This is a genomic window from Pyrobaculum neutrophilum V24Sta (assembly GCF_000019805.1).
Classification (GTDB): domain Archaea; phylum Thermoproteota; class Thermoprotei; order Thermoproteales; family Thermoproteaceae; genus Pyrobaculum; species Pyrobaculum neutrophilum.
The window spans coordinates 220,537-274,510 of sequence record NC_010525.1; the positions used below are offsets into that span (position 1 = coordinate 220,537).

Annotated in this window: 65 protein-coding genes (1 of these 65 cut by a window edge); 31 read left to right on the forward strand and 34 right to left on the reverse strand. The window is 63.4% G+C overall.

Annotated features, from left to right (window positions below; genetic code table 11):
• The first annotated feature begins 15 nt into the window (after positions 1-15).
• From TNEU_RS01250 to TNEU_RS01260, 3 genes are read left to right on the forward strand one after another with little or no spacing between them, the layout of a single operon-like run.
• Complete coding sequence (locus TNEU_RS01250) at positions 16-1,140, forward strand: hypothetical protein (protein ID WP_012349624.1); 1,125 nt, start codon at positions 16-18, stop codon at positions 1,138-1,140.
• A complete protein-coding gene (locus tag TNEU_RS01255) occupies positions 1,137-1,634 on the forward strand; it encodes a class I SAM-dependent methyltransferase (RefSeq protein WP_012349625.1) in 498 nt (165 codons plus the stop codon). Before TNEU_RS01250 ends, TNEU_RS01255 begins: the two co-directional genes overlap by 4 nt.
• Before the next feature lie 22 nt (positions 1,635-1,656).
• Complete coding sequence (locus TNEU_RS01260) at positions 1,657-2,727, forward strand: phospholipase D-like domain-containing protein (protein WP_012349626.1); 1,071 nt, start codon at positions 1,657-1,659, stop codon at positions 2,725-2,727.
• A 316-nt stretch (positions 2,728-3,043) separates the two neighbouring features.
• Here the strand turns inward: TNEU_RS01260 and deoC are convergent, their stop codons facing one another.
• Positions 3,044-3,733: a deoxyribose-phosphate aldolase gene (gene deoC, locus TNEU_RS01265; protein WP_012349628.1), complete on the reverse strand. Its 690-nt coding sequence runs from the start codon at positions 3,731-3,733 to the stop codon at positions 3,044-3,046.
• 53 nt (positions 3,734-3,786) lie between these two features.
• Here deoC and TNEU_RS01270 point away from each other — a divergent pair, with 53 nt between their 5' ends.
• Positions 3,787-4,074: an acylphosphatase gene (locus tag TNEU_RS01270; protein WP_012349629.1), complete on the forward strand. Its 288-nt coding sequence runs from the start codon at positions 3,787-3,789 to the stop codon at positions 4,072-4,074.
• Between the two features lie 79 nt (positions 4,075-4,153).
• Here the strand turns inward: TNEU_RS01270 and TNEU_RS01275 are convergent, their stop codons facing one another.
• The 3 genes from TNEU_RS01275 to TNEU_RS01285 all read right to left on the reverse strand — a co-directional run bounded on the left by TNEU_RS01275 (position 4,154) and on the right by TNEU_RS01285 (position 5,267).
• Positions 4,154-4,372, reverse strand: coding sequence for a hypothetical protein (locus TNEU_RS01275; RefSeq protein WP_012349630.1), 219 nt, complete (start codon positions 4,370-4,372; stop codon positions 4,154-4,156).
• 345 nt (positions 4,373-4,717) lie between these two features.
• A complete protein-coding gene (locus TNEU_RS01280; RefSeq protein ID WP_012349631.1) occupies positions 4,718-4,972 on the reverse strand; it encodes a hypothetical protein in 255 nt (84 codons plus the stop codon).
• Positions 4,973-5,063: 91 nt separating this feature from the next.
• The gene (locus TNEU_RS01285) at positions 5,064-5,267 is read right to left on the reverse strand and encodes a hypothetical protein (protein WP_012349632.1); all 204 of its coding nucleotides are present in this window, start codon (positions 5,265-5,267) and stop codon (positions 5,064-5,066) included.
• 76 nt (positions 5,268-5,343) lie between these two features.
• Between TNEU_RS01285 and lysX the strand changes: the two genes are divergently transcribed.
• Complete coding sequence (lysX, locus tag TNEU_RS01290) at positions 5,344-6,195, forward strand: lysine biosynthesis protein LysX (RefSeq protein ID WP_012349633.1); 852 nt, start codon at positions 5,344-5,346, stop codon at positions 6,193-6,195.
• Here lysX and TNEU_RS01295 read toward each other — a convergent pair.
• Complete coding sequence (locus tag TNEU_RS01295; RefSeq protein WP_012349634.1) at positions 6,170-6,469, reverse strand: SWIM zinc finger family protein; 300 nt, start codon at positions 6,467-6,469, stop codon at positions 6,170-6,172. The genes lysX and TNEU_RS01295 overlap by 26 nt on opposite strands.
• Before the next feature lie 16 nt (positions 6,470-6,485).
• The gene (locus TNEU_RS01300; RefSeq protein ID WP_012349635.1) at positions 6,486-7,337 is read right to left on the reverse strand and encodes an eIF2B alpha/beta/delta subunit family protein; all 852 of its coding nucleotides are present in this window, start codon (positions 7,335-7,337) and stop codon (positions 6,486-6,488) included.
• Positions 7,338-7,362: 25 nt separating this feature from the next.
• Between TNEU_RS01300 and TNEU_RS01305 the strand changes: the two genes are divergently transcribed.
• The 9 genes from TNEU_RS01305 to TNEU_RS01345 all read left to right on the forward strand — a co-directional run bounded on the left by TNEU_RS01305 (position 7,363) and on the right by TNEU_RS01345 (position 16,626).
• Positions 7,363-8,094: a metal ABC transporter ATP-binding protein gene (locus tag TNEU_RS01305; protein WP_012349636.1), complete on the forward strand. Its 732-nt coding sequence runs from the start codon at positions 7,363-7,365 to the stop codon at positions 8,092-8,094.
• Positions 8,078-8,953 carry a metal ABC transporter permease gene (locus TNEU_RS01310; RefSeq protein WP_012349637.1) on the forward strand — a complete coding sequence of 292 codons (876 nt, stop codon included), beginning with the start codon at positions 8,078-8,080 and terminating at the stop codon, positions 8,951-8,953. The genes TNEU_RS01305 and TNEU_RS01310 overlap by 17 nt, the downstream gene beginning before the upstream one ends.
• A 19-nt stretch (positions 8,954-8,972) precedes the next feature.
• Positions 8,973-10,124, forward strand: a complete 1,152-nt coding sequence (locus tag TNEU_RS01315) for a hypothetical protein (protein ID WP_012349638.1) — start codon at positions 8,973-8,975, stop codon at positions 10,122-10,124.
• A 100-nt stretch (positions 10,125-10,224) separates the two neighbouring features.
• Complete coding sequence (locus tag TNEU_RS01320; RefSeq protein ID WP_012349639.1) at positions 10,225-11,490, forward strand: MFS transporter; 1,266 nt, start codon at positions 10,225-10,227, stop codon at positions 11,488-11,490.
• A 57-nt stretch (positions 11,491-11,547) separates the two neighbouring features.
• Entirely contained in the window at positions 11,548-12,621 is a 1,074-nt protein-coding gene (locus TNEU_RS01325; protein WP_012349640.1) for a TIGR04084 family radical SAM/SPASM domain-containing protein, read from the forward strand.
• Positions 12,622-12,839: 218 nt separating this feature from the next.
• Positions 12,840-13,856, forward strand: coding sequence for a pyridoxal 5'-phosphate synthase lyase subunit PdxS (gene pdxS / locus TNEU_RS01330; protein WP_012349641.1), 1,017 nt, complete (start codon positions 12,840-12,842; stop codon positions 13,854-13,856).
• Entirely contained in the window at positions 13,853-14,461 is a 609-nt protein-coding gene (pdxT, locus tag TNEU_RS01335; protein WP_012349642.1) for a pyridoxal 5'-phosphate synthase glutaminase subunit PdxT, read from the forward strand. The genes pdxS and pdxT overlap by 4 nt, the downstream gene beginning before the upstream one ends.
• 95 nt (positions 14,462-14,556) lie before the next feature.
• Positions 14,557-14,889, forward strand: coding sequence for a 4Fe-4S dicluster domain-containing protein (locus TNEU_RS01340; RefSeq protein WP_012349643.1), 333 nt, complete (start codon positions 14,557-14,559; stop codon positions 14,887-14,889).
• A 528-nt stretch (positions 14,890-15,417) separates the two neighbouring features.
• Complete coding sequence (locus TNEU_RS01345) at positions 15,418-16,626, forward strand: Nre family DNA repair protein (protein WP_012349644.1); 1,209 nt, start codon at positions 15,418-15,420, stop codon at positions 16,624-16,626.
• Here TNEU_RS01345 and TNEU_RS01350 read toward each other — a convergent pair.
• The gene (locus TNEU_RS01350; RefSeq protein ID WP_012349645.1) at positions 16,591-17,139 is read right to left on the reverse strand and encodes a class I SAM-dependent methyltransferase; all 549 of its coding nucleotides are present in this window, start codon (positions 17,137-17,139) and stop codon (positions 16,591-16,593) included. The two genes, TNEU_RS01345 and TNEU_RS01350, sit on opposite strands and share 36 nt — an antisense overlap.
• Positions 17,140-17,183: 44 nt before the next feature.
• On the opposite strand from TNEU_RS01350, the gene TNEU_RS01355 reads away from it, so the two are divergent.
• The gene (locus TNEU_RS01355) at positions 17,184-19,397 is read left to right on the forward strand and encodes a bifunctional alpha,alpha-trehalose-phosphate synthase (UDP-forming)/trehalose-phosphatase (protein WP_012349646.1); all 2,214 of its coding nucleotides are present in this window, start codon (positions 17,184-17,186) and stop codon (positions 19,395-19,397) included.
• A gap of 111 nt (positions 19,398-19,508) precedes the next feature.
• Here TNEU_RS01355 and TNEU_RS01360 read toward each other — a convergent pair whose 3' ends face one another.
• Together TNEU_RS01360 and TNEU_RS01365 are read right to left on the reverse strand one after the other, a co-directional pair.
• Positions 19,509-20,732, reverse strand: a complete 1,224-nt coding sequence (locus TNEU_RS01360; RefSeq protein WP_012349647.1) for a glycosyltransferase — start codon at positions 20,730-20,732, stop codon at positions 19,509-19,511.
• Positions 20,729-21,322, reverse strand: coding sequence for a hypothetical protein (locus tag TNEU_RS01365; RefSeq protein ID WP_012349648.1), 594 nt, complete (start codon positions 21,320-21,322; stop codon positions 20,729-20,731). Before TNEU_RS01365 ends, TNEU_RS01360 begins: the two co-directional genes overlap by 4 nt.
• A 62-nt stretch (positions 21,323-21,384) precedes the next feature.
• Between TNEU_RS01365 and TNEU_RS01370 the strand changes: the two genes are divergently transcribed.
• The 4 genes from TNEU_RS01370 (at position 21,385) to TNEU_RS01385 (ending at position 24,418) form a co-directional block, all read left to right on the forward strand.
• On the forward strand, positions 21,385-21,603 hold the full coding sequence (locus TNEU_RS01370; protein WP_012349649.1) for a hypothetical protein: 219 nt from the start codon (positions 21,385-21,387) through the stop codon (positions 21,601-21,603).
• A gap of 13 nt (positions 21,604-21,616) precedes the next feature.
• Entirely contained in the window at positions 21,617-22,792 is a 1,176-nt protein-coding gene (locus tag TNEU_RS01375; protein ID WP_012349650.1) for an LUD domain-containing protein, read from the forward strand.
• Between the two features lie 202 nt (positions 22,793-22,994).
• On the forward strand, positions 22,995-23,663 hold the full coding sequence (locus tag TNEU_RS01380) for a hypothetical protein (protein WP_012349651.1): 669 nt from the start codon (positions 22,995-22,997) through the stop codon (positions 23,661-23,663).
• 197 nt (positions 23,664-23,860) lie between these two features.
• Positions 23,861-24,418 (forward strand): PaREP1 family protein, encoded by a 558-nt coding sequence (locus tag TNEU_RS01385; protein WP_012349652.1) that lies wholly within the window; start codon positions 23,861-23,863, stop codon positions 24,416-24,418.
• Between the two features lie 560 nt (positions 24,419-24,978).
• Here the strand turns inward: TNEU_RS01385 and TNEU_RS01395 are convergent.
• Complete coding sequence (locus TNEU_RS01395) at positions 24,979-25,815, reverse strand: NTP transferase domain-containing protein (RefSeq protein ID WP_148682264.1); 837 nt, start codon at positions 25,813-25,815, stop codon at positions 24,979-24,981.
• A 40-nt stretch (positions 25,816-25,855) separates the two neighbouring features.
• Here TNEU_RS01395 and TNEU_RS01400 point away from each other — a divergent pair, with 40 nt between their 5' ends.
• Positions 25,856-26,317: a cob(I)yrinic acid a,c-diamide adenosyltransferase gene (locus tag TNEU_RS01400; protein ID WP_012349654.1), complete on the forward strand. Its 462-nt coding sequence runs from the start codon at positions 25,856-25,858 to the stop codon at positions 26,315-26,317.
• Here TNEU_RS01400 and TNEU_RS01405 read toward each other — a convergent pair.
• From TNEU_RS01405 to cobT, 15 genes are all read right to left on the reverse strand, one after another.
• Entirely contained in the window at positions 26,268-27,158 is an 891-nt protein-coding gene (locus tag TNEU_RS01405) for a CobD/CbiB family cobalamin biosynthesis protein (RefSeq protein ID WP_012349655.1), read from the reverse strand. The genes TNEU_RS01400 and TNEU_RS01405 overlap by 50 nt on opposite strands.
• Before the next feature lie 19 nt (positions 27,159-27,177).
• On the reverse strand, positions 27,178-27,762 hold the full coding sequence (locus TNEU_RS01410; RefSeq protein ID WP_012349656.1) for a hypothetical protein: 585 nt from the start codon (positions 27,760-27,762) through the stop codon (positions 27,178-27,180).
• Positions 27,734-28,843 (reverse strand): AAA family ATPase, encoded by a 1,110-nt coding sequence (locus TNEU_RS01415; RefSeq protein WP_012349657.1) that lies wholly within the window; start codon positions 28,841-28,843, stop codon positions 27,734-27,736. The genes TNEU_RS01410 and TNEU_RS01415 overlap by 29 nt, the downstream gene beginning before the upstream one ends.
• Positions 28,840-29,346 carry a hypothetical protein gene (locus TNEU_RS01420; RefSeq protein ID WP_012349658.1) on the reverse strand — a complete coding sequence of 169 codons (507 nt, stop codon included), beginning with the start codon at positions 29,344-29,346 and terminating at the stop codon, positions 28,840-28,842. Before TNEU_RS01420 ends, TNEU_RS01415 begins: the two co-directional genes overlap by 4 nt.
• Positions 29,333-29,806, reverse strand: coding sequence for an energy coupling factor transporter S component ThiW (gene thiW, locus TNEU_RS01425; protein ID WP_148682265.1), 474 nt, complete (start codon positions 29,804-29,806; stop codon positions 29,333-29,335). Before thiW ends, TNEU_RS01420 begins: the two co-directional genes overlap by 14 nt.
• Before the next feature lie 388 nt (positions 29,807-30,194).
• Positions 30,195-30,905 (reverse strand): uroporphyrinogen-III synthase, encoded by a 711-nt coding sequence (locus tag TNEU_RS01430; protein WP_012349660.1) that lies wholly within the window; start codon positions 30,903-30,905, stop codon positions 30,195-30,197.
• Positions 30,906-31,097: 192 nt separating this feature from the next.
• Positions 31,098-31,958 carry a hypothetical protein gene (locus tag TNEU_RS01435; protein WP_012349661.1) on the reverse strand — a complete coding sequence of 287 codons (861 nt, stop codon included), beginning with the start codon at positions 31,956-31,958 and terminating at the stop codon, positions 31,098-31,100.
• Between the two features lie 20 nt (positions 31,959-31,978).
• Positions 31,979-32,629 carry an adenosylcobinamide-GDP ribazoletransferase gene (locus tag TNEU_RS01440; protein ID WP_012349662.1) on the reverse strand — a complete coding sequence of 217 codons (651 nt, stop codon included), beginning with the start codon at positions 32,627-32,629 and terminating at the stop codon, positions 31,979-31,981.
• Positions 32,608-33,522: an aminotransferase class I/II-fold pyridoxal phosphate-dependent enzyme gene (locus tag TNEU_RS01445; protein ID WP_012349663.1), complete on the reverse strand. Its 915-nt coding sequence runs from the start codon at positions 33,520-33,522 to the stop codon at positions 32,608-32,610. Before TNEU_RS01445 ends, TNEU_RS01440 begins: the two co-directional genes overlap by 22 nt.
• On the reverse strand, positions 33,519-34,478 hold the full coding sequence (gene cbiG, locus TNEU_RS01450; protein ID WP_012349664.1) for a cobalt-precorrin 5A hydrolase: 960 nt from the start codon (positions 34,476-34,478) through the stop codon (positions 33,519-33,521). The genes TNEU_RS01445 and cbiG overlap by 4 nt, the downstream gene beginning before the upstream one ends.
• On the reverse strand, positions 34,472-35,080 hold the full coding sequence (locus tag TNEU_RS01455) for a hypothetical protein (RefSeq protein ID WP_012349665.1): 609 nt from the start codon (positions 35,078-35,080) through the stop codon (positions 34,472-34,474). Before TNEU_RS01455 ends, cbiG begins: the two co-directional genes overlap by 7 nt.
• The gene (locus TNEU_RS01460) at positions 35,071-35,289 is read right to left on the reverse strand and encodes a CbtB-domain containing protein (protein ID WP_012349666.1); all 219 of its coding nucleotides are present in this window, start codon (positions 35,287-35,289) and stop codon (positions 35,071-35,073) included. The genes TNEU_RS01455 and TNEU_RS01460 overlap by 10 nt, the downstream gene beginning before the upstream one ends.
• A gap of 19 nt (positions 35,290-35,308) precedes the next feature.
• Positions 35,309-35,632 carry an SAM-dependent methyltransferase gene (locus tag TNEU_RS10555; RefSeq protein ID WP_148682266.1) on the reverse strand — a complete coding sequence of 108 codons (324 nt, stop codon included), beginning with the start codon at positions 35,630-35,632 and terminating at the stop codon, positions 35,309-35,311.
• Positions 35,614-35,913 (reverse strand): SAM-dependent methyltransferase, encoded by a 300-nt coding sequence (locus TNEU_RS10560; RefSeq protein WP_148682267.1) that lies wholly within the window; start codon positions 35,911-35,913, stop codon positions 35,614-35,616. The genes TNEU_RS10555 and TNEU_RS10560 overlap by 19 nt, the downstream gene beginning before the upstream one ends.
• Positions 35,901-36,890 (reverse strand): nicotinate mononucleotide-dependent phosphoribosyltransferase CobT, encoded by a 990-nt coding sequence (gene cobT, locus TNEU_RS01475; protein WP_012349667.1) that lies wholly within the window; start codon positions 36,888-36,890, stop codon positions 35,901-35,903. Before cobT ends, TNEU_RS10560 begins: the two co-directional genes overlap by 13 nt.
• Positions 36,891-36,970: 80 nt before the next feature.
• Between cobT and TNEU_RS01480 the strand changes: the two genes are divergently transcribed.
• The 7 genes from TNEU_RS01480 to cbiS are packed head-to-tail and all read left to right on the forward strand — an operon-like array spanning position 36,971 to position 42,563.
• Positions 36,971-37,903: a precorrin-8X methylmutase gene (locus TNEU_RS01480; RefSeq protein WP_012349668.1), complete on the forward strand. Its 933-nt coding sequence runs from the start codon at positions 36,971-36,973 to the stop codon at positions 37,901-37,903.
• Positions 37,900-38,637 carry a precorrin-3B C(17)-methyltransferase gene (locus tag TNEU_RS01485; protein ID WP_012349669.1) on the forward strand — a complete coding sequence of 246 codons (738 nt, stop codon included), beginning with the start codon at positions 37,900-37,902 and terminating at the stop codon, positions 38,635-38,637. Before TNEU_RS01480 ends, TNEU_RS01485 begins: the two co-directional genes overlap by 4 nt.
• Positions 38,624-39,649 carry a cobalt-precorrin-5B (C(1))-methyltransferase CbiD gene (gene cbiD / locus TNEU_RS01490; RefSeq protein ID WP_012349670.1) on the forward strand — a complete coding sequence of 342 codons (1,026 nt, stop codon included), beginning with the start codon at positions 38,624-38,626 and terminating at the stop codon, positions 39,647-39,649. The genes TNEU_RS01485 and cbiD overlap by 14 nt, the downstream gene beginning before the upstream one ends.
• On the forward strand, positions 39,646-40,215 hold the full coding sequence (cbiT, locus tag TNEU_RS01495) for a precorrin-6Y C5,15-methyltransferase (decarboxylating) subunit CbiT (RefSeq protein ID WP_012349671.1): 570 nt from the start codon (positions 39,646-39,648) through the stop codon (positions 40,213-40,215). The genes cbiD and cbiT overlap by 4 nt, the downstream gene beginning before the upstream one ends.
• Complete coding sequence (locus TNEU_RS01500; RefSeq protein WP_012349672.1) at positions 40,206-40,829, forward strand: cobalt-factor II C(20)-methyltransferase; 624 nt, start codon at positions 40,206-40,208, stop codon at positions 40,827-40,829. Before cbiT ends, TNEU_RS01500 begins: the two co-directional genes overlap by 10 nt.
• Positions 40,814-41,596 (forward strand): precorrin-4 C(11)-methyltransferase, encoded by a 783-nt coding sequence (gene cobM, locus TNEU_RS01505; protein WP_012349673.1) that lies wholly within the window; start codon positions 40,814-40,816, stop codon positions 41,594-41,596. Before TNEU_RS01500 ends, cobM begins: the two co-directional genes overlap by 16 nt.
• Positions 41,583-42,563 (forward strand): bifunctional adenosylcobinamide hydrolase/alpha-ribazole phosphatase CbiS, encoded by a 981-nt coding sequence (gene cbiS, locus TNEU_RS01510; RefSeq protein ID WP_012349674.1) that lies wholly within the window; start codon positions 41,583-41,585, stop codon positions 42,561-42,563. The genes cobM and cbiS overlap by 14 nt, the downstream gene beginning before the upstream one ends.
• 288 nt (positions 42,564-42,851) lie before the next feature.
• Here cbiS and TNEU_RS01515 read toward each other — a convergent pair whose 3' ends face one another.
• The 5 genes from TNEU_RS01515 to TNEU_RS01535 all read right to left on the reverse strand — a co-directional run bounded on the left by TNEU_RS01515 (position 42,852) and on the right by TNEU_RS01535 (position 48,068).
• A complete protein-coding gene (locus TNEU_RS01515; protein WP_012349676.1) occupies positions 42,852-43,430 on the reverse strand; it encodes a hypothetical protein in 579 nt (192 codons plus the stop codon).
• 364 nt (positions 43,431-43,794) lie between these two features.
• Positions 43,795-44,529, reverse strand: coding sequence for a ZIP family metal transporter (locus TNEU_RS01520; RefSeq protein WP_012349677.1), 735 nt, complete (start codon positions 44,527-44,529; stop codon positions 43,795-43,797).
• Positions 44,530-44,578: 49 nt separating this feature from the next.
• Complete coding sequence (locus TNEU_RS01525; protein WP_012349678.1) at positions 44,579-46,009, reverse strand: hypothetical protein; 1,431 nt, start codon at positions 46,007-46,009, stop codon at positions 44,579-44,581.
• A 22-nt stretch (positions 46,010-46,031) separates the two neighbouring features.
• The gene (locus TNEU_RS01530; protein WP_012349679.1) at positions 46,032-46,889 is read right to left on the reverse strand and encodes an SPFH domain-containing protein; all 858 of its coding nucleotides are present in this window, start codon (positions 46,887-46,889) and stop codon (positions 46,032-46,034) included.
• An 18-nt stretch (positions 46,890-46,907) separates the two neighbouring features.
• A complete protein-coding gene (locus tag TNEU_RS01535) occupies positions 46,908-48,068 on the reverse strand; it encodes an NfeD family protein (RefSeq protein WP_012349680.1) in 1,161 nt (386 codons plus the stop codon).
• A gap of 38 nt (positions 48,069-48,106) precedes the next feature.
• On the opposite strand from TNEU_RS01535, the gene TNEU_RS01540 reads away from it, so the two are divergent.
• Both TNEU_RS01540 and TNEU_RS01545 read left to right on the forward strand, forming a co-directional pair.
• Positions 48,107-48,715, forward strand: coding sequence for a molybdopterin-dependent oxidoreductase (locus tag TNEU_RS01540; RefSeq protein WP_012349681.1), 609 nt, complete (start codon positions 48,107-48,109; stop codon positions 48,713-48,715).
• A 116-nt stretch (positions 48,716-48,831) separates the two neighbouring features.
• Positions 48,832-49,071, forward strand: coding sequence for a TIGR00304 family membrane protein (locus TNEU_RS01545; protein WP_012349682.1), 240 nt, complete (start codon positions 48,832-48,834; stop codon positions 49,069-49,071).
• Here the strand turns inward: TNEU_RS01545 and TNEU_RS01550 are convergent.
• The 3 genes from TNEU_RS01550 to TNEU_RS01560 form a co-directional block, all read right to left on the reverse strand.
• On the reverse strand, positions 49,025-49,300 hold the full coding sequence (locus TNEU_RS01550) for a hypothetical protein (protein WP_012349683.1): 276 nt from the start codon (positions 49,298-49,300) through the stop codon (positions 49,025-49,027). The two genes, TNEU_RS01545 and TNEU_RS01550, sit on opposite strands and share 47 nt — an antisense overlap.
• A 589-nt stretch (positions 49,301-49,889) precedes the next feature.
• Positions 49,890-50,657 (reverse strand): hypothetical protein, encoded by a 768-nt coding sequence (locus tag TNEU_RS01555; RefSeq protein ID WP_012349684.1) that lies wholly within the window; start codon positions 50,655-50,657, stop codon positions 49,890-49,892.
• On the reverse strand, positions 50,630-51,478 hold the full coding sequence (locus tag TNEU_RS01560; RefSeq protein WP_012349685.1) for a ketopantoate reductase family protein: 849 nt from the start codon (positions 51,476-51,478) through the stop codon (positions 50,630-50,632). The genes TNEU_RS01555 and TNEU_RS01560 overlap by 28 nt, the downstream gene beginning before the upstream one ends.
• A gap of 28 nt (positions 51,479-51,506) precedes the next feature.
• Here TNEU_RS01560 and panB point away from each other — a divergent pair, with 28 nt between their 5' ends.
• Positions 51,507-52,292, forward strand: a complete 786-nt coding sequence (panB, locus tag TNEU_RS01565; RefSeq protein ID WP_012349686.1) for a 3-methyl-2-oxobutanoate hydroxymethyltransferase — start codon at positions 51,507-51,509, stop codon at positions 52,290-52,292.
• Complete coding sequence (locus tag TNEU_RS01570; RefSeq protein WP_012349687.1) at positions 52,289-53,047, forward strand: 4-phosphopantoate--beta-alanine ligase; 759 nt, start codon at positions 52,289-52,291, stop codon at positions 53,045-53,047. The genes panB and TNEU_RS01570 overlap by 4 nt, the downstream gene beginning before the upstream one ends.
• Before the next feature lie 366 nt (positions 53,048-53,413).
• Here TNEU_RS01570 and TNEU_RS01575 read toward each other — a convergent pair whose 3' ends face one another.
• Positions 53,414-53,974, reverse strand: partial view of a DMT family transporter gene (locus TNEU_RS01575; RefSeq protein WP_148682269.1) — the 3' portion only. The gene runs 288 nt beyond the window's last position; the window shows 561 of its 849 coding nt (coding positions 289-849); its start codon lies off the right edge, out of view — the gene reads right to left on this strand; its stop codon occupies positions 53,414-53,416.

The window sequence follows — 53,974 nt, forward strand, 5'->3', positions numbered from 1 at the left end:
AGCCGTGGCTACGCCGTGGTCTCTTGGATAGACGACGTTAGGAAGGCGGCGGAGGTGGTCAAGAGGGGCGCCTTCAAGGCTGTTACCCACGGAGGCGTGGCGCACATGGACGACGTCCTAGCCGCCGCGCTCCTCCATAAACACGGGGCGGAGGCCGTATATAGGCTAAACGCGGCCGAGGAAATCGCAAAGCTGGACGGCGACGTCATTCTGTTCGACATAGGAGACGCCTTCAGAGACGCCCTGCCCCAGAGGTTTGTCGTCTTGGACCACCACGGCGTTGCCGACCCCTCCGAGGAGCCCTCCACGATCGTGCAGGTGGCGGCGGCGGTAGACCTAAAGCCGAGGCCGCTAGTCGCTACGCTTCTACACTACGTCGACCTCTACGACCGCTTCGGCCCAGCGGTGAAGCGTTGGTCGGGCCCCTACGGCAACTCCTTAAACAACGGCGTGGCTAAGTACCTAGCCGAGGCAACCCCCACGGGTCTCGTCAAGGAGACGAAGTTCCTAGAGCTACTGGCGGAGGCCCTATACTCCAGGCTGGAGCTCGACATCCCGAGCTTCGCCGAGGCGTTTAAGCTCGCGGAGAAACTCCCCTTCGCGGACCTCGCCGAGAAGTTCCCCAGGACCTTCAACACCCTAAGGCTCATGCTGGCCGCCGCAAAAGACGTCCAGACGGCGGCAACCGGAAAAGAAGCCCTGGAGACCGGCTTCGGGGTCGACTTCGGGTGCTACGCCGTATTGGCCGTGCCGGAGCTTGAGCAGTACGTGGCGAAAGGCCTGGAGAGGCACTATTTGGAGGCCAGGAGGGCGGCCGAGGCGGCGGCCTCAGGCCGCTACACAATAGTGAAGGGGCACATCGCCGCGGTGGCCGTGGAGGACTACCTGCCCCCAGGCCCCATATGGAACGCCCTCCAAGACCTCGGCGTTTTGTCGACAGAGCCCGTCTTCATCGTGGTGAAAGACAGGAGGAACCCAGGGGCCTACACCCTCTGGCGCCCCGACAGACACGCAAACGTCATCGACTTCAGAAGGCTCCAGGGGCCAGAGGTGGTGTTTAAACACGCCTCGGGCTTCCTCGCCGTGGTGAAGGCCGAAAACGCAGAACAAGCCGCCAGATACGCCCAGGCGCAGCTGTGATTGAGGAAATCGCGAGAGACCTCGAAGCCTTCGACCTAGGCGAGTCCGTCCTAGAGGTCGGGGCAGGCTACGGCAGCACCACGGCCCTCCTCCTGAGGCGGGGGCTGAGGGTGTGCGCTGTGGATATAGACCCGGGAGCCATCTCCTACCTAAGATCGGCCTTTAAAGACTACGCCGAGGCGGGCCTCCTAAGGGCCGTCTTGGCCCCCGGTGAGTCGTTGCCATTTAAAGACGGCGAGTGCGACTCGGCGGTTTCAGTCGCCGCCCTACACCACATTAGAGACATAGCCGCCGCGCTGAGGGAGATGTTGCGTGTGGCAAGGCGGCTCGTGGTCGTATACGACTGGACCCCCGAGTCAGCCGGCGTCACAAACCCCCACAGCGCTCAGGAGCTTGATAAAAAGATGCGTGAGGCCGCCGCAGCCGCGGAAGCCCTAGGCTACGACCTGGCGAAAAAAGGCCTCTGGTACAGGTTGACAAAACGCAAAACCTAAAAAGGAGGATTTAGGAAGACCTATGCGTGTGTTGGCTCTGGCGCTCCTACTTGCCCTACTGGCGCTGGCGGTATCGCCTATTAGGCTGGAGGTCCAGAGCGTCCTCGTCTCGCCCATAAACACCACCAAGATAGTGGACTACGTGAAGGCGGCTAAGAAGTCGGTGTACGTGGAGGTTTACGTCCTCACCTATAGGGAGCTGGCGGAGGCCCTCGCGTCCGCGGCTAAAAGAGGCGTGGAGGTTTACGTGGTCCTATCGGCGAGGGTATACGGCGGGGTGCCGCCTCAGGCCAAGGAGCTGGCTAAGTACATGGAGGAAAACGGCGTAAAGGTGGCGTGGAACAACGACTTCCCCAACGTCCACACCAAGCTGTATGTAATCGACAACGAGACGGTCATAATAGGCAATATAAACCCGACCGTCTCAGGCTTCCAGAGGAATAAGGGCGTCATGTTGGTCATCAGAAACGCCACCTTGGCTAGGCAGCTAGCCACAATAGTGCTAAACGACTACAGGAGGGTCTACCCCAAGTACAACTACGCCGGCGTCTTGGTGTCGCCGATAAACTCGGAGGAGGGCCTCCTCTGGATCCTCCAGCAGAAGGGCGACCTCTACATAGCCATGGAGCAGATATACATGGACTCGGGCCTTGTGCAGTATATAGTTCAGCACCCCACCTACTACGCCGTAGTCGCCAGGACGGATGCGGACATAAGGGTTGCCGTAGACGAGGACCTCGTCGCAAAGATAATCGTAGTGGGGGACCACGTCTACGTCGGCTCCATAAACATAGGCCACTACTCCATCCAGAGAAACAGGGAGGTGGGGCTCCTCATAGAGAACCCCCAGCTGGCCCAGCGGCTCAAGGCCCTGGTGTTGCAGTGGTATAGTGAGGCCGGAGGCCAGACACACGCGGGGGCCACCACCACAGAGGCCACACGCACGACCGTACATCGGACCACCACGACGTCGCACACAGCCACGCACCAGCCCACACCCTCTAGAGGCGTACCCTGGGATGTGATCTTCTGGCTCGTAGTTATAATACTCGCGGCGCTCTTCGTCCTCTGGATGAACCGCAGAAGGCCGTGAACGAGATCCAGAGGCGCGTCCTAGAGGCCCTGGCGCGCGGCGATGCTGGACCTCCAGAGGCACGACCTACAAGCCCTCCTGGAGTCGCTGGAGGCCGGGGGCTACGTGAAGAGGGTGGCGACCCCCTCGGCGTGCTCCCCACAGAGGAGGGTCTAAAACCGGTGGACGGAGGCGAAACGCCGACAGCCAAAGCCCCAACGTCTTTCCCAGCCCTCGTGGGAGCTGGACTTCTGGCCCTGGTGGTCTGGGCTTGGAGAGCACCTCGGGGGGCGAACGGGCGCCGTTTCCGCGAACCTCCCGCCGTCTGCCTAGGGGATCATCCAAGTGTCCTCAGCGCCTCCGGCGTAGAGGTCCCCAGCCTGACCTTGGTGGGGTCTGTCCCGAAGCCTATTGCGTCTATGATGGCCTTAGCCTGCTCGGCGGTTCTGATCCCACCCGCCATCTTCACGCCCAGCCTGAAACCCCTCTCCCTGATGTACCTCGCGATGGCGGCGGCCCTCTCCGGCGTGGAGTATGTGGGGTTTCCGAGTTGCCTCGCGTAGGCCTCCTCGGCGAATCCCGTGGAGCTTTTGATAAAGTGCGCCCCTGACTCGGCCACGATGTCGTAGAGCCTGTGCCTCTCCTCGTCGGTAAGGTAGGGCTCCTCCACGATAACCTTAACCACTCTGCCCCCGGCGGCCCCCACCACGGAGAGGAGATCCCGCCTGACCTCCCCCCACATGTGGGATTTCACAAGCCCTATCGGCGCCACCACGTCGATCTCCTCGGCGTACTCCGCTATCCTGGCGACGAGGGCTGCCCTCGCCGCCGTGGGCATCGCGCCGAAGGGGAAGTCCGCCACTACACAGAGCTTCACCCTACTCAACAGCTCTCTCACATACGGCGCATAGAGCGGGTTTACGCAGTAGGCCGCGACCCCCAGCTCCTCCGCCCTCCGGGCACCCCTAGCCACCTCCTCCAGCGTGAGGTACGGCTTGAGGAGGGCGTAGTCCACGAGGTGGAGCATGTAAGCCGCTACATACGTCTTTAAAACTTATAAGGCGGCGGCGCCCCCGGGGCATGGACCACGTCCGCGCCCACCTCTACATCAGGGGCAAGGTACAGGGCGTCTTCTTCCGCCAGTCCATGAGGGAGGTCGCCGCCCGAAACGGCGTGAGGGGGTGGGTGAGGAACAGGTCAGACGGGAGGACCGTGGAGGCCGTGCTGGAGGGCCCCCGCGACGCTGTGGCGAAGGTCATCGAGTGGGCGAAGGTAGGCCCTCCAGGCGCCAGGGTGGAAGACGTGGAGGTCACGTGGGAGGAGTACAGAGGAGAGTTTACAGACTTCCGCATCCTGCCGACGGAATAGCTTATATAGAGGAGAATAAAAGGAAACGGGCTCGACCGCCGCGTCTGCGGCAGTATGACAGGCCCGCCCGCGGCCGAGTCTACACCTCTGCCACCGCCAAGACGCCCTCCTCAGACCTCGCCGAGAGGTACATGGTATACAGCACCTCCGCTATGTGGGGACCCGCCGCCCTCGCCACCGCCTCGAACAGCCGCTCCTCGTCAAGCTCCTCCAGGTCGTAGCCAGCCCTCCTCAGGCGATAGATAAGAAAACACGAGATAGTGGGATCCAGCGATTGTATAAACCTCTTCAACGACATAGATATACAACTCAGAACATTTTTTAAATATATCGTGCAGGTTGAACCGTTTGTCCCTGTTGCGCCTAGGGATCTCCTCCTCGCCTTCATGGGTGGCCAAGCTAGCTCGGGCGTGGGGTCACCGGGCCGGGCGGCCCTCCTTGAGCCCCAGGGCATGCCTTTCGATGCTTACGACGGCTACTAAGCCTTCTGTGCCAACGTTGAAGAACCTTCCCAACTGTCGTGAAGAGGAAACAGCCCCCAGCCGGTAAAGAGCGCCGCGGCTTCCTCTATATGCCCTCGCATCGGCGCCTCCCAGCTAGCGCCCAGTGTCCCCGGCGTGTGTTGGCGGCCGCCGTCGCTACCTTATTCTCTTCTATACCGCGTGTCCTCGGCGTGGGTGTAAACGCTGGTCCCCGCCTCTTCTGCCTCCTCGCTGCGGAACCTCTTGATTAGGAAGGGGGCGGCTATGCCCAGGACGATGGCGAGGATTGACGTGACGAGGTCCCTCGCGAAGATTGTGGTGTCAAGCGAGGGGGCTGAGATGGTGCTGATGAGGAAGAGAAGCCCCAGCACGACGGCGACGGCGCTTAAGACGTAGACAAGCGGCTTTGTGTTCATGGCGGGGTGAAGGAGGTGCCTTTTAAATGTTTGCAATGCCGTGAGGTGGGGTGCCCAAGGCGCAGTCCCGCGCGTTCTCCTGAGGGCTTTTCTACTCTGTGCCCTCTGGGTTTTCCGTGAACTTGCGGTGTAGCACAGGTGCGGCGATGCCGGTGGCTAGGGAGGCTATGGAGATGCCGAGGTCCCTCGCGAGGATGGCGGGATCTAGAGAGGGGTTGCTGAGGGTGGACACCAGGTAGAGGCCGCCTAGGACAACCGCCGCGAGGCTTAAGGCGACGACCAAGCCCGTCTTCATGTGTACAGCTGCGTCTCTGTATATAAGGGCGGTGGGGAATATACAGGTATGACGCGGCGAGGCGGTAGATTTATATATGTGGCTCTTCTTGACGCGCCATGGGGAAATCGACTTCGTGTACGACGTTGCTCGCCTAGATGAGAGGCTGTTGCTTGACGCTTTGAAGAGGCGGGGGGCCGCGGTGCGGCTTGTCAAAGCCGAGGAGGTTCTAGCGCCAGAGGGCTTCGGCAACGTTGGCGTGATTAGGCTGGCGGCGCGCTCGAGGGTTATACCGGCGGCCTTCACCTATGAGGCAAACGGGGGGCTCTCCATAAACTCCGCCCAGTCGCTCGTCCTCTCCCACGACAAATACCTAACCTACCTCCGCCTGAGGGAGTACGGGGTCCCCACTCCCAGGACCTACCTGGCCTTCGGCCTGGAGGCGGCCCGGGCCGCCGCCGAGAAGCTGTCGTACCCCGTCATCGTGAAGCCGACGGATGGCTCCTGGGGGAGGTACGTCAGCATGGTGAAATCCGCCGAGGATCTGGAGACTGTGGTTATGCACAGGCAGGCTATGGAGAGCGACCTCCACATATACCTCGTGCAGGAATACGTGGAGAAGCCCGGGCGGGACATCAGGGTGACGGTGGTGGGCGATAGGGCGGTGGCGGCGATTTATAGAATCGCCTCGGCCGACTGGCGGACAAACACGGCGCGGGGGGGCAGGGCGGAGCCCGTGAAGATAGACCCCGAGCTGGAGGAGGTCGCGGTGAGGGCGAGCAAGGCGGTGGGGACGTACTACTCGGGGGTAGACGTGGTGGAGACGCCCCGGGGCTACCTGGTGCTGGAGGTCAACGGCGTACCCGAGTTCAAAAACGTCCAGAGGGTAACCGGCGTGGATGTGGCGGGGGAGATCGCCGGCCTTATAATAGACGTCGTAAGGAGGTAGCCGCCTTGAGGTACTCCCTAAGGGCCACCTTCGCCCTCACGATGTGTTTACAGGGCCCTCCCCTGTATCTGAAGTCTGGGCACTCGCAGCGGCCCGTGAAGTACCTCGTCCCCAGCTTGAGCTTCAGCACCACCTGGTAGCACTCCTCCCTCCTGCTCTGGGATCGCACATAGCAGAGGGCGACTAGCCAGAGTCCCCTCCTCTCCACGCTCCTTATGTAGACCTCCTCGTTCAGTTTGTAGACGGCGCCTTTCGCCGCCTCTTTACAAAGCACGTCCAACAGGGCGGAGCTACATAAAAACCTTTTCCAGAGCCAACCTGTAGAGGCGGAGGGGCTCCGCCTCCGTGAAGAGACCCAGGTCTGTCACATAGACATCGATTAGGCCGTGCGGCACTCTGTCGAAGAGAGGCACCTCCACGGCGTGTCCCGCCACCTCAGCCGCAACGCGCATCGGAGGCGGCGACATCAGAGGCACGGCCTTGTAGCTCTCGAAGACGGCGATGGTCAAGGCGCCTACCCACCTCGCGGCGGCCAGAAGTGGGAGCGTCCCCACCTTGTTCACAGCGGCGTCTAGGTAGAGCCCGTCGAGGCCCACCACAGCGGCGTCGTAGTCGAAGGCCCCAACCGCCGCGTCCGGGATAGGCACCACCTGGGCGTAGCGGGAATAAGCCGCGTAGGCCTCGGCAAACTCCGCCCCCGGCCTGCTCTCGGCCAGGTAGACCACATCTACACATCCCAGACCCCGGAGGAGCCTCTCCACGGCGGAGCTGAAGCTGACGGTGGCGACCCGCCGCATGCACCGAAGCGACTGCACGCCGCGGCTCAGCCTATCCCTAGCCTCCTTGGCGTAGGCGGCGACCCTAGCCGCCGCGGCCCTGGCGTCAACCCCCCTGGAGACCGCCTCCCTAAGCACGAGGTAGAGGAAGTCGAGAGGCGCCATCCCGGGCCTCACGCCTCGAAGGCGCTCCGCCGTAGGCAAGGGATCCGCAACCTTTGAGACAATGTCCACGGCCCTCTCTAGGTACCAGCTCGCCCCCCTCACCCACTCCCTCGCCAGCTCCTCCACGTAGTATATGAGGCGTATATATAGCTGTGCACTGGGCCTCCGTAGCGCCGCCGGGGGCGACGCGGTTGTGTGCATTTAAATACAGGTCGCGGCCTCCCCCATGTCTCTGGTGGTTAAGAACGTGACAGTCCTCCGCGGGGGGAGGCCCGCGGTGGAGGACATCTCCTTCTCTGCGGAGAGGGAGTTCGTCCTGGTGGCGGGGCCCAACGGCGCCGGCAAAACGACGCTCTACATGGCCATCCTCGGCCTGCTCCCCCACCGGGGGGAGATATGCGTCGAGGGGGTCTGCGGGGCGGAGCGGGCCAGAAAGATAGGCTATGTGCCTCAAGTCATCAGGGTGGAGGCGCAGGCCACCGTGTGGGAGTACGTGTACCTCCCGGCGAGGTTTAGAGGGGTTAAGGAGGCGAAGAGGGCGGCTGAGGAGGCCCTAGCCGCCGTGGGCCTCACGCACCTGCGCGATAGGCCGCTGGGATCGCTCTCGGGCGGCCAGCTCCAGAGGGCGGCCATTGCGAGAGCTCTGGCGGTGGGGGGAGACGTGCTTCTCCTGGATGAGCCCCTGGCCAACGTGGATCCGCAGGGCCGTATCGAGCTCCTCGCCCTACTTAGGGAGCTGAAGAGGGGTAGAACGGTGTTGATGACCTCCCACGAGCTGACCCTCCCCACCAACCTCGCCGACAAGATACTGCTCCTCAACCGGAGGCTTATCGCCTACGGCCCGCCGGAGGAGGTGCTTAGGGAGGAGGTGCTCTCGAGGGTGTATCGCTACGTCCGCATCGCGAAAACGCCCGCGGGCTACATCTGCGTCACGGAGGACTATGCCCATCCTCATTGAGGCGGCGGCCGCGGCGCTGGCGGCGGGGGCGCTTCTCCACGCGTATTTCTACGCCCCGCTCCTCTTCTGGCCTCTCGCCTCTCTGCTTTTATCATCCGTGGTGTTGGCGGCTTACAGCCCTCTGGCGGTCAGCAGGAGGATGACCTTCCTCGCCCACGCCCAAGGCCACAGCATACTGACGGCCGCCCTAGCCGCGGCGGTGCCCACAGCACTGCTGGGGCAGACGCCTGCCTCACCCGCCTTCTACCTCTTCACAGTGCTTTTCGTTATGTTGCTGAACTTCGCGGTTTTGGCAACGGAGCGTCTGGGCTATAGAAAAGACGTGGCGACAGGAGTAGTAATGTCATTCCAGCTAACGGCCGCCATCGCCCTGCTATACCTAATACGCAAGCTCTACGCCACTACTCTAGATCCCCTAGCGCTCATAACCGGAGAATACGTGCTCATCGGGCCGGGGGACCTCCAGACGCAGCTCCCCATGTTGGCCGCCGCACTTGTCTTCCCAGCCCTCTACGGGACTAGGTACCTATACGCCGCGGTGGACGAGCTCTTTGCGGAATCTATCGGCATGAAAACACGGCGTCTAGATCACCTATTCCTCACGTCGATGTCTCTAGCCGTCTCCGCCACGGTGTACACACTGGGGTCGCTCATGCCGGCGGTGTTGCTCGTCCTGCCGGGGGCGATCGCCGCCAGATACAGCAACAAGCTGACGGAGCAGATCCCGCTAGCCGTATCTCTAGCCGTGGCGGCGGCCGCGGCTGCCCACTTCATCTATACGGCTGTGCCGTGGCTTTGGCCAAGCGCCGCGCTCGGCGCTGTCATGCTGGCGCTCCTCCTGGCGAAAAGGTATAAATAGGCTGTAGCTAAGTTAGGACATGTGGCGGATCCTGCCGCTACTGCTGGCGGCGCTTGCGGCCGCCGGCACGTTGACAGACCACTTCTCCTCTCCCCCCATCGAGGTGCTCGTCATTAGGACAGACCAGTGGCTCTTCTGCCAAGACTACGGCGTGACCATCCAGATAAAGGCCACACAGCCCGTCACGGTTAACAAGGTAACTGTAACGGCGAAGTTTTTCCCCGAGGGGACCCTGGTCCCCACAGTCCAGTCCAAGACCTACAACGGCTTTACGCTAGCCGCCGGCCAGATATGGCAGGAGTCTGCCACCTTCAACTACTGCCCCCAGAGGCGAATAGACCCCCTCATCCTCCTGGAGATCGCGGTGTATCTTCCCAACTACACTCTGACGTATAACTACTACATAGGCCGTGTGTTGCCCACCACCTACGAGGACCTGGCCAGCTACGCCGCATCGCTAGAGCAGAGGGTTAGGGACCTCGCCGGCCAGGTGGAGCAGCTGAGGCGGCAGGCGGCCGACCTCCAGACGCGCTTGGCGAACCTCAGCACCCTACTCGCGGTGGCTAGGGCGGACAACGACAGACTCGCAGCGGCTCTTGCCCAAGCCAAGGCGGAGCGCGACGCCCTCAAGACCCAGCTGGACCAGCTACAAGCCCAGCTCAACGGCGTGAGCCAGGCCCGGGCCTCGCTGGAGGCGCAGCTGGCGGACGCCAGAAGGCAGTTGGACGAGGCGAGGGCCGCCTACGACAAGCTGTCAAGCCAGTACTCAGACGCGCAGAGGACCATCGCGGAGCTACAGACGAGGCTGGCGGATCTACAGAGGCAGTACGACGAGCTGAAGAAGTCGGAGCAACAGCTGAGGGAAAGCTACTACGCCCTATCGGCCAAATACAGCGAGCTCTCCGGCAGATACGACGAGTTAAACAGGGCCTATAGGCAGGCGGTGGAGGAGAAGGCCCTCCTCCAGAACAGATACAGCGAGTTAAACACGGGCTTCACCTGGGCCATCAACGCCGCCACGGCGCTGGCGGTGGCCCTACTCTTCCTAATAGCCCTCGTCATCACGAGGAGGAGGCAGACCCCGCCCCCGCCGCCGCAGGTAAAAACCGCCGCGGTGATACAGGAGGAGCCTAAGGAGACGCTGGTAAAGTGGCCAGCCACAAGAGAATAAATACAATTTACTTTTCTACGGTGAGGTCTGCTTGAGACTCCGACCGGGTGAAGAGACGGCGGATTGCCGAAAGTATATAACCGAGTGAAATCCTCTTGGCATGATCAGGTTGGTCACGGCGGCTTCCACGGTGGGGAGCTTGATCGAGTGGTACGAGGTTTTTGCCTACGTCTCCCTCTCCTCCTATATATCTAAGAACTTCTTCCCCCAGCAGGACCCCGTTGCGGCCACAATCCTCACATGGCTCGTGTTCGCCACGACCTTCGTGGTTAGGCCAGTTGGGGCGGTTCTCTTTGGGCACCTCGGCGATAGGGTTGGGAGAAAGGCGACGTTCCTCGCGACTCTACTCCTCATGGGTGTCGCGACCTTCCTCATAGGCCTCCTCCCCACCTACGGCCAGATCGGCGTTGCCGCGCCGGTGCTTTTGACGGTGCTGAGGATCCTCCAGGGCTTGTCTCTAGGCGGCGAGTTGGGAGGAGCAGTGACTTACGTCCTAGAACACGCGCCTAGCCGGAGCAGGGCGTTCTACGTGGGGTTCATCGCGGCGACGCCGCCGCTCGGCCTCGGCCTTTCTTCCTTCACCCTTGTCGCCACTGCCGCCTTGATGCCTCCCCAGGCGTTCCAAGACTACGGATGGCGCGTCCCCTTCCTGGTCTCCATAGTGCTGACGGTGCTGGGTCTAGTCCTCCGCTTGAAGCTCGCGGAGACCCCCCTCTTCGAGAAGATCAGAGGCGAGGGGGCCGTGTCCAAGATGCCGGTTGTCGAAGCCGTGGCCAGGTACCCCGGGTACATCCTCGTCGGCGTTGCGGTTGCCGCCGGGCACGCTGTTCTGGCCTACACGTCCACCGGCTACATATTTCCATTTCTGACGCAGGTCGTCAAGCTCAGCCCCGTCGAGGCCAACCTCGCGGTGGGCCTAGCCACGGTTGCCCAGCTACCCTTCTACATAATCAACGCTTGGCTCGCAGACAGAGTCGGTAGAAGGGTTATATATTCGGCGGGCGTGGCGCTGGCCCTCGCCACGTACTACCCCATCTTCAGCTGGCTTGTCGGGGTGAAAGACGTGGGCTCGGTGGCGCTGGGGGTTTTTGTGCTCGTGTTGGCCACGGCCTTCACCTTCAGCGTGTTGGGCACCGCCCTCGCCGAGATGTTCCCCACCCGGGTGAGGTATACCGGCATGTCGCTGGCCATAAACCTGGGCATCGGCCTATTCGGCGGCTTCACGCCGTCGATAGTGCAAGCCATATCCCTCTGGCTCAAAAACCCGCTGGCCGGCGTCCTGCTGTATACATACGTCGTCGCCGGCTTCGCCCTAGCCGTGGCCTTGTTGCTCATGCCGGAGACAAAGGACAAGCCTCTAGACTAGCGTTTTCCGCCCCTCTTTCGACGGGCTCACTATAAATAAGGGCAATTCGAAACCCACGTGCTCTGGTTTGTATTAACCACGGGCGCCTGCAACCTACAATGCAGATACTGCGGTGGGTCCTTCGACGAGAGGCACTCGCCCTGGAGGCCCAAAGTCGCCGCGGGGGAGGTCGCCCGCTTCATAGCCCAGAGAGACGGGAAGCCGGTCGTGTTCTTCTACGGGGGGGAGCCCCTCCTAAACCCCCACTACGTCGTGGAGGTCATGGAGGCGCTTCCCAACGCCCGCTTCGGCATCCAGACCAACGGGACGCTGGTGAGGAGGCTCCCGCCCGAGGTCTGGCGGAGGTTCTCCACCGTCCTCCTCTCAATAGACGGGCCCCAGGAGGTGACGGACTACTACAGGGGGCCGGGGGTCTACAGGAGGGTCGTGGAGGCCCTCCGGTGGCTAAAAGACGAGGTTGGGTGCGGGTGCAAGACCGTGGCGAGGATGGCCGTCGGCAGGAGGTCGGACATATACAGAGATGTGACCCACCTCCTCGGCCTGGGCTTCGACGCGGTGCACTGGCAGCTGAACGTCATCTGGACAGACGAGTGGGGCCCCCGGGAGTTCCTGAGGTGGGCCGAGGAGAGCTACCTCCCCGGCGTTAGAGGGCTGAGGGACCTCTTCCTCTCGGAGGCGGAGCGGGGAAGGGCTCTGGAGGTGATCCCCATCCTAGGCATATACCGGGCCCTCCTCGTGAGGCCCTACGACTGGGTCCCGTGCGGGGCGGGGAGACACGCCTTCGCCATAAACACAGACGGGAGGATCCTACACTGCCCCATCGCCGTTTCGGAGAAGTGGGCCACAGCCGGCCACATAAGGATCGGGCTAAACGGGGCGGCGCCCCGCCTAAGGGACAGGTGCCTCGTCTGCGAATATAGACACGTCTGCGGCGGCCGATGCCTCTACACCCAATACGAGGACTACTGGGGCGAGGAGGGCTTCGACGCCGTCTGCCAAGTCACCAAGAGGACTATAAAGATCCTCGAGGAGGAGGCCCCCAGGCTTAGGAAGCTCATAGACGCGGGCGTGTTAGACCCGAGACGGCTCGACTACGACCCCCTCCTCGACTCCACAGAGGTGATCCCGTAATCCCTAATACGGCTGTAATACCAAGCGACAGTTAATTCCCCCATGCACTCTGCTACATGCCCTGCAAGAAGAAGAAGGCCGAGGCCAAGAACGAGGCCAAGTAGCCCCCTCCGGAAAACCCCCCTTTTCCCCTACACGGCGGCCCGCGTTTTAGCCCGCGCTGCCGGGCTTCTCGCGGGCGCTGGAAAAATTTATTATGGAGATGCGATTTCCCTCTGATGATCGGGGAAGTGTACGCACACCTGGAGAAGATCAGGGACTTCTTCTACGGCCTTGCCGAGGTGAGAGATAGGCTTAGGGAGTCGGGGGTTACCTGGCCCAAGCCTCTCCCCGAGGCCGAGGTGGGGACCGTAAGAGTTAAGATAGGCCTCCCGGCGATGCTCAGGCGGGGGGTCATCATGGACGTCACCAGCGTGGAGCAGGCGCAGATAGCTGAGGAAGCGGGCGCCGTGGGCGTCATGGTGTTGGATAAGCTTCCCTACGACGTTAGAAAGGCCGGGGGCGTCGCAAGGATGGCGGACGTGAAGGTGATAGAGGAGGTCATGAGCCACATCACCATCCCCGTCTCGGCTAAGGTGAGGATCGGCCACTACTACGAGGCCGTGATCCTACAGGAGATCGGGGTGGACCTCATAGACGAGTCCGAGGTCCTCACGCCTGTGGACGAACAACACCACATAAACAAGTGGGCCTTCGCGGTGCCCTTCGTCAACGGGTGCCGCGAGCTGTGCGAGGCGCTGAGGAGGATCTCCGAGGGAGCCTCGATGATTAGATCCAAGGGCGAGGCGGGTACTGGCAACGTAAGCGAGGCCGTGAAACACTTCAAGGCCCTATATGGGGCGATAGAGGAGCTGTCGGCCGCGCTGAGGACGGGGGACGAGGAGAGGATAAGGGACTACGCCAGGAGGTGCCAAGCCCCCATAGAGCTGGCCGCGCTTACGGCTAGGCTGGGCAGGCTCCCCGTGGTGACCTTCGCCGCCGGCGGCATAGCGACGCCGGCAGACGCGGCCTTGATGATGTGGCTGGGGGCAGACGGCATATTCGTCGGCAGCGGCATATTCAAGAGCCAGGACCCCAGGGAGAGGGCGGAGGCCATCGTGCTGGCGGCGGCCTACTGGGACGACCCGGAGAAGGTGGTGGAGGCCCAGAGGATGGTCAGCGAGAAAAGCGCCATGATGGGCATAGACGTCAAAACGCTGAAGCCCGAGGAGCTGCTCCAGACCAGGGGGGTATGAAGGCCGGCGTCCTAGCACTCCAGGGCGATGTAGAGGAGCACATACAGGCGTTCAGGAAGGCGGCCCAGGAGCTGGGCAGATCTGTCGAGGTAGTTCAGGTGAAGAGGCCTCAGGACCTCCGGGAAATCGCGGTCTTAGCCATACCCGGCGGCGAGTCGACGACAATCGGGGCCCTCGCCAGGCGGACCGGCCTCCTAGACGCCCTAAGAGACGCCATCAAGGGGGGCCTCCCGACGCTGGGCACCTGCGCCGGCGCCATCTTCCTAGCCAAGGAGGTGAGAGACTCCGTGGTGGGCGAAACAAAGCAGCCGATCCTCGGGCTTATGGACATAGCTGTTGTGAGAAACGCCTTCGGCCGCCAGAGGGAGTCCTTCGAGGTTGACCTACGGGAGGAGGGCATCGGCGCTTTGAAGGCCGTCTTCATCAGAGCCCCGGCTTTCACAAAGGCGTGGGGAAGCGCAAGGCTCGCCGCGCCCCTTAAACACCCAGAGCTGGGACAGATATACGCCGCCGCCTTCCAAGGCCACATGGTGGCCACGGCCTTCCACCCGGAGCTCTCCACCACCGCGGTACACCGCTACATGCTGAACCTGGCAAAAACATAGCCACGCCCAGTCCCCCACCGGAGGCGGCCTCAGATTTCTAATGGGGACGCGGCGGTTTCGCCTACACTTATTAAGGACGATCGCGGTAATGGACTATGTCGGTGGTCGAGGAATTGGCTAAGTACCAGAGGGTGGTGATTGACCAAGACACGTGCATCAGTTGCGGCGCGTGCGTCGCGGCGTGTCCCTACCAAGCTCTTGAGCTCGACGACAACGGCAAGTCGAGGCTCATCTGGGAGAAATGCAGAGACGACTACTCCTGCGTCGCCGTCTGCCCCGTCAAGTGCATATACAAGGCGAGTGAGGCCCCCGCCGAGTACAAGAGCAAGAAGGGCTGGTACAGGCTGGGCAAAACGCTGACGCCAGAGGAGAAAACCGCTTTCGACCAGTGGAGAGCCAAATACAACATCACAGCGGAGCCGGCGTAGCTAAGGCGGAGGCTAAAACAACCTCGGAGGCTCAGAAGCCAACTTAGTTCCACTAAACGCTTTTTCCAATTATTACAACAGGAAGCTCCGCTCTTAGGGAGGGGGATGGATTTAATCTATTTTCATGGGAGTGGTGAAGAGGGCTGAGAAGGGCTTAGCAGTTCGCTCCATACGGCGGGTCGACGGCGGATGGCCCCGGCGGGGGGACATCCCCGCCGCGATACCCGCCCCGACGCGGCCCACCAACCCCGGCAACGGCCGAAACCCCGGGAAACCCCGCCTCAGGGGAGGGGGTCACTAGCCATTGCCCCGTGCCTCTGGAGGTCTAGCGTTCTGTGTGGATCCTTGTCTTCATCTACACGTGCGAGAGCTCTGCTTAATTGGCTTATGTGGGCGTGTATCATCTCAATACCAGTTCAAGGGGAATTGTTCGATAGAACGCCGCACCGCGCCAGAAAACCGGCAACAACTTGTCCTTAGCCAACGCTGCTCTGTTGGGGATTTATAAACCTCGGCCGGGGTGTTGCCGTGAGGTCTGACCTCTGCGTTAGGTGCAGAGGGGGTAGATACCTCTGTGGCTTGTCTTACTGCCCTCTTCTTGTGAGGCAGATGGCGGCGCCTTCTAGGGCGGCTAGAGAGCTCCTCGGCTCGAGCCCTCCCTCTGTCTTCGTGGGGAGGGTTGGGTACCCAAAGGTGAGGATCTACCCCTCCGCCCCGCCCGAGCTGGGCGACACATCGCTATATGAAGACGCGGGGAGGTGGCTTGAGATCCCTCTGGAAAAGTTCATAGCCATGCGCCTCTCCCTGTATCGAGGCGGCTTGGAGATCCGCGTAGACAACGCGGCTGACCCCCCGAGGCCTCTCCAGGAGATCCAGCTCATCGCCCTCTCCGAGAGGCCTGTAGACGTCGATCTACGTTTTAGGAGGGAGCCGAGGGGGGTATATCTAAGCGAGTACGCCCCGCCGATGGGGCCCTCCGCGCCTCTCGCCGAATTTAAAACAGAGGGGTCGCCGAGGTTGCCGAAGCTGGCAGAGAGGGCCTATGGCGACTTCGACCTAGACGCTAGGGAGGCGGTTTTGACGCTGTATAGGTCTGGTCTTGACGTGGGGTACATATCTAGAGCCCTCAGCGTGGGGGCCCTGGGGGCCCGGCGGCGGAGGAGGCTAGTGCCGACGAGGTGGGCAATCACGGCGGTGGACAAGATAGTGTCTGACCACCTAGTGGAGGAGATCAAGAGGTTCGACACGGTGGACGGCTACTACCTTTACCTGAGGAGAGCCCCCGGCAACCTATTCCTCGTGATTCTGGCCCCCTCCAGGTGGGCCTACGAGTGGGGAGAGGCCTTTGAGCCGGGCACCGTGTGGAACCCCGGCCCCGGCCTCGCGGTTGAGGCAGACCACGAGCTGTACAGAGGCAGAGACGTCTACCCGGAGATCGGCGGTTGCTACTACGCAGCTAGGCTCGCGGCGGCCGAGGCGCTGTACCGCATGAGGAGACAGGCGGCGGTGGTGGCGTGGAGGGAGGTGTACAGGGGCTTCACCGCCCCAGTGGGGGTGTGGTGGGTGAGGGAAAACGTCCGGGCGGCCCTCCGCGGCGAGCCAGCCCGCTTCGACAGCCTAGAGGACGCCCTCTACGCCGCCTCTCTACTGCTTAAGGTGCCGCTGGAGAGGTGGCTATCAGCCTCAAGACTGATCCACATATTAAGATCTAGGCTTCCTGGCGTAGGCCAGGAGTAGGGGGAACCTCCTCTCCACCGCCGCCTCAAACTCCGCGCTGAGGACGTCCCGCAGACAGCGGGAGGTGCAGCCGTGGCTCCCCACGAGGGGGAGCCTCGCCTGATCTGCCTCCACCGCGATGAAGACCCCGCCGGGCTTAAGAACCCTCTTGACCTCGCGTAGAGAGGGGCCGTGGTCCCCCCAGTGGTGCAGGGTGAAGAGGGCCACCGCGGCGTCGAAGATCTCGTCCCTAAAGGGGAGGCGGAAGCTTACTCCGGCTACACTCACAGACTTGGCCCTAGACCGCTTGAGCATCTCGGGGGACGCGTCCACGCCCACTGCGTCGTAGCCGGTCTCCACCAACCTCCTGAGGAGCGCGCCGACGCCCGGCCCCACCTCCAGCAACCTGCCCCCCCGTGGAACCGCCCGCTGGACCGCCCCGTAGGTGGCTCCGTATGCCCACTCGAAGACGCCCAGCGATACCAACAGGCTGTAGAACGCCGACGAGAAGGAGCCAAACCGCTCGAACTCCACACACCGGCGTAAAACCTTGATATATAGCTTTTGCCCCAATCACCGTGAAGCTTGTTGTCGCATCCAACCGCCTGCCAGTCACAGCGATCTATAGAGATGGCAGAGTGGAGTTTAGAGAGGCCGTGGGGGGTCTCGCCACGGCTATAAACTCTTTTCTAAGAGCGACGGAGAGGGGACGGGGGCTCGGCTTCACGAAGGTCCTGTGGGTGGGATGGTCCGGAGTTAAGGCTGAGCTGGAGACCGACGAGGTGAGGTCCAAGCTGAGGGAAAGGGGACTCGTCCCGGTGCCGCTCTCTGAGGAGGAGGTGGAGCTCTTCTACGAGGGGTTCTGCAACTCAACTCTCTGGCCTCTCTTCCACGGCTTTACGGTATATACGGCCTTCGAGAAGAGGTTCTGGGACGCCTATGTCAGAGTAAATAGGCGATATGCGGAGGCCGTGGCGTCTGTGGCGGACCCGGGGGATTTCGTGTGGATTCACGACTACCACCTCATGCTTACGCCGGCGGTTCTGCGCCAGCTTCTGCCGGATCTAGCGGTGGGCTTCTTTCTGCACATCCCCTTCCCACCCGCGGAGGTCTACCAACTGATGCCGCCGACGTGGAGAAACGCGTTGTTGGAGGGGGTGCTGGCGGCCGACCTAGTGGGCTTCCACACCTACGAGTACGTTAGCAACTTCATTAGGGCCGTGGCTAAGTTCCTGGGCTACAGAGCTGAGTCCGGGGCTCTGCGAGTCGGCCGGAGGAGGGTGCGCGTTGGGGCGTATCCCATCAGCATCGACTACGCCTTCTTCCACGGCTCATCCCAGAGGGCCGAGGTCGCGGCGGAAATAGACGAGCTGAGGCAGAGGTTGCGTGGGCTGAAGATAGTGTTTTCGATCGACAGACTCGACTACACCAAGGGGGTACTCAACAGGTTGAAAGCGTGGGAGCGCTTCTTGAAGGAGCATCCGCGGTGGCGGGGGAGGGCCGTCTTTGTTCTCGTGGTTGTGCCGTCGAGAGTCGGCGTGCCTCAGTACGAGGCTATGAAGAGGGAGATAGAAAGAGAGGTTGGGCGTATAAACGGCGAGCTCGGCGAGGTGGACTGGACCCCCGTGGTCTATATATCGCGTTTTATCCCCACGCCGACGCTTCTGGCGCTTTACAACATCGCCGACGTTGCCCTAATCACACCGCTTAGAGACGGCATGAACCTAGTGGCAAAGGAGTACGTCGCTTCGAGGAGGAGCTGTACGGGGGTTCTCATACTCAGCGAGACGGCGGGCGCCTCTCACGAGCTTCTAGAGGCGCTTATAGTAAACCCAAACGACGAAAGCGGCGTGGCTGAGGCCATCGCAAGGGCTCTGGAGATGGATCCCCAGGAGCAGTGCAGGAGGATAAAGACGATGCAGAAGAGGCTTAGCCAACACGACGTCGTTAAATGGGCAGCCGAGCTTATACACGCAACGGCTCTAGCCTACGCCGAAAACCGCGAAGCGGCCTACACGAAGACGCCGACGCCAGTCGATGAAAATACGGCTACGGAGATAGCGGCGAGGTTCAGAGCCTCAAGCAGAAGGCTGCTGTTGCTTGATTACGATGGGACGCTTGTCCCCCACTACCCCTACGCATACCAAGCCGTGCCGGACCCAGAGCTACTAGGCATCCTAAAGGCGCTATCCAACGTTCCAAACACCAGTGTCGCGGTCGTCAGCGGCCGCAACAGGGAGTTTTTAGAGAGCTGGCTCGGAGACCTCCCCGTCTACCTTGTGGCTGAGCACGGCGCTTTCATCAGAGACGTGGATAAAGACTGGACGCAACTTTTCCCGTTTGAGGTGAGCTGGAAAACCGCTGTTAGAAAGGTGATGGAGGACGTAGTCGCGGCGACGCCTGGCTCCTACATAGAGGAGAAGGAGTCGGCAATAGCCTGGCACTATAGAAACGTGGAGTCTGAGCTGGGCGAGACCGTGGCGGCTAGACTCGTTGAAGCCCTAGAGAGTCTCCTAGGCGGTGCAACCTTCAGCGTAATTCGCGGGAGCAAGGTCGTCGAAGTTAGGCCAGCCGGCGTAAACAAAGGCGCGGCGGCCAAGCTACTTCTGGAGAAGATCGCCCCAGATTTCGTGCTAGCCGCAGGAGACGACGCCACAGACGAGGACATGTTCAAAGCCTTGCCAGAAGAGGCATACACGATAAAGGTAGGCACAGGCGAAACCACAGCAAAATACAATCTTCCATCTCACCGAGAACTAAGAGAGCTGTTGAAGCGGCTGTCCAGCCTTTAACCCCCCACCCGCGAGCCAACACACCGGCTCTCTGGGGACTCGGGCAACCACCCTTCGCAGATGGGGGGCTCGGGTCATTGGGGGCAGGCGGTGTCTCCAGAGGGCCGGGTGCTACGAAGGAGTCGTGCGTCCTTCAGCCGCTTTTAGCAGAAGCTCGGCGAGTTTTAAAGCGTTGAGGCCCTCGGCCTTTTTCATAGCTTTGGCGGCCATCTCGTCCCTCAGCTCAGGTCTCTTCATCAACATGGAAACCCAACTCGTGAAGCCCTCAACATCGTCAGGGTGGCTCAGCTGGATGCCGTCTACGCCGTTGGATATATACCATGTAGCTCGTGAGGCCGGCGATGCGGCATATGGCACGCCCATGTATAGGTAGTCCAATGCCCTAATTCCCATGGGCTCGTAGCGCGAGAAGTCGACGCCGACGAAGGAGTGTTTAATCACAGAGACGACAGTTTTTAAATCGGGGTTTTCAAGAACGACGAGGTTGTCCCGCCTCTTCGCCTCCTTCCTCGCTCTTTCCAGAGCGTCGCCGCCTCCCGCCGCCACCAAAGCTACATTGCCGATGCGAGAAAGCCTCTCCGCGGCTTTAATAAGCGTCTGGATGTTTCTCTCCTCATCTAAAGACCCCACGTATGACACATACAGATCGAAGCCCTCGGCGGCCTTAGGCCTCCCGACGTCCTTCACCTCTACGAAATCTGGGTCTACCCAGCTTTTCGACTCTACGACTTTCCCGGACGGTACGCCGTATTGTTTAAGCTCCTCGGCCTCAGCTTGGCAACAGACCAGAACTAGATCTGCCCGCCTCATTATATAGGGCATGTTAACCATAGACCACATAAGCTTCGCGGCGCTGTCCACAGGCCTAAGGGCCGTAAATTTCACGAAGTAGGCGGGTACGAAGACGAAGAGGGGTCTTCCGGGGGCCTCCCCCAGTTCGGCAAGCGACCTTCTTATTGAAATCCACCTGGCGGCTTCCTCGGGGCCGTTCCAAAAGCTAGCTACGACCACCACCAAATCTAGGCTGTGTCTCTCCTGGAGGGCGCCGAGGATTTTCCCAAAGCTTCTTAGAACAACGCCGCCGGGCGGGGTGAGTGATTTCATGCTGAGTACTCTAATCGTGGGGACCCCGGCCACGTCTGCTTCAACCTCCACATATCCGTTTTCGCTTTTCTCCACGATCCTGGGGTCTACGACGGGCCGGCCCTCGTGGTATATGCTAGTTACAAGCCACGCCTTGTGGCCCAGTCTCCTAAACGACTTTACCAAGACCGTGGCGGCGCGGTGCAGATCTTCCCAGCGGGAGCTCTGTTGCGCCACAACGGCGATGTTCATCTCTTTTTCAAAGCCTCAGCCACGAGCACAGCGACGACGGCGGCCGTGAGACCCCAGGTGATGGGGGTCAACATGGCGCTTAACGTGGCGACGTTTATACCGCCTTGCTCCAGCGCGAAGGTGATAACCACGAGGTACAGTATGACTCTAATGTACTCAGCCACGGGGCCGACCACCTCGCTTTTAGACAAGGCGCCCTTGTATATATACTCCACAAAGCCGTCGACGAGTATAAAGCCTAGTATCGAAATGACGAAGAATTTAACAAAACCAAATAGATATACACCTATCACCGTGGCTATCAAGCCATATGCCTCTGTGTAGCCAAAATTCAGAGAGAGATACGCCGCAGCCAGCAGGATAGATAGGAGGTAGGTGAGCCACGCCGCCACTGAGCCGAAGAACTCGCCAGCCGTATAGCCAGAGCGCAACAGCGCCCTACCGATGTTGAAGTTCCTAAACCAGTCGTCAAACCCTAGCCTCAGCAGTAGACGCACCAGAAGAAGCCGCAACAGCCGCCCGAGCACAAACCCCAGCACGGCGATTAGCAGAGACACCGCGACGTGGTACACAAAAAACCACACGGCCATGGTCGCCCCCAGCCACAAGTTATTAAACGTTTGGGAAATAAAGACGGGCGCGCATGCTTTAGATGAGGAAGCCGCTTAAGTTCTTCGACATAGCCGCGGGGAGGGCCTTCACGACGGCTGAGTACAGAGTCGTCGAGGTGGAGATAAGGTTTCCACACGGCGTTGAGAGGAGGCCCATGGCCGTGGCGGTCTCCCCCTACACCGGCCACCTCTGCTACAGCTTCGCCCCCAGGAGAAGCGAAATCAAGGCGGCCCCCCTCACAACGTATTTTAAGGAGTAGGCGGGGTGAAGAGGTGAGGCGGCAGGCGGCCGAGGGGGGCTGGGACGAGGCCTTTTCCAGGGCGTACAGCCACACGGCCCCTAGGGTGCGCGCAGTCTTGGAGCGCCACCCCGAGCTCGCGCGGCTGGCTGGGGAGGTGAGGAGGGCTCGGGAGGAGGTGGTGAGAAACCTCGATCGCTATGTGGAGGAGTTTGGGAGATCTGTGGAGAGGGTTGGGGGCCGGTTCTACCTGGCGGAGACGGCTGAGGAGGCGCGGGAGACCGCGGCGAGGATCGTGGGTAGGGGGAAGGTGGTGGTGTTGGGTAAGAACAACGTGGCGATAGAGACCGGCCTTAGGCAGAGGCTTGAGGAGGAGGGCAACGAGGTCTGGGAGACGGACCTAGGCGAGTTCTTGGTGCAGCTCAGCGGCGGCGAGCCTAGCCACATAATCGCGCCTGCTATACACATGACCAGGGAGGCGGCCGCCGACCTCCTCAGGCGGAGGCTCGGCGCGGCGGTGCCGCCTGAGCCGGCGGCTATTGCCCAGAGGGCGAGGGAGTTCCTGCGGGAGAAGATACTGAAGGCAGACGTGGGGATCACCGGCGCCAACGCCCTGGCGGCCGATACGGGGGCTGTGGTCCTTGTGGAAAACGAGGGAAACATCAGGCTCGTGTCTACGGCCCCGCCGGTCCACATAGTCTACGACGGGGTGGAGAAGATCGTCCCCACCCTCCTCCACGCCTTCATGGCCGCCGCCGTCCAAGCCGCCTACGCCGGCCTCTACCCGCCCACCTATATCAACATGTCGGCAGGCCCCAGCTCCACAGCCGACGTGGAAAACCAGCGCGTCTCACCTGCGCAGGGCCCTAGGGAGTTCCACGTGGTGCTTGTGGACAACGGCCGTAGGAGGGCGGCCCGCGACCCGGTCCTCTGGGAGGCCCTCCTCTGCGTGAGGTGTGGGAGGTGCCACTTCCACTGCCCAGTATATAGGGCGTTGGGCCGGGAATTCGGCGTGCCGCCCTACACAGGACCGATGGGCGTCATGTGGACAGCCGTCACAAGGGGCCTAGACGCGGCGGGCCCCCACGCCCTAAAATGCGCCCACGCCGGCAACTGCAAAGAGGTCTGCCCCATGGGAATCGACATACCCAAGGTGATACACGAGATAAGGGCGAGGTACCTCAAAAGGGAGGTGGGCCCAAGCCGCTGAGCATCCGCCTACCTCAGCGACCAGAAACCATCCCCACACATCGGCGCCCTGGACATCATCACAACATGAGGAGGAGACGCCTATTTATACACACCTCGGCGCCCGCCGCGGCGGCGGTCAGGAGGCTGACACGGCGCTCTGTGCGTCAAGGACGGCTTTTGTAAGAACCGCAACTTTTAAATTGCGTAGCGTGGGGCCTCCAATGCGGTGGTGGGTGATCGCAGGTGGGGTTGCCGCTGCGGCTGTGGTAGCGCTGTTTCTCCTGTCCTCCGCAGGTCCGCCCTTCGACTCACATAACTACGAAGTTAACTACACTATAAAGCTCACCTACACCGTGTTGGGGCAAACCACGACTGTGACTGGGTGGCTGTTGGTTGGGGAGGGGCCCAAGGGCAACTACACCGCCTACGTGCTACGGCTCCCCGGCGCCGGCGATGCCGTGTACTACACAGCCGCAGAGGGCGGCCGCGTATACAGCGCCGTATGTTTCGGCAACCACTGTATCAAGGGCTCCGGCGGCTCTAACTGGCAGTGGGTTAGGTGGTGGCAACAGGCAATAGCCACGGTTGGGGAGAGAAAAACCGGCACATGTAGCCACTTGGGCTACACGGGCGAGTACATAGAAACGACGGGGAAGATGAACCTCGGCTCGTGGGTCCCCGGGCCGGTTGAGACATCCGGCACCTACCGCGCCGGCGTCTGCACCGTTAGGGGGGTGCCCCTTAAGTTGACCGTATGGGGCGGCGTCGGGACGCAGACGGGCGGCCAATCGGCGGTATACTCCGTGGAGCTTGATGTCTCCGCCGTCACTGTGGGGCCATTCAACGAGGCACACTACAGCGAAATACTGACAAAGGTAGGCGCAAAGTAGGAGCAGAAGCGAGACACCCCGCCTTTTTCCACGACCCGCCTATCCCTCAGGAATCTCCGAGTCGGCGTGAAGATCTGGAACTCGGCAGTGTAGCCGCCGTAGATGCTTCGGCTCGGTGGCTAGATTACGGCTTTTGTTTCAGCATTTGTCAGCAGATGCGGGGCAGGAAGTCTTAAATTGCACATCCATGCCTTTTCGTGGATATCCCGGACTTGGAGATCCTTAGGGCGCGCGGGCTTGACCCGCTGGCCGTGTTGCACGACGCGGTAGCCCAGGGTCTAGATCCGCCGGAGCGCGTCGAGCTCTACCTGAGGGCCTCTGAGTACTTCTGGGAGGAGGGGCTTAGGCTTATCGACGCCGGAGATCTGAGGCAGGGCGGCGAGAAGATCTGGAACTCGGTGGTGCAACTTGTCAAGGCCGTGGCGGAGGCGCGGCGGTGGCCGCACGACACACATAGGCTTGTCTGGGCCGCCGTGAGGAGGATATCCCAGGAGCTGGGAGATCGTGAGGTTGTGAAGCTCTTCGCGCAGGTGGAGCAGCTACATGTGAACTTCTACGAGGGGCATCTGGAGAGGTGGGACGTGGACGTCTTCGTCGAGGCGGCGAAGACGCTCCGGGAGAAGCTGGGGGCCGCTAGACCTCCTGCCACACCATCGATAAACCTCCTGTACCAGCTCTCGTACTCTTGGGGAATGGCCACGTGTATCTCAAAGGGGTGGGGCCCTCTGTCGACGGCATCCGCGGCCGCCTTGTAGACGGTGAATTTATCCGCCGTCGTTACCACGAGGACGTCTATGTAGCTGTCCGGCCTAAAGCCCCCTTACGAAGCTCCCGAAGGCCAGAACCCGGGCGTTTGGATCAACCCTCCTGACGGCCTCCTTCATCGCCGTCAGATACCGCCACGCATCAGCCACGTATCTATCCACAATGCTGATGGGCTTCGCGCCAGTGTTCCAGATGTGTGTCCGCCGTGTTGCCCGCCGGCAGTTCCGCATTCAGCTACCTTCTCATGTTGTCAGTTTTCTGACAATGGAGGTAATGGATAGGGCGAACCCCTGGTGGTTCGAGACCGGCTGGGCAGGTGAGACCGCTATCTCCGGGCGTGGGAGGTGGAGAGGGTGCGTTGGGTCCCCCGCTGGATCTGAGCGGTAGTTATTCCACATCGAATTCCACCTCCACGGTGCGGAGTTGCAGTAGTGGTGGCGAGGTTCTGCCCACCTCGGAGAAGTTGTTTAGTAATATCTACGGTATGTACTTAGAGATCTGGTTCTATGTTCTCGATTACGGCTGAAAGTCTCGCCCTATAGGGCGGCCCTCATGTTCTGCACCGGAGTTTTTTGGCGGCTGGCCTCGCCTTGGCGGCTGGGATTTGGGATATGTGCTTGCCGCGGTAGGTGTGCCAGGTGGTTTTGGGCGGGTAGAGCCTGCCTTCTAGGGCTCTCTGGACCACCTCCTCCCTGGGGATGTTTACGTCTACGGCCTGGTAGTCAAATAGGAGGGCTGGGGCAGACCCGTGTTTGAGCAGGGCCTTGAGCCTGTGGTGTCCGTCGAGGACTACGCCGGTTCTGTAGTCCACGGCGATGGGCGGTATCTCCCCTTGGGGCTCGAGGGCGGCGTCTAAGGTCTCCTCGTGGGGCTTGAGGCAGGCCACGTCGACGTAGAGGGGGTAGGCGGTTGGGCACCTCCTCTCGGCCTCCTCGAGGTCCTCTGGGGTGTCTACGTCTAGGAGGGAACCCACGTCTACCTCCACCCATCTGTCCATGTCGGCGCTGGGGAGGTAGGACAGCCCCACGTAGCCCCTCGGCGTGACCGCCGTGGCGAAGACGTCCTGCGTTGCGAGAAGCTGTATGTGCCGGGGCTCTAGGTCGGCTATGTCGCACGCCGCAACCACCGCGGGGGCTAGGCGGGCGGCCGTGGGGAAGTCCTGGGGGTAGCCGAGGCCGCTTCCGTAGATCACCTTCAGCCCCCACCTCTCCGCCGCTTGTGCCAGCTCCACATGGCCGGGGGTGGTCACCACGTAGATCTCGTCGGCCAGCTGGTGCAGGACCCCCGCCACTCTGAAGAGGAGCGGGATTCCGCAGACCGGCCTCAAGCACTTCTGGGGGTCCCCCATCCTGGTCCCCCTGCCCCCCGCCATTAAGACGGCTCTCACGTTGGAAACAACTTATATATAAATAGCGGGTTGGCGGGGCGTGATACTGGCCTACGTCGGCGGGGGGAAGGGGAAGACCACCGCGGCGCTTGGCACCGCGCTGAGGGCGTGGGGCCACGGGATGAGGGTCCTGGCGGCCTTCGTCATGAAGACGCCCTTCTACATGGGCGAGGAGGTGGGCGAGTACAAAGCGCTTAGGAGGCTGGGCATAGACGTGCTCACCCTCTGGGACCTGAGGAGGCCCGAGGAGGTGCTTAGGGAGGCCCTGGCGAGGGCGGGGGACTACGACCTGGTCATCCTCGACGAGGTGAACTACGCCGTGAGGCAGGGCTTCGTCGACCCCAAGGTCCTGCTGGGCTTGGGCAGGGAGAGGCCGCACTTCATACTGACGGGCAACTTCGAATACCCAGAGCTATACCAGGTGGCGGACTTGATATCCAGGGTGGAGGCCGTTAGACACTACTACTCCAGGCAGGTGGGGGTAAAAGGGCTGGACTGGTGAGGAGGACGAAGGCCGCCGCAGCCCTAGCCACGGCGGACAGCCCCCGCGCCACGTCTAGAGGAGTGGGCAGGCCGCCCTCTCCCACAGAGTAGCTCCCCGGCTTCTCCAAGACGACGCCAAGCGCCGAGGCTAGGGCGGCTATGGGCCAGCCGGCGTTTCTGCTGGCCATCCGCCGCCTGTGGGCGAGGAGGGGCGGCCTCCAGCCGTTGGACACGGCGAGTATACACAGGGCGGCCAGCCTAGCTGGGATGTAGTTGAGGGCCGTGTCTAGATACGCGGCGGGGGCCCCCGCTTTGCCGAAGCGCGGGAAGCCGACTAGCCCATCTAGCGTGTTTACAGCCCTCTGTAGCCACGCGCCTGGTAGGCCGAGGAGGATGTACCACATCAGCGGCGAGACGTAGGAATCGACGAGCGACTCCGCGGCGGCCTCTAGACAGGCTGACCGGACGTGCCCCCCGGAGGCCGACGAGAGGTCCCTCCTCACGAACTGCTGAGCCACCCGCCGGAGATCGGCGTCTCGGCCGCAGGGATACACGATGTGTGCTACGCCGAAGGAGAGCTTTAGGAGGTACCCCTCTACCAGCGGGCCTAGGAGGCCGAGATGCGGCTTAGCCCAGTGGGCCAGCAGGGCGGGGGCCAGCCCCACGGCGAGGCCCGCGGCCAAGACCGCGAGGCCTCTGCCCACGCCGCCGGGCTTGGCGAGGGGCGAGGCGGCTCTGTAGACAAGAGATACGGGGTGGAGAGCCGGGTGGATCAGCCTAGTGACTAGGTAGCCGCGCCACCACGCCGGCACGTCCAACGCCTCGAGAGCCAGGGCAAAGGCGAGGGCGGCGGCGTCCACGGCCGAGGGAGTTGGGGCGTTAAAAAGCGTGTTGTACAACTAATGCGGCGACGAGCGACGCGAGGAGAAGGGCGTCCCACCTGGTGTAGAGAGGCGGCCTTTCGGCCAGACACTCGAAGCTCCTCTGCCTCAGCTGGACGTCTAAATACTCGGCGTAGTCGAAGACGAAGACCACCAGGGGGAGAGCCGACGCCAGGACGGCCCTCGGCCCCCTAGCGCCGCGGGCCTTAGCCACGGCCAACAACGTCTTCACCTCCCGCGAGATGACCGAGTAGGCCCTAAGGCTCATGGGCAACACGTAGGCCCACCTCCCGCCCACCCCCGCCCTCCTAAGCGCCCAGGCCACCTCCCCCGGCGAAACCGCGTGGAAGAGGAGGCCGAGCACCACGAGGTTTTTGAAGAGGACGAGGGAGGGGGTAAGGGCCTCCCCCGGCCCGACAAACAGGGCTAGGGATAGGTAGGAAGCCAGGGCGAAGCCGCCCGCCGCCGCCGCGACCCTCCGGTGGAGCGCCAGCAGAGGCGCCAGGCCCAAGACGGCCTCCCAGCCGGCGGGGAGCAGGAGGAGCAGAAGTAGCTTAGCCAAGCCGTATCTCGGCGTCGGCATATCTTGAGACAAACACAGGATCGTGGCTTGCGAAAACCACCGTCCCCCCGTACGCCCTCACGACCTCCCCCACCCACTCCGCGTACCTCCTGTCTACCCCCGCCGTGGGCTCGTCCACGAGGAGCAGCCGGGGCCACCTGGAGATCTCCCAGAGAAGCGCGGCCAGCCTCGCCTCGCCGGCGGAGAGCGAGAAGGGGCTCCTCCACCTTTCCACGCCGAGCGCCTCAAGCACCAGAGGCGGCGCCCTTCTCAGGTCCGGCGCCGTGAAGTACATGTAGGGGTTCTGAGGCACGTAGCCCACGGGGGAGCACCCCCTAGTCCCCCTGAGCTTCACCACGCCGGCCAGCGCCAGCAACGTGTAGGTTTTGCCGGAGCCGACGGGCCCCGTCAGAGCCACCTTGGCGCCCGGCCGCACGGGGACCCCCCGAACCTCCGCCGGGCACCCCTCGACGCGGGGAAGGGGGTAGAGGGGCGGCCTGCGGCCTCTGACGAAGTAGGGCCCCCAGCCCCCCGCCGCGCTCCTGGCGATGAGGTCTTCCAGCTCCACCTCTGCGGCGCGGCCCCCCTCCACCAGGTAGAGCCTGTCGGCGTCGAGGAAGAGCTCCAGACGGTGTTCCACCACCAGGACAGCCCTGCCCTCCTCCGCCAGCGCAAAAATCCTGTCCCTCACAGCCCTAGCCGAGGCTGGGTCGAGGAAGGCGGTGGGCTCGTCGAGCACCACCGCCCCGGCCCGGGAAAGCGCCGCGAGCTCCACAGACAACAGCTGCCTCTGTCCGGGGGAGAGCCTCTCCAGGGGCGTGTCCGGGAGGCCCTCCCCGCCGCAGGACACCGTCCTCACCTCCTCCCGGACCGTGGTGGCGATGAGGTTAACGTCCACGTCTTGGAAGACGAAGTACGGCCTCTCCAGCCTCACCTCGCCCTTCCTAGGGAGGAGCCCCGCCATGGCCTTAACCAGAGCCGACTTGCCGCCCCCCGTTGGGCCAAACAAAAGGGCCACCTCCCCCCCAGCCACCTCCAGATCCGCACATCTGACGACGGGTCTACCGCCGGCGTATGCGGTGAGGCATCTGGCGTATATCACAGAGCCACCACGTGCGACAGGGCCTTCACCTCCTCCAGAAGCCTCCTCTCCCGCTCCGTAATGCCGCTGCCCCTATCCCTAAGAGAGACCCCCTCGTAGGCGGACGCCATGAAGAGGCGGGCGGCGTGGAAGACCTCCCAAAACAAGGCGGGGTCCCCCCTGTGGAAGTATATGGTGAGGTCGTTAACCGCAAGGACGGGCGTGGGGTCCTCCAGATACCTCCTAAAGAGGGCGGCGGCCCTCCCGGCGTTTTCCTCAGCCAGAGCCGCCTCCTCCCCCGGCGACGCCGCCTCAAGCCGGGGGGCTCTAAAGTCGTCGGTGAGGTACCGCACCCCCTCCCGGAGGTAACGCCGAAGCTTCGCCCCCACGCCCATCCGCTCCGGCGCGAGGTCGACGACGGTGACCGCCACCCCCAGCGAAGCCACCGCGTCCACGAGAGCCGCCAGAAGCCTCGACTTGCCCCTCCCCACCTCCCCCGTAATCAAGATGCTATATTTTGCCAAGGCGCCTCAAGGCGAGGGCGGCGGCGTAGGCCCCAGCGGTGCCGATGCCCGTGGAGAGAGCCCAGCCAAGCGCCACGGGGATCAAAGCGGCGGCGAACCTCCCGCCGAGCCCCAGCGCCGGCGCCACAACGTAAATAGACAGCGGTAGCCCAACGCCGAGCGTCCCCAGAGGCTCCAGCAAAACCACCCAAGGCCTGCGCCCGAAGACAACCGACGCCAGCCCCACCACCAACGCCCCCGGGATGCTCCCCGGGAAGGCGAAGACGGTGCCCAGCCCCAGCATAAGCCTAATGGCCGAGATCAACGCCGCAACCGCCACGGCCCAAGGACCAAGCACAAGCCCAGCCAGCCCGTTCACGAAGTGCTGGCCCGGGAAGGCCTTGGTAGGCCCAATGGGGATGTTCAAAGGCGCCAGAGCCAGCCCAAGCCCCGTAAACACCACCACATACGCCAGCCTCACGCCCAACCACCAACTTCCATTTTTAACTATAACCACAGGCCGTTTTGAAAACCCCCGCAGAGGCAGACAACGATCCACTGCTCAACTCCAAAACATCCAAGCAACACCTAGAGGTCAAACACAGCTGAAAAGGCAGGAGACGGCCACGGCGCCTTCAACGTTGCGCCTAGTCTAAGAAGCAGCGATACGTGTCGCCATGGCGCTCTGGGCCGCCTCGGCCCCTTCCATCATCGCCTGATACCGGCCTTTAGGCTTAGGCGCGTCCCCACTTGGCAAGCTTCCTACTATTCGCGCACGCCGTCGCGGTGGCTGGGCATCGCTAGGCCACCGAAGCGGCGTGGCGGCGTCGACCGCCCCGCCCTAGCCGGCTGGAAACTCTAACAGAAACCTAGCCCCGGCTCAGCAGAAGCGAGATGGCGTACTCGGCCAGCGGGCCTATCCTACCCTGGGGGGCGGTCTTGTGCGGCACCCCCAGCTCCGCTAGGGCTTTGGAGACGCCGGGGCCCGCCGCCACAACGATAAGCCCCTTGAGCCTCTCCACCGCCTCTGCCCCGCCAACCTCGGCGAAGTACCTCACGGCTAGGGCGCTGGTGAACACCACCGCGTCTGCGGACAAGACACGCTCCACGGCCTCCCTCGGCGGGGGCTCGGCCACGTAGGGCTGAAACTCGGCCGCGGGGCAGGCCACCTTAGCCAGAAGCTCGGGGTCCCTCCAGCCGTAGTGGAAAACGGCGGCTCTCCTACACCCCGGGAGGGAGAGCCCCTCCACCGTGTCAGAAACGACCTGGGGCTCTACCCCAAAGGCGTTCTTCACCATCACAGCCCCCTTCCTCCCCTCTGCCGTCGCCACAACGGCCTTGGCCAACAGCCTAGACGCCGCATCCCTAAGGGGCCCCAGCGCCTCCGCCGCTCTATACGCCGCGTGCCCCGACGCAAAAACCACCAGGTCGGCCTCCTCCAGCGCCCGCACCACCGCCTCGGCGTCTAGAGGCGCCGGCTTCAACACAGCCATTGGGGCCTCCACCACCTCTACCCCCGCCCTAGCCGCCAAAGCCCTAAACGCCTCCAAAGCCCTCGGCGAAGTGACGGCAAGCCGCATGACACAGCGCCGGCTTTCCCATTAAAAGCTTCCGGCCGCCTACTAGTAGATTTGCCCCCGCGTATGTTTATTACGTCCCAACCGCCGCGTAAGCAGTAGCATCTGGATCTGCGATGGAGACAGGAGCCTACGCCTTGAGTAAGACGTCGCCGGAAGACGAAATACGGCGTTTATAGGGGACGGGGGTACTTGCTATGTGGGGGTAGTGCCTAGGCGCAGAGATGTGTGGGGTTTTGGGCACTGGACCTCCACTGGGGTTTCTGTTTGCACGTCGGGAGCAAGGGGGACGTCTAGGGTTAGTCTTAGGGCGTATTTGGCGTAGGGGGCTAGCCCCGCGGCGGGTGTTTTGAAGTACTTCTCAAGCCCTCCGACGCCGCCGAAGACGAGGGCGATGGGGCGGTCTACTCCGCGGAAGTCCACGCGGCCTCTATACGTCGTGGCGGCCTCCCCCAGCGGCACTGGGCGTCTCCCCCTCGGCGTCTCTATCACCAGCTCCAGCTTAGCTGAGCGGGCTTTCACCAGGTGGGCGGTTATGGACACCTCGGCAAGCCCAGGCCCCGCCGGCTTCACCGAGGCCGCGGCGTAGTCGCCGTCGGGGGTCTGTATCGAAATGGAGCCCGAGGGGGCGCAGGCCGCGGCTGGGTCCACCACCGCGACTGCCTGATTGCCCCGCCCGGCGTAACCTGAGAAGACGCCGTAGCACCAGCCCCCGCCGAACACGTATAGGTAGCCGCCCTCCCGGCCGCCCCCCCTGATCACGTTGAGCCACCGGCGTGGGTGCTTCCTGTCCCACTCGTCGAAGTACTCGATGAGGGCCGGCTCCCCCTGGAAGCCGCCGGACATCACCCTCTCGGCCATCTGGGCCAGCTCCCCCTCCTTCACTGCGCTGTACGCCGCGTAGGCGAGGAAGAGGGCTAGCCCTACGGCGATGATGAAGGCGGCGGCGGGGGTAGCGCCGCCGGCTCTGACGACGGCCACCACGATTAAGATGAGGAGGCCCACCAACATGGCGGCGAGCTGGCGCTCCCTGGTGCCCACCACGCCCACCTCCATAACCCCGGCGGAGCCCAGCTTTATAAGCTTACGAGGTAGAGGGCTCTGGAGACCTCCAGGAGGGCGCCCATGAGGTCGCCGTTTGCCCCGCCTAGGTGTCTGTAGGCTGCCGCGTAGAAGGCCAGGGAGAGGGCCGTGGCGGCTAGGAAAGCCGCCGGGTGTAGCCACGCCGCCGCGGCGAGCGCTAGCAACGCCCCCGGCCACTGGCGGCGGGCGGCCGCGATAAACAGCGAGCCGAGGCCCTCCTTGAACGGCCTCGATGGGGCGGCTACGGCGAGGGTCAAGGCCTTGGAGTAGACGTCGGCCGCCACGTAGTCCAGCCACCCCCCCGGCTTAGCGCTGGCCGCCAGGACGAAGAGGGCCGCCACCGCGAATATCCCGCCTACCCCCCTCCTGGGGTCCTCCAGCACCCGCCGCGCCCTTTCCCTATCTCTCACCATCAGGGCGTCGCCCACGTCGGCGAGGCCGTCTAGGTGGTGGAGGCCTGTGGCCAGGAGGAGGGCGGCGTAGGCGGCCGCGGGGCTGTGGGTTAGGAGGTAGACGGCCCCCCCGGCGCCCCCCACCGCCAGCCCCGCCAGATAGGGCGCCGCCCAGACGCAGGAGAAGTCCAGCTCAGCCCCGCCGACGGGGAAGGCGGTGAAGAAGGCCACTACCGCCTTGAGGCACCGCATACCGCCTCTATCAACACGTCGTTTTCGGAGGGACCCCTCAGCGAGTATCTAAACCCCGCTATCCCCTTGTCCCAGAGGGGCCTCACCTTCACGCCGGGGGGAGGCGGCCCAAACACGACCTGGAAGTGGACAGACGTGGGGAGGCTCTTCACGCACCTGGAGATGGCGGCCCGCACTCTAGCCCCCTCCTCCCCCACGTAGGCCGCGGTCCTCCCCCTGTGGGCGCGGAGGCGCTCAGCCCCAGTGTGGTATATCGCGTAGTCGGCTAGGCTGTTTATCCTCCATGGAGGGGGGTCCCTGTGTTTGTACAGAAGGGCGCCGATTCTCAAGCCCGGCGTTGCTAGGAACTTGCCGTAGGACTTCACCACTGGTAGCTCAGGAGCCACCGACTGGCCCCCCGCGAATTCCAGGAAGGACTCGTCCACGAGGAGGGAGGCCCCCCTCCTCCTCAGCCCCCTGGCGAGGTCGAGGACGGCGTCTCTCGGCATGTAGAAGCCGGTGGGGTTGTTGGGGTTGCAGAGGATGGCGACGTCGCCGGGCCGCGCCGCCTTCTCCAGGAGGGGCGGGGGCGCCCTCACCGAGGGGACGCCCAGGAGGCGGGCAACCCGCTCGTAGTCGCCGTAGCTGGGCCACGCCACCAACAGCCTACGGGGCTTTAGGTCGAGTAGGGCATAGAGCAGGGCCTCCGTCGCCCCATTGAAGAGAGTCACCTCAACCCCCTCGTACTCTCGGAGCACCTCCTCGGCGAGGTGCGCGGGGAACCTCCCGTGGACCCCCCGCCCAGCCGCCTGGACAAGGGCCTCCTCGAGCCCGGGGGGCGGTCCTATGGGGTTGGAGTTGTCCGAAAAGTCATAGCGGACCTCCTCGGCCCAGGTAGAGCCGCCGTGAGTCATCTCGCGGCTATGGCCACCGTGACGCCGCCAGCGGCCCTCTTGCGGTAGATCAAACGCCCTCCCTCCCCCGCGGCCTTAAGCGCCGCCAGCTCGGCGACCCCTGGGAGACCCACGGCCTCAAGGGCCTTCTGGCTGGGCGGCGATAGGCAGGGAGAGGCCGCGCCCTCCCTCAGCTCCTCTGGGCTGTACAACACCGCTTTGACGCCTAGCGCCTCCGCCGCCTTGAGCGCCACGGGCTTTATCGACGCCACCGCGGCGACCCGATCCAAGCCCACGCCCACCGCCTCCAAGGCCTTTTTAACAGCTTCCGCCACCTCGGCCGGCGTCGCCTCGGACCTCGCCCCCACGCCCACATACAGCGCCGCCGGCCTGCAACACACCTCCCCCGGCCCGCACCCCTCCCCCAACTTGATCACCACGTCGCAGCCGCCGCCTTCTGCGTACCCCCTTAGGTAGGGGGGGAGCCTACCCCCCTCGACGCACACCCGCCTGCCCTCCTTAAGCGCCTTGTTGACCAGGAGCCTGCCCTCGCGGCCCATGTCGCAGAGCATGTACCTCTCGAAGTCCTCGGCCGGGTGGGCGCCCGCGGCGTCTACCGCGGTGGTGACCACCGCCACGCCGCCTAGCATCTCCGCCAGCTCCCTCGCCAGCTCGTTGGCCCCCCTGTGTGAGCCCACCAGGGGTATGACGAATCTGCCCTCCCTCTCCACCACCAGGACCGGGGGATCCCGCTCCTTATCTCTCAGCAGTGGGCACAGCAACCTCACCACGCCGCCCAGGGCCTCCACGAAGATAAACGCGTCGTAGCACCCCCACGCCTCCGCCAACATGCCGTTGTTCAGGAGGTGGGCCGGGACCCCCCTGGCCTTAAGCTCCTCCACAAGCCTCTCGGCGGCGGGGGGCGGGCCGGCGCCCGCGTAGAACACGGCGGCGCCTCTCCAGAGCAGCTCTAGCATCTCCTAATCGGAGCCAGCACCCTCCCCCCGGCCCCCAGGATCAGCCAGAAGAGGCCCCAGGACGCCAGAGATAGGCCCTGCAACGCGCGGAGGTCCGGCAAGGCGGCGGCGTACTTCTCGGGGAGGGTGAAGGGAGGCGCTACGTAGAACCCGACCAACCAAGCCAAGGCGAGGAGGGCCGCCCTGGCGTAGGGCCTCTTGACCAGGCCCGCCACCGCGGCCGCAGACAGCACGTTGTAGGCGACGTAGAGTCCGTGGACCGCCTCCCTCCACTCAACGGGCTCAACGTAGCTCACTCCGTGTGGGGTGGGCAACCACTTAAGGCCGGGCAGGAGAGACATGGCGAAGAACATGACGGCGGCGGCCTCCGCCGGCTCCTGCCCCCTGGAGAAGAAGTGGTAAACCACGCCCAGCATTCCGCCGTAGAAGACCGCGACGAGCGGGATAGCCCAATCCGCGTACTCCTCCTCCGCCTCCTCCACCGCCAGCTTCACGTGGAGGTGCTCCGCCAGCGGCGCCGCGAAGGCGTATAGAAACGCCGTCTGGGCCAAGGCGGCCAACGCGCCTATTATGAAATAGGCCTTGAGCCCCCTCAGTGGCATGGGATACCCAGTAGGTGCCTCAGCTCGTGTATGGCGTTGTACACCGCCGGCGGTAGCAACTTCTCCAGTAGACCCCCAACCGCCGCGTTGAGCACCGCGGGGTAGAACACCACGGCGATACCGATCACCGACGCCGAGAGATAAACCGCTTGGGAAACCTTCGCGAGCCTCCGGACCTTTTCCAGGGTTTTCAGCTGTGCCCTTGACATATCTGATGGAGAAAAATCCCTAATTTAAACATTTCGCAACCACCACGGCCAGAGGGTCCGCGCTCACAAGCTCCTCAGCGCTCTCCACCCTCCTCGCCCTCTCCCCCGGCAGAGACAGCCTCTCTAGGAGATACACCTCGCACCCCCTCAGCTCCTCCCAAAGCCGAAGCCTCCCCTCGGCGTCAAGCGGCGGGAACACAGCCAGCGCTCTGCCGCCGCACCTCTCCAGCCTCTGCGGCCGGGAGGCGTGTTGAGAAAAGAAGACCACCTGGGCCACGTCGAGGCCCATCTTCGCCAGGGCGAGGTTTAGGGACGAGACGCCGTTTACCACCTCGAAGGGCACCCCAGCGCCCGTATCCTGTCCATCAGCTCCCAGTCCGACACGGTGGGGTCGCCGTGGACCACGACGCAGACGTCCTCCGACTTGGACCTCTCGGCGAGGCGCCTCAGCTTCTCCTCCTGATCTCTGTAGGTCAGCTCCACGAGCTCCCCCCGCGTCCAGCCCCTCGCCCTATCCAGCACAGACCGCCAGCCCGCCACGGCGCTACACCTCTCCAGAGTCTTCAAGGCCTTGAGGGTGACGTAGTCCGGGTCGCCCGGCCCCACCCCCACTACGTGTAGCATTTCCCCAGCCTCTCCAGCTCGGCCTCCACCTGGGGCAGGGGGTCAACCCCCGACGACTCGGCGCGCCAGAGGGCGTAGCCCATGGCGACGCCCTCCTTGACGTAGCCCCTGTCGTATGCCCTAAGCCCTCTACATCTCGAGCCGCCGAAGGAGCTCCTCGACGCGTAGACCCTCCTCACCCCCACCTCCCTCATCAGCCCTAGGAAATCCGCCGACTTGTCCTCCAAAATCCAGCGGGTCGTCGCCACCGCGAGCCTCTCAACGTCGCCGCCGAGCGCCTTGTACAAAGCCGCGGCGGCGGCCATCTGCGTGCCGCCGGCGAGGACGACCTCCCCCCCGCCCTCCGCCACCCCCAGCGCGATGGAGGCCACGGCCAGGTGGACGGGGTCCCCCACCTCGGAGGCGGCGGTGACGGCGTCTAGCGGCGGCTTGACCCGAGCCAGCGCCTCCTTAACCACCCTGGCCTTCAGCTCCTTGGGGTTGTCGGGCGAGGCGCTGCTGGTCCTCCCCCACGCGTCGTAGCCGAGGGCCAGGAGGATGGCCATGGCCGTGGTGGTCCCGCCAGGTATAGACTCCCCTATAGCCACCCTGCCCCAGCGCGCCAGTTGCCTGCCCAGCAACCGCCCGTTCGCCGCCACCTCCTCGGCGGCTTCCCTAGGCATGGCGCCCCTTCTGATGTCGCCTCCGGGGACCCCGCCCAGGACCACGCGGGGGATCTTGGGCGGAATTCTGCTACCGGCGTCGACGACAAGCTTCGGCAGATCGCCCGTCAGCGCCCTAGTCACCACGGCCGGGGTCGGTATGCCGTCGGGGGTGACCGGCACCACGTCCAGCGTCTTCGGCCGGCCTGTGAGTAGGTACTCCACGTCGAGAGCCGGCGTGTAGTGGGTGGCCTCGGGGGATGGGCCGGCTATGGATATGCCCGGTATCAGCGAGACGTCCGTGGTCCCCACAACCACGACCAGCAGCTCGGCCATGGAGGCGGCATTCTCCCCCCTTTTAAATTTTAAGTGGATGCACATCCAAAAATTTAAATATGGGGGACGGCCGGGGGGCCATGGTGGTTGTGTTGTTGGTGAACCACGGCTCGCGGAATCCCCAGTTCAACAGGGCAATGGAGGGCTTAGCCAAGGCCGTTGAGGAGGCGCTGGGGGTGAGGGCTTACCCGGCCTACAACGAATACGCCGAGCCCAACTGGAGGGACTTGGTTAGGGAGATAAACGACGACGTCGTCATCGCCTTGGCCTTCCTAGGCCCCGGCAACCACGTGCAGAGGGATATCCTGGGGGAGCTGGGGGTGGAGCCGGGCAGATGGGCAGAGAGGTTCGGAAAGAGGATCTACGTCACGCCCCCCCTGGGCGACTCCCCCTTGGTGGCCGCCGCCCTAATTACGAGGATAAAGGCCGCGCTGGGGGGCAAGGCTGAGGCGGTGTTGGACCCCGCGGAGATAGAGGAGGAGTCCATGGAGAAGGTCGCGGAGGCGCTGGGGCTGGACCTCGGCGACTGGAGAGACAGGGTGAGGGCGAGGGCCGCCTACGCCTCGGGGAACCTGGAGCTGGCTAGGCGCGTGGAGATCGCCGGCGATGTGAGGAGGGCCGTCCTGGAGTGGACATCCGCGGGGGGGCCTGTGGTGGCCGACGTCTCCATGACGGCTGCTGGGCTGAGGTACGGGAGGGTGGAGGTGGCCGTGAAGGCGCAGGCCGAGGCGAGGGGCGTCACGAGGGCCTACGCCGGGGTGAAGAAGCTCCTGTCCGCATTCGGCTCAGCCGGCGTGGTGGTGGGCAACGCCCCCACGGCCGCCGCGGCGGCGGTGGAGGAGTGCGCGGCGGGTAGGGGGATCCCCTTTATCGTCGCCGCTCCCCCGGCCTTCACAAACGTCCACGTCAAGGAGGAGGTTCTGAAGTGCGGCGTCCCAGCCGTGGTGGTCAAGGGCACCTACGGAGGGTCGGGCGTGGCGGCCGCCATCTTCAACGAGCTGGCGAGGCCATGAGCATCAGGGTGGTGGGGTTCGGCCCGGGAGGGGCGGCGCTCCGCACCCCAGCCGCCGTTGAGGCGATTAGGGAGAGCGACGTGGTGGTGGGCTACGAGACCTACGTCGCGATGGTGGAGGATCTGCTTGGGGGGAAGGAGGTGGTGTCCGCTAAGATGCGGCAGGAGGTGTACCGTGCCCGGGTGGCGGTGGAGATGGCGAGGGAGGGGAAGAGGGTGGCCGTGATCTCAGACGGCGACCCGGAGATCTTCGGCATGGCGCCGCTTGTGCTGGAGATGCTGAGCAGATACGGCTGGAGGCCCAGCGGCCTGGAGGTGGTGCCGGGCGTCACCGCGGCTCTAGCGGCTGGGGCGAGGCTGGGGGCGCCGCTGGGGTCAGACGTGGCCTTCATAAACCTAAGCCCCCTCCTGACCCCCAGGGAGGTCATCCTCAGGCGGGTTGAGGCCGCCGCGGCGGCGGACTACGTCATCGCCTTCTACAACCCCATAGATAGGGGGCTCCTCCGGGAGGCCCTCGCCGCGGTGGCCAGGTGGAGAGGCGGCCAGACGCCGGTGGGCGTCGTGAAGGATGCATATAGGCGGGGGGAGAGGGTCTACGTCACAACGCTGGATTCGGTGGACGTAGACGCCGTAGACATGAGGACCACCGTGATCGTGGGAAACTCCGAGAGCTACATCTGGGAGGGGTACATAATAACGCCCAGGGGCTACCACAGGAAGTATGCTTACCCTTAAACGCTTCGGGATAACCACGGGCGCGGCGGCCGCCGCGGCCGCCAAGGCGGCGGCTCTGCACTGGAGGGGGGTGGAGGCGAAGGCCGTCACGGTGCCCACGCCCGTGGGGCTGAGGCTGGAGATCTACGTGGAGAGGGTGTACAGGGAGGGGGAGTGGAGCTGCGCAGAGGTGAGGAAGTTCTCTGGGGATAACCCAGACGTGTTAGACGGCGCTGTGGTTAAGGCGTGTTTCAAGCCGGGGGGCTCCGGCGTTTCCATAAGAGGCGGGCGGGGGGTCGGCGTAGTGACGAGGCCGGGTCTTCCGGTGCCGCCGGGGGAGCCCGCGATTAACCCAGTGCCGAGGGCCATGATAGCGGAGGCGGTTAGGGAGGCCGGGTTCACCGGCGGCGAGGTGGTGGTGGAGGTGCCCGAGGGCGAGAGGTTGGCCGAGCTAACAATGAACAGGGACGTTGGGGTGGTGGGCGGCGTGTCTATACTGGGCACCACCGGCATCGAGACGCCGGTCAGCGACGAGGACTACATAGAGCACGTGAGAGCCGAGCTGAGGGCCGTCAGGGCTGTGTCAGACAGCGTCGTGATTGCGACGGGGAATAGGGCGGTGGAGTACGCCAAAGCCCTGTGGGGAAACGCGGTGGTGAAGGTGGGCGACCTCCTGGGGGAGGCGGCGAAGGAGGCGGCGTCGCTGGGCTTCCGGGCCATCGTCGTGGCGGGCCTCCCGGCCAAGATCGTGAAGGTGGCTGCCGGCGCGATGAATACACACAGCAGATACTGCGACGGGAGGATAGAGGCTTTGACGCACGCGGCGGTGTCTGTGGGGGTGCCGCCGGAGGTTGTGAAGGAGGTGGCCGCGTCGGCGAGCGTGGGGGAGGCGCTGGTCAAACTCGGCGTATTCCGCGGCGCCGTGCTGGAGGCGGTGGCCAGGAGGGCCAAGGAGAGGCTCTCGAAATACGCCGGGGCGCCCGTGGAGGTGGTCATATTCTACGACGGCGGCGAGCTGGCGGCGAGGGCATGAGGCCTGCGCCTGGGATCCCAGACGAGGAGTTCATCAGGGAGGAGGGCATACCCATGACCAAGGCAGAGGTGAGGGCCGTGGTCGTCTCTAAGCTCAAGGTGGGCCCGGGCGATAGGATGTTAGACGTGGGGTGCGGCACCGGGTCGGTGGCAGTGGAGGCGGCCCTCATGGGCGCTTGGGTATACGCCATGGATAAGAACCCCCGGGCGGTGGAGCTGACGGCTAGAAACGCGGCGAAGTTCGGAGTAGCGGATAGAGTCAAGGCCGAGGTGGAGGAGGCCCCCCGCGATTTCGCCAAAGCCGGCGGCCCCTTCGACGCCGTCTTCATAGGAGGAGGCGGTAGGGATATCGCCGACGTGGTTAAAGCCGCCCTGTCCCTCGTCAAGCCGGGAGGTAGGCTGGTGGTCGACGTCGCCACCTTGGAGACGCTTTCGAGGCTCGTCCCCCTCCTCGAGGAGGTGAGGCACGAGGTGGTGCTTGTGCAGATCGCCAGGGGGAGGAGGGTGGGCGGCTACACCCTGCTGAGCCCTCTAAACCCCGTCTACGTGGTGACCATATGGCCGTGAAGGTCGTCGGCCTAGGGCCTGGCGACCCCAAGTTGCTCACCCTGGCGGCGGCCGAGGCGCTTAGGGAGGCCGAGGTGGTGTACGTCCCCGCGTCGGCGGCCACGGAGAGGAGCCTCGCCGAGGCGTTGGTCAGAAGGTTCACGGAGGCCGAGGTGAGGGTGGTCGAGATGGAGATGGGGAGGGCTGACCCGGTCCGCCTCGCCAGATCCGCCAGGGAGTTGGGGGATGGCGCCGTCTATGCCCTTCTGGGGGACCCCACGCTCTACGGCTCCTTCGCCAAGCTGAAGCCTTATCTGGAGGCGCCGTATGTCTACATCCCCGGCGTCACCTCGGTCACGGCGTGTGCGGCTAGAGCCGGCGTGGAGCTGGCGTCGGGGGATCAGGCGGTGGCGGTGGTGCCGGCCTCGAGGAGCGATCTGCTGGAGAAGGCGGCTGAGCTGTTCGACGTGGTGGTGGTGGTGAAGGCGAATAGAAACGTCGACCTGGTCAACGAGCTGGCGGCTGGGAGGAGGGCGCTCGCCGCCAGGAGGTGCTACATGGAGGGCGAGCAGATATCGGAGAGGGTTTCGTGGCTGGACTACTTCACCACCGTGTACATATGGCGGGGAAGGTAGTCTTCGTGGGGGCGGGGCCCGGGGACCCCGAGCTGATCACTGTGAAGGGGATGAAGTATCTGCAACAGGCGGACGTGGTGGTGTACGCTGGGTCTCTAGTAAACCCGGAGCTTCTGAAATACGCTAGGCGAGACGCCGAGGTTTACAACAGCGCCTCCATGACAACGGAGGAGATCGTGGACATCCTGGTGAGGAAGGCGCTGGAGGGGAAGCTGGTGGTGAGGCTGAAGTCCGGAGACAGCGGGATATACGGCGCGCTGTGGGAGGAGGTGCTCCCCCTCCAAGCGGCCGGGGTCCCCTACGAGGTGGTCCCCGGCATCACGGCCGCGCTTGCGGCGGCCGCCGTCATGGGAATAGAGCTGACCATCCCCAAGAACGTGCAGACTGTCGTGCTGACGAGGGCATCGGCTAGGGTGGAGATGAGGGGGAGCCTTGAGCAGGTGGCGAGGTTCATGAGGGAGCAGGGCGCCGTGGCTGTGATATACACGGGGGTCCACGTGATCGACAAGGTGGTTAGGGAGCTCGCGGCGGGGGGTCTGCCGCTGGACACGCCGGCGGCGGTGGTCTACAGGGCCACGTGGGACGACCAGAAGATCGTGAGGGGGACCTTGGCCGACATCGCCGAGAAGGTCAAGAGGGAGCGAATCGCCAGAGACTCGGTCATCATCGTGGGGGAGCCCGTGGCGCCGAGGGAGATCCCCAGGAGCTCCGTCTACCACCCAGCCCACGGCCACAGCTACCGCCCGGCTAGACATGATAAGGGTTGAGGAGGGCGCCCTCTGGGTAGAGGCGCCCGGCGTAGCGCTGTCTAGCACAGTGGACGGGGGCGTGAGGGAGGTCAAGGGGGCGGTCTTCAGGCGGGTGGCGAAGCACATGACCTGTAGAGAGATGGAGGAGGCCGCCGTATCCGGCTACCTCAACTTCTACACCGCGGTGGACGTGGTGAAGCACCACTGGGCCGCCCTGGGGAGATACGCCGCGGCTGTGGCGACGGCGGGCTTCGGAAACACCATAAACGTCCTCGTGGTTGTGCAGGCGGAGCCCGACCTCAGAGCCCTCGCCGACGTCTACAGGCTGGCCGTCGAGGCGAAGGCCGTGGCGGCGGTGGACATGGGCCTCAGGAGGGGCCTGGCAAGGCTGGGCGGCGACGTGTCAGACGCCGTCGCCGTGATAGCGACGGGCGGCGTCAAGGCCAGATACATGGGCCTGGGGACCGAGGTGGGCGAGGAGGTCTACGCCCTGGTTCAAGAGGCGGTGAAAAAGGCGGCGGGGCCCCCCGACCTGGACCAAGAGCTCAGGAGGTACCTCGGGGTGGGCGTCGGCGACCTCCTGAGGCTTGTGCTGGAGGCCTACCGCCAGGCGCCGGTCCCCGGCGCCCAAGGCGTGGAGGAGGCCGCGGCGGATATGCTGAGCCGCCTCCTGCAGGACCCAAACGTCTGGGCCTTCATCTACGCCGCTGGGGAGCTAGACGCAAAGGCCGCCTCGGGCACCCACCGCGGGCTTACCCCACAGGAGCACGCCCAAGACAGCAAGAAGATAGTGGCAGACGAGGCAATGGGCGTTGCGCTGGCCCAGTACATAAACGGCTTCAAAGCCCTACAGGCCATGTACTGGCTCGACAGGAGAAAGCCCCCGCCCCTAGACAGACTGCCCATGTACACCGACGACGTAGCCGCGGCCCTAGCCGGAGGCCTGCTCTCTAGACTCTACGACAGGCTACTACACGGCATCTAGCCGAGACCCCCGGCGGGGGTACAGCCCCGGCGCCGCGTTGTCCATCAACCGGAGAAGCGCAACCGGCGAGACCCAGGTAGCCCCGTCTAGGCGGTCGTCTGCATTAGTGGAGAGTAGATCCGCCAGCGCGCCGGCGGACCGCCTCCTCCGGCGAGTCGGCCGGCCGTTCGCCGACCCCGCGGCGCCTAGCAGACAGCCGGCGCTACCTTCGGCAGACGCGCCGCGCAAAACGTCAACCGCGCAAAGCCACCAGAGACTGATAAGACAAAAACAGGGGGAAAAGGGGGGTTATTTCCGCGCGAGTAGTGAATGGATCTCTTGGGCTTTTTTGGCCACCTGCTCTTTATCGCTGCCGCAGATGAAGAACACAGTGGCATTTCTTGAGGTGACCGCCTTTACGTCTACCATCCAGCGTACCCTCCCACCGGCGGCGACGGGATAAGGCTCCGTCGGACTGCCTATGTAGCTTATGTTCATTTCGCGAATTTCCACACCTTGAATCACCGGGCCTTCTCTTATGTCGAGGTAGAAGTCATAGACATAGGTATCCACCTCGGCTTTCCCGAACGGCTCCCACCCTTCAGACGGCTCCCATCTTTTAATCTGCTCCCTCGCCCTGGCCGGGAGATCTGGGATGTCCTTGAGGGGCGTCTGTATCACCTCCCCCGCCTTGTAGAAGGCCCCTCTGCCGTATATCCTCACGCCGCAGAGCTCCCACCTACCCACCGCAGACCCGTTCTCCGGCGATATAAAGAGGCGGAGCACACTCACTTCCTCATTAGCCGGAGGCTGAACAGCAGAAGACACCACAAGCACCACAGCCACAGCCAGCGCAATGGCCAAACCCAACACGACGCCCAGCCTCATACTACCACCTTCACGTGTTGGCTTGAGCACAGTTGGATGAAAAACCCACTATTTTTTTTACTTAGTGTTTTGGCTATGTTTTTTACGTTTTGTGCCCTAATCCCTCTGAGAGAGGTGCGGGCCCGCCTGGGTCTCTCCTCGACCCCCTCCCCGCCCTAAAGGGCGAGGCTTGCTGTTTGCGCTGTCAAAGCTCTGGACAGGTGGGACGTATCCGCGGCCGCGAACAGAGGCTGGCTCTGGGGAGAGGCCGCGTGGCGTCAGGCCCGACGGCCCCGCGCCGGAGGCGTCCTAGGCGCCGTGAAGGCGTGGACGGGGAGGAGGTGTGGTTCAGAAACGTCAGCGGTGGCCGCCTGGGGGTAGGCGGCTATTTTAGGGTGTCTAGATATAGCATGGTGTAGAAGCCTAGGAGGAAGCCTAGGGTTGGCTTTAGTTTGTCGTCTCCGCGGTAGATCTCGGGGAAGAGCTCGGCGGTGGTTACGTATATCATCGCGCCGGCGGCGAGGGACATGGCGGCGGGGAGGGCCCACCTCGTGCCCTCCAGCGCCAGGGCCGTGGCGGCGGCGACGGCGCCCTCCAGCAGGCCGCTGAGGATGCCGATGGCTAGGGGCGCGGCCCTCCTCCTGTAGACGGCGGCGAGTGGGAGGGTGACGGCGGCTCCCTCGGGGAGGTCTTGGACGCCTATTGCCAGAGCTGTGAGGAGGCCGAGGGCGGGGTCGTAGGCCGTGGCCGCGCCGACTGCCATGCCCTCGGGGATGTTGTGGATGATTATAGCCAGGGCTATAAGCCACGCCGTCTTCAGCCTCCCCCTCAGCTGCGGAGGGCCTTCGTACCCCATCACGAGGTGCTCGTGGGGGAGAAGCCTATCCATTAGGAAGACCGCGCCTGCGCCAGCGGCGAAGCCCAAAGCCACCTCCGCGAAGCTCCCCAGCTCAGAGGCAGGTATGAGGAGGCTGGTGAAGCTGGCCACCAGCATAACCCCGCCCGTGTAGGCCAGCCCCACGTCTATCCACCAGCCCCTGGCCCAGTAGCCAAAGAGGCCCACAAGAGCCCCCACGGCCGTCATCAAGGCGATAAACAAGCTGTTAAACAGCACCTCCACAGAGATTGGTCGAAACCCAGATTAAAGCTTTAGCCCAGGCTAAAAAAGGCTACCTCGAGTCTACGATTAGGAACGGCAGATTAACTCTGCAACTGCCCACGTACACCGGCGTCTTTGCCCCCTTCACCACCACGTACTCCGCCACGTCGTAGCCGCGGTTGTTAAACCTCCCCAAGTTGGCATACTGGGCCTTTAGCTCAACGCCCTGGAACTGCTTAAAGTCGGCGCTTACAGACACCGGTAGCAAGATGAGCGCTGGATGTACCCGCGCCCTTAGGAGCGCCTTGGCGATTACGCCGACCGGCAAGCCCACAGAAGCCTCGCCGGAGCAACTACTGGAGTAGTAGCCAGCTAGCTGAACGCTCAGATCCAGCTGCTGACCTGGGTAGGCCGCGGCGGAGACAACATCAGTGAAGTTGTTATACACAGCGGTGATCACCTCAGCCGGCACGTCCGTCGATATCCAAGACCCACCTCTTATGTACAAAACATCGCTTTGGAACTTAACTCTACCCGTCTTGCTCTCGCCTACCTTCACCCCCCGGTCGTAGCAGACTTGGTACTCGTCATACTTAGCAATTATCAGCCTGCCGTACGTCCCACCCAACGCCTTCTCCTCGGGGTATAGCATTAGAGGTCCTATACCTATACTGGTGCTGTTGTACTTGACGTCCCACTGGATAACCTCCCACTGAGGGCCGGTGATTCCGACGCCCCCCACTTCCCAGCCCAGGACAACCCCAAAGGCTGTCCACACCCTGTCGATTAGCGTGATGGTGGAGGACAGGCCTGCTGCCCCCGAGTAGGGGTTGGAGTTTATGAAGAGGATTAGCGGGATTCTGCCGCCGTAGTCTCTCTCTGTGTCAAATATCGTTGTGTTGTAGCGCCACTCGTAGCGGCAGTCTACGTCGAGGGGTTGGGGTCGCTGAAACGACTTCCCCGCTTCAGCCCGGCTGGGGGGCGGGGGCTCTGTCTTCGGCCACTCCACTATCCTCGGCTTGGTCTTTATCTGCCATTCGCCTCTGGTGAGCTTCGCCACGTGTCCCGGCGCCACGTGGGCAACGGCGAAGCCCCAGGCGTCGGCGTACCACAGGTCTATCTCGATGGGCACCTCCACGTCTGTGGCGTTTCTCCAGTCGTCTAGGACCCTCTTGAACTGGCCGCGTAGCGGGATTCTTACCACGTTGCCGCTGACTTCAACGTCGTAGAGCTGTATCTTCCCGACGTTAGGACCCTTCGCCCAGACCTGCACGCTGGTGGGCGTCGGGCCGTCTAGAATTACCACTATGTATGGGCCGCCCGGTTTGTCTACGTACCTCTGGTAGACCGGCGTGATGCCGATGTTTATGCGGCCGTCTTCGCGGCTGACCGTAGGCCTGTACTCAAGAGGCGGGCTGTCCCACTGGATCACCGAGATCAGCCATGCGGCGAAGGGGACGGCCGCCAAGGCGGCGGCCAGTAGATAAGCCCAACGTTGCATGTGCAAAAAAAGTTTTAAAAAGTTATTCCCCCTTTATGATCTTCTGAATGGCGGTGAGCAGCTCCAGGGGGACGACGATTTTTGTGGATGGGGAGGAGGCGATGGCCTTCAGCGCATCGATGTACTGGAGCAGGAGGGCGTTTTGGCCCAGCTTGGAGGCGGCCTCGTTTATGTAGTCCAGAGCCTTGGCCTGCCCCTCGGCCCTCAGTATTGCGGCCTGGCGCTCGCCCTCCGCCTGCAGTATCGCCGCCTGCTTCTGGCCCTCGGCCTTCAATATGGCGGCTTGCTTCTCGCCGTCTGCCTGGGCTATCATGGCCCTCCTCTCCCTCTCGGCGGCTATCTGCTTCACCATTGCGCTCTGGACGTCGATGGGCGGGGTGATCTCCCTTATCTCCACCGCCGTCACCTTCACGCCCCACCTCGCCGTCACCTCGTCCAGCTTCGATCTGAGGACCGAGTTTATGTACTCCCTCTTGGCCAAGACCTCGTCCAGCTCTATGTCCCCCACCACAGCTCTGAGGGTGGTGGTGGCTATGCCCGTGGCGGCCGCTATGAAGTTCTCCACGGTGGTGACCACCTTCTCGGGCTCCACCACCTTGAGGTAGATCAGGAGGTCTATGTCGACGGGGGCGTTGTCCTTGGTGATGCAGGTCTGCTTGCTGACCTCTATGACCCTCTCCCTGAGGTCGATCGGGATGCCTCGGTCTATCACCGGGATGAGGAAGACGAGGCCGGGCCCCCTGATCCCCACGAGCCTCCCCAGCCTAAGGACCACCAGCCTCTGGAACTCAGGCACGATCCTGATGGAAGAGGCCAGAAGCGCCACCACGACGGCGACGAGGAGCAACGCGGCGACGAGCTCCACGATCTGGAGATACATACCCCGGCCCGCCCACCGCTATTTAACCTTTTTCACCTTCAACACGAGGCCCTCCACGTCCACCACCTCCACCTCCTCCCCCGGCTGGACCTCCCCCTCCACAGACTCGGCGGTCCAGTCCTCGCCGGCGGCGTAGACTACCCCCCTCCTGCCGGGGCCCAGGGCGGTCTTCGCCACGCCCCTCGCCCCCACCACGTCTCTAAGCGACTGGGGCCTTCTGGAGAGGCTCCTCCTCACCCTCCATGCGACGTAGGCAAGCGCGATCCCCGCGGCTATGGAGAGGCCGGCGGCGGTTGCCCCAAGCGCCGAGAGCCCAACGTAGGGCTGCCCCCAGTAGGCGGCGACCACCGCGGCGGCGCCCAGCGCCGCGCCGGCCAAGGCGGCGGCTCCGTGGCCTAGGTGGGCCTCTGCGATTATGAGGACGGCCGCGGCTAGGGCCAGGGCGGCGGCAAGCCAGGAGATGCCCAACTCGCCGAGGAGATATAGGGCGGAGACCACGGCGACTCCGCCGATCACCCCCAGGCCCTGGAAGCCGGAGGTGGCCACCTCGTAGAGGATCAGCGCGGCTCCGGCTATCAGCATAGCCACGAGCAACGCCGGGTCTGACAGGGCGTTGAGGAGCCTCAGGAGCGGGTCCCGCTCAACCACGGCGGCGGGCTCGATGGGGGGCGGCGGCTCGGCGATGCCCGCGGCCACCGCCTCGGCGCCGGTAAGCGCCTTGTTTTCCGTTACGAAGGACTCGGCCAGCTGCACCCTGGTGTCGTTCCACCTCCTAGCCGCAAGAGCCCTCATCTTAGCCGCGGCGTAGTTCACCACCTTTGGGTCGGGGGGCCTGGGCTGCGCCGCGCCTATCACGGCGGTGGGGGCCATGTAGAGCCTCTCCGCCGCCAGCGCTATGAAGGCCCCCGCCGAGGCGGCCCTCGCGGCGTCTGGCACATAGGCGTAGACGGGCACCCTGGCGGACTCAACCAGCTTGACGATCTTCTCCATGGGTAGGAGGAAGCCGCCGGGGGTGTCTATCACCAAGACGAGGGGGAGGCCTCTTGCCTCCGCCGCCTCCAGCCCCCGCTCCACCAGCGTTACGGCTGTTCCGTCTATAGTGCCGTCTAGCTTAACCACCACCGCCTGCATGGCGTAGGCCGCGGCGGCTAGGAGGACGAGCGCGAGCAGCGCCCTCACGTGATATACACCTCATAAAAATACATTTCGGAAGAGACATGTGCAAGGAGATAAGGCTGGACCTCCCCTGGCCGCCCAACCAGACGCGCGCAAGGAGGTTCGTGGTGTACGACGTCTTCGACCCGCCGGACATCCCGCCGGAGAAGCACGTCATTAGGATATACGGCGCGGTGGAGAAGCCTCTGGAGGTCCCCCTCACAAAGCTCATGGAAAACTGCGTAGAGCTGGTGGCCCCCTTCCACTGCGTCACCGGCTGGTCCATCGAGTCGGTGAGGTGGCGCGGGGCGCCGCTGAAGCCTCTTCTAGAGGAGGCGAGGCCCTACGGCCAGTACGCCCTCGCCTGGGGGGCGGACGGCTACTCCGCCTCGCTCCCCCTCGACGCCTTGATGGAGGAGACCACGATAGTCGCCTGGGCGCTCAACGGGGAGCCCCTCCCCAAGAAACACGGCGCCCCGGCGCGCCTCGTGGTGCCCACGCGCTACGCCTGGAAATCCGTGAAGTACTTCGCCGCGGTGGAGGTCCTGACCGAGCCCGTCCCGGGCTACTGGGAGATGCAGGGCTACTCCCTCAACGCAGACCCCTGGCGGGAGGAGAGGTTCGACTTCGGCAGGCCGGTAATGCGGGGGAGGAGGGTTTCGATCAGCTAGGGCTAAGTCTCTTCAACCTCCGCTCCTGCCGAAGTCATCATAGGCGAAGTTTTCCACGTGGTATATATCTCCTCATTGGCTAAGATTTATATAGCCGGGCGCTGTGGTTATGCGTGATGGAGATTGTGGTTTTGGGGCTTTTGCTCATCTTCCTTGGCTTTATACTGATCATACTGGCAACGCTGAGAGTTGCCAAAGAGGAGGCCAGGAGAGCCGAGGCCGGCGGAGTCATCATCGTGGGCCCTGTCCCCATCGTCTTTGGCACAAGCCAGCGCGCCGCCGCTATAACAATGGTTCTCGCCGTAGTTCTCACCCTCCTTGCCCTTCTCCTCTTCTTGCTACCTCTCTGGCGGTAAGCCACATAAACAAGGCGGCGCCCGCCGCCAGCGCCACAGACGCCACCACCGCCACCGCCAGCACCTCGGGTGGACCCGTGCCGAAGCAAAACGGCACAAAGAACAAAACCACGCAGGCGGCGCCCGCCGCCTCCACGCGGCTAGGCCACCCCATAGAGAGCAGAGGAGCCAACAACAGCAGTGTAAAACCTGCGAAGACCAAAGCCAGCCCAACGGCAAGCAACCTCACACCTTTCACACAGCGTAGAAATAAAAACTTAACTAGGCTACGGGTATACCTCTGCACACAAGCGGGGAAAACTTCTTAGGAAGGGGCCTCGGTGCGCTGGTGCCCCCTGGATCAGGCAACTTGGCAACTACGACGTCTCGGTTAGAGGAGATGAGGTGGAGTGCCCCCCGGCGAAGCGGCGTCTAGTCCAGAGCTGGAGATGAGAGGCGGAGCATCGTGCTAAAAGGGCGGCGGGCGGATAAAAGAAGCCTACGTCAGAGAGCCAGGGCAACAGGCGGGGGATTAGCCTCGACGTTTTAACGCCTTGGCTAGATATATGGTCAGAGCGCCCGGCGGAGGATCAGCTCTTCCCATCTTCGCCATAGCTCAGCCTGCAGCCGCTTCACATCACGTAGGGCTCTCAACCACCGTTTTTTAAGCTTAAGGGCCCGTCTCCCCTCCTAAGCTTCGCTGGTAGGGATGAGCACGCCGGTGAGGTACGGCATAAGCGCGGCGGAGGCCACCTTTGTTATCGATGAGCGTCTACAACAGCGTCGGTGCAGGTACAACTTTGTAAACGCAGGTTACCCCCGTGAGTGAGTCTACTACGTTAGTTGGAATAGATGGCCCGCCACTTTAACTCGGTTACATGTACAGCGCCATATTTCTTCACAACGTCTGCCACATCGGTTATGTAGTCTCTCTCCGCCACAACTACGAGAACTCCTTTTTTTACATAGAAACCAAAAACCCCCGCTAGTCTCCTCAGCTCTTCCTCGAGCCGGGGTGTTAAGAAGCCGACTGCTTGGGAGAATCTCCTCGCCAGCTCTAGAAAGGTTTGGAAGTCCCCATCTGCCATCGCCTCCACAGCCCTCCGACCCTCTATTTCTAACTGCCAACGAAGGTTTCTCAACATTGCGGCAGTTTCCACCCTACGTAGATCCACCGTCACTGCAAACAGGCGGGGGCAGTCGTATCCATATGCCTTGCCAACGCCGGGGGCTCCAGGCGAGGTTCTGACTACAAGACACCCGCCTGTGTATATTGCGAGAACGTCCCCCAAACCGGTCCCGGACTCCACCTCGGCAATATGCGCCCTTTGAAACGCCTCAAGGCTGAGACCAAGAGTAGCGATGTGTTTAGCGATGTTCACCACCGCCGACCCAGCGTAGCCGTAGCCGAGGGGGTAGGGCGATTTGATATCCACCCCCACGCCGGCCTCAAGCAACTTGTCGTTATATCTAATGCCAACGCCGGAGAGATAGACCTCGGCATAGTCCAAGAGGAGGCCAGCCCCCAGCGAGCCTGTTTCCAACGGGCTTCCGCCGTAGTGGGGGAGCCAGAAGCCCGTTACGTGGTGCGGGATCTTGAGCTGCATCTCTCCTCCAGCGCTTTGACTAGGGCATACACGGCGTGGTTGTAGGGGGTTGGAACCCCCCGCTCGCCCCCGTACTTCACTACGGCGCCGTTTATGAAGTCGACCTCGGTAGGTCTACACCTGGCCAGGTCCTGGGCCATGGAGGAGATGTTCTGAGCCGTGGCCCTGGCCACCTGGAGAACCGCGTCGAATGCACCCTCCACCGGGTACCCCACCGCCGCCGCCACAGACGCTGCCTCACCGGCGAGCTTCTCCGCCAGCGCCCTGGCCCAGGCGTTTTCCAGCAACACGCCGTTGGGAGCCTGGAGAACGGCTGTAACCGGGTTGATCGCGGCGTTCACCACGAGCTTAGCCCACCGGTACGGCTCCACGTCCTCAACTATCCGCACCGCGGCGCCGCCCCTCGCCAGCGCCTCTCCCACCTCCGCCGCATCCCTCGGGAGGATTATCTCCCCCCTGCCCCTCAGCTCAGCTCTACAGCCCTCCCGGTAGACGCCGTAGGTGACCACCGCCGCCGCGGCGCTTGGGAAAATCCTCCGCGCCAGCTCCAGCCCCCCGATGCCGTTTTGAAACAGAACCGGCACCCCCGAGACGGCGCTGAGCGCGTCGGCTGTGTCAGGGCCCTTGACGGCGACGAGGCTGTACCTCACCTCAGGCGGCGCCCTCCCCACATGCCTAACCCTCAGCTCGCGGCAACCCCCGTCGCAGAACACGTATCTCTCGCACCTCGTTCTCGACACGGCGTATGGCTCCACCCCGGCCCCGTTTAGGAAATACGCCAGGAGGCTCCCCACAGCTCCCATCCCCACAACGGCGAACACGTTATATATAGAGGGGGGAAATAAAGCTATGCCCAGGAAGTCCGTCCTAGACTTCGCCAAAGGCCGCGGGGCCTACGTCTGGATAACCGCCTACGACTACCCCACGGCTAAGGCCGTGGACGAGGCGGGGGTAGACGGCATACTAGTCGGCGACAGCCTGGGGATGGTCCTCCTAGGCCTCCCCAACACCCTCGGAGTAACGATGGAGGACATGGTTAGACACACCGAGGCGGTGGCCCGGGCGAGGCCGCGGGCCCTCGTCGTGGCGGACATGCCCTTCATGTCCTACGAGACGGGGCCGGAGGACGCACTGAGAAACGCCGCCCGCCTCGTCAAGGCAGGTGCAGACGCGGTGAAGCTGGAGGGAGGCACCGAATACGCCCCCATAGTGGAAAGGCTGGTCAAGGCTGGCATACCCGTGATGGGCCACATCGGCCTAACTCCCCAGAGGTTTCTCACCATAGGGGGGTTCAAGATGGTAGGCAAGACCGAGGAGCAGAGGCGGAAGATACTAGAAGACGCGAAGGCCCTTAGAGACGCCGGCGTCTTCTCCATCGTCCTAGAGTTCGTGCCCGCGTCTCTCGCCAGGGAGGTGACTCAAGCCGTCGACGTGCCAACCATCTGCATAGGCTCCGGCCCCCACTGCGACGGCCAGATCCTTGTGCTCCACGACGTCGTCGGCCTAACGGAGAGGCCCCCCAGCTTCGCCAAGAAATACGCCGACGTTGCCGCGGCGATAAGAGAGGCCGTGTCTAAATACGCGGAGGAGGTGAGGAAAGGCCTCTTCCCAGCGAGGGAGCACTACAGGGAATGATCCCCCCAACACATCCCCGGTACAGATCCCTACTGGAGAGGGAGAAAATCGTGGAGGGGGCCAGGGAGGGCTACGTCGCCCTCCAGGGCCTGATCGCGCAGGGGAGGGGGGAGTGCTTCGATTACCTAATCGGCGAGGAGACCCAGCCCTTCGCCCAGAGGGCCATAGAGGCGGCCGCCGCCGCCCTCCTAGCCGCGAGGCGCCCGGTAATCAGCGTAAACGGAAACGTAGCCGCCCTAGCCCCCGGCGACGTGGTGCGGCTGGCCAAGGCCGTCCCAGCGCTAATAGAGGTCAACCTCTTCTACCGGACGCGGGAGCGGGAGAAGAAGATAGCCGAGATACTGAGGAGACACGGCGCCGAGGAGGTCCTCGGCGTGGGAGAAGACGCCGCCTGCACAATACCGGAGCTCTTCAGCGAGCGGAGGAGGGTAAGCTGCCGAGGCATATACACCGCCGACGTGGTCCTCGTCCCCCTAGAAGACGGCGATAGGACGGAGGCCCTCAGGAAGATGGGCAAGACCGTAATCGCCATAGACCTCAACCCCCTGAGCAGAACAGCCCGCGCCGCCAGCATCACTATAGTGGACAACGTCACCAGAGCCCTCCCCCGCCTCGTAGAAGCGGTAGAAAACCTCAAAAAAGACCGTAGCCAGATACAGGACATCCTCGCCAGATACAACAACAGCGCCGTGCTGGCGGAGGCCCTACTCCACATAAAAACAAGACTAGAAAAAATAGCCTCAGAGATGCTATAGGCCACCCTCAGCAGTCTGCCCCAAGCCATCGCCCCAGCGGTCGCCGATCCGCACGTGGCCCCGCCCGCGCCTTCGCCGGTTGCGATAGGGCGGGAGGCGCCGTCCCCCGGGGGCGTCGAGATACGAAAAGAACCCGGATCCGCCTCTCGCTACGCGTGAGAGCCTCTGGGGAGACATACAAACGGCGGCCGGCAGATCGCCGCCTAGGGCTGGTGGATGCGCCGTGGGTCCCGGTTTACCACACAGCCCTACCCCAACAAATTCCAGACGTCGGCTGGTTTATGAGAAAAGGCGTCTATGAATTTAAGGGCGGCCGCCGGGATAGAGGCCACTTCGCCTTTCTCCCTCTGCCCTCTTCCGCGCCGGCTAACGTTTATTTCTGACGGCGTTTGCCAGATAGACGCCGGCTACCGCCAAGGCCATCCCCGCCATCTGGAGGCTCGTCAGCGGCTCCTTCAGCACTATCCAGGACAGAGCGCTGGTTATCGCGGGCAGGAGCGGTAGCATGTAGGCAGCGGAGGGCCCCATCGACTTAACCGCCGAGTTCCACGACGCGTAAGCCAGAGCCCCCGGCACTAGTGCTATGTAGACCACCAGCGGGGCGAATTGGAGGGGTATTGCTAGGTTGCTTATCGGCAACGCCAAGGCCATCGCCGCTGTGCCGAGGAGGGAGGACCAGGCCATGGCCTCCACGGGGCTGTACCTCCTGTACAGCCTCCCAACTCTTAGCGTGTAGAGAGACCACGAGATGGCGGAGCCGAGGGCCATGAGCGCACCCAGCGCCTCGCCAGACCCCCTCGGCGCCAGGATCAGATAGGCTCCTAGAACAGACAGCGCGACTCCCAGAGACCTCACGGGCGAGGCCCTCTCGGCTCTTAGGGCGACCCCCACCATATATGTGATGGGGCTCGAAAAGACCACAAAGAG

Bases quoted from the DNA above. Each gene is read 5' to 3' on its own strand.
- TNEU_RS01260 (WP_012349626.1), top strand. From the start codon at position 1,657: ATGCGTGTGTTGGCTCTGGCGCTCCTACTTGCCCTACTGGCGCTGGCG.
- deoC (WP_012349628.1), bottom strand. From the start codon at position 3,733: ATGCTCCACCTCGTGGACTACGCCCTCCTCAAGCCGTACCTCACGCTG.
- TNEU_RS01270 (WP_012349629.1), top strand. From the start codon at position 3,787: ATGGACCACGTCCGCGCCCACCTCTACATCAGGGGCAAGGTACAGGGC.
- TNEU_RS01275 (WP_012349630.1), bottom strand. From the start codon at position 4,372: ATGTCGTTGAAGAGGTTTATACAATCGCTGGATCCCACTATCTCGTGT.
- TNEU_RS01280 (WP_012349631.1), bottom strand. From the start codon at position 4,972: ATGAACACAAAGCCGCTTGTCTACGTCTTAAGCGCCGTCGCCGTCGTG.
- TNEU_RS01285 (WP_012349632.1), bottom strand. From the start codon at position 5,267: ATGAAGACGGGCTTGGTCGTCGCCTTAAGCCTCGCGGCGGTTGTCCTA.
- lysX (WP_012349633.1), top strand. From the start codon at position 5,344: ATGTGGCTCTTCTTGACGCGCCATGGGGAAATCGACTTCGTGTACGAC.
- TNEU_RS01300 (WP_012349635.1), bottom strand. From the start codon at position 7,337: ATGCACACAACCGCGTCGCCCCCGGCGGCGCTACGGAGGCCCAGTGCA.
- TNEU_RS01305 (WP_012349636.1), top strand. From the start codon at position 7,363: ATGTCTCTGGTGGTTAAGAACGTGACAGTCCTCCGCGGGGGGAGGCCC.
- TNEU_RS01310 (WP_012349637.1), top strand. From the start codon at position 8,078: ATGCCCATCCTCATTGAGGCGGCGGCCGCGGCGCTGGCGGCGGGGGCG.
- TNEU_RS01315 (WP_012349638.1), top strand. From the start codon at position 8,973: ATGTGGCGGATCCTGCCGCTACTGCTGGCGGCGCTTGCGGCCGCCGGC.
- TNEU_RS01320 (WP_012349639.1), top strand. From the start codon at position 10,225: ATGATCAGGTTGGTCACGGCGGCTTCCACGGTGGGGAGCTTGATCGAG.
- pdxS (WP_012349641.1), top strand. From the start codon at position 12,840: ATGATCGGGGAAGTGTACGCACACCTGGAGAAGATCAGGGACTTCTTC.
- pdxT (WP_012349642.1), top strand. From the start codon at position 13,853: ATGAAGGCCGGCGTCCTAGCACTCCAGGGCGATGTAGAGGAGCACATA.
- TNEU_RS01340 (WP_012349643.1), top strand. From the start codon at position 14,557: ATGTCGGTGGTCGAGGAATTGGCTAAGTACCAGAGGGTGGTGATTGAC.
- TNEU_RS01360 (WP_012349647.1), bottom strand. From the start codon at position 20,732: ATGAACATCGCCGTTGTGGCGCAACAGAGCTCCCGCTGGGAAGATCTG.
- TNEU_RS01365 (WP_012349648.1), bottom strand. From the start codon at position 21,322: ATGGCCGTGTGGTTTTTTGTGTACCACGTCGCGGTGTCTCTGCTAATC.
- TNEU_RS01370 (WP_012349649.1), top strand. From the start codon at position 21,385: ATGAGGAAGCCGCTTAAGTTCTTCGACATAGCCGCGGGGAGGGCCTTC.
- TNEU_RS01380 (WP_012349651.1), top strand. From the start codon at position 22,995: ATGCGGTGGTGGGTGATCGCAGGTGGGGTTGCCGCTGCGGCTGTGGTA.
- TNEU_RS01410 (WP_012349656.1), bottom strand. From the start codon at position 27,762: ATGCCGACGCCGAGATACGGCTTGGCTAAGCTACTTCTGCTCCTCCTG.
- TNEU_RS01430 (WP_012349660.1), bottom strand. From the start codon at position 30,905: ATGCGGCTTGCCGTCACTTCGCCGAGGGCTTTGGAGGCGTTTAGGGCT.
- TNEU_RS01435 (WP_012349661.1), bottom strand. From the start codon at position 31,958: ATGGAGGTGGGCGTGGTGGGCACCAGGGAGCGCCAGCTCGCCGCCATG.
- TNEU_RS01440 (WP_012349662.1), bottom strand. From the start codon at position 32,629: ATGCGGTGCCTCAAGGCGGTAGTGGCCTTCTTCACCGCCTTCCCCGTC.
- TNEU_RS01445 (WP_012349663.1), bottom strand. From the start codon at position 33,522: ATGACTCACGGCGGCTCTACCTGGGCCGAGGAGGTCCGCTATGACTTT.
- cbiG (WP_012349664.1), bottom strand. From the start codon at position 34,478: ATGCTAGAGCTGCTCTGGAGAGGCGCCGCCGTGTTCTACGCGGGCGCC.
- TNEU_RS01455 (WP_012349665.1), bottom strand. From the start codon at position 35,080: ATGCCACTGAGGGGGCTCAAGGCCTATTTCATAATAGGCGCGTTGGCC.
- TNEU_RS01460 (WP_012349666.1), bottom strand. From the start codon at position 35,289: ATGTCAAGGGCACAGCTGAAAACCCTGGAAAAGGTCCGGAGGCTCGCG.
- TNEU_RS10560 (WP_148682267.1), bottom strand. From the start codon at position 35,913: ATGCTACACGTAGTGGGGGTGGGGCCGGGCGACCCGGACTACGTCACC.
- cobT (WP_012349667.1), bottom strand. From the start codon at position 36,890: ATGGCCGAGCTGCTGGTCGTGGTTGTGGGGACCACGGACGTCTCGCTG.
- TNEU_RS01480 (WP_012349668.1), top strand. From the start codon at position 36,971: ATGGTGGTTGTGTTGTTGGTGAACCACGGCTCGCGGAATCCCCAGTTC.
- TNEU_RS01485 (WP_012349669.1), top strand. From the start codon at position 37,900: ATGAGCATCAGGGTGGTGGGGTTCGGCCCGGGAGGGGCGGCGCTCCGC.
- cbiD (WP_012349670.1), top strand. From the start codon at position 38,624: ATGCTTACCCTTAAACGCTTCGGGATAACCACGGGCGCGGCGGCCGCC.
- cbiT (WP_012349671.1), top strand. From the start codon at position 39,646: ATGAGGCCTGCGCCTGGGATCCCAGACGAGGAGTTCATCAGGGAGGAG.
- TNEU_RS01500 (WP_012349672.1), top strand. From the start codon at position 40,206: ATGGCCGTGAAGGTCGTCGGCCTAGGGCCTGGCGACCCCAAGTTGCTC.
- cobM (WP_012349673.1), top strand. From the start codon at position 40,814: ATGGCGGGGAAGGTAGTCTTCGTGGGGGCGGGGCCCGGGGACCCCGAG.
- cbiS (WP_012349674.1), top strand. From the start codon at position 41,583: ATGATAAGGGTTGAGGAGGGCGCCCTCTGGGTAGAGGCGCCCGGCGTA.
- TNEU_RS01515 (WP_012349676.1), bottom strand. From the start codon at position 43,430: ATGAGGCTGGGCGTCGTGTTGGGTTTGGCCATTGCGCTGGCTGTGGCT.
- TNEU_RS01525 (WP_012349678.1), bottom strand. From the start codon at position 46,009: ATGCAACGTTGGGCTTATCTACTGGCCGCCGCCTTGGCGGCCGTCCCC.
- TNEU_RS01530 (WP_012349679.1), bottom strand. From the start codon at position 46,889: ATGTATCTCCAGATCGTGGAGCTCGTCGCCGCGTTGCTCCTCGTCGCC.
- TNEU_RS01540 (WP_012349681.1), top strand. From the start codon at position 48,107: ATGTGCAAGGAGATAAGGCTGGACCTCCCCTGGCCGCCCAACCAGACG.
- TNEU_RS01545 (WP_012349682.1), top strand. From the start codon at position 48,832: ATGGAGATTGTGGTTTTGGGGCTTTTGCTCATCTTCCTTGGCTTTATA.
- TNEU_RS01555 (WP_012349684.1), bottom strand. From the start codon at position 50,657: ATGCAGCTCAAGATCCCGCACCACGTAACGGGCTTCTGGCTCCCCCAC.
- panB (WP_012349686.1), top strand. From the start codon at position 51,507: ATGCCCAGGAAGTCCGTCCTAGACTTCGCCAAAGGCCGCGGGGCCTAC.
- TNEU_RS01570 (WP_012349687.1), top strand. From the start codon at position 52,289: ATGATCCCCCCAACACATCCCCGGTACAGATCCCTACTGGAGAGGGAG.